Below are 45582 nucleotides of genomic sequence, written 5' to 3'. Positions count from 1 at the left end.
TGACTTTGTAGGCCGGGTAAGGCGAAGCCGCCACCCGGCAATTGAGAGGCACCATGTCTTCAGAAATCATCCCCGTCACCCAGGATATCGAACTTCGCGCCGTCGAAGAGCGCTACACCGCCGACCTGCACAATCTCGTTGTTAAAAACAGAGTCTTTCTGCAAACCGCCTTTGACTGGGCGCAGCACGCGATCAGCGAAGAGGACACCCGCCGCAACGTGCAGAGTAACCAGATGCTTCACCAGCGCGGCTACGCCAAAATGTTTCTGATCTTCAAGGATGATGCGCTGGTTGGCGTCCTGTCGTTCAACACGATTGAACCGACCAACAAAGCCGGCTACATCGGCTACTGGCTGGATGAAGCCCACCAGGGTCAGGGCATTCTCTCTCAGTCACTGCAGGCGTTTATGCGCTACTACGCTGAACGCGGTGAGATCCGTCGTTTTGTGATCAAGTGTCGGGTGGCGAATCAGCACAGCAACAGCGTTGCCGTGCGCAACGGTTTTACGCTGGAAGGGTGCCTGCGGGAAGCGGAATACCTGAATGGCCGCTTTGACGACGTGAATATCTACGGCAGGATTTATACCCTATAACGCACCCAGCAGCGGCGTGCGGGTGATGCGCTGGTCGCCGTTTATCACTTTTTCGCCGCGCAGATGAATGCTCTCGCCAGCAAACGCTTCTATGACCGCATCGTCGGTGATTTCAACCCGATGCTCGATAAGCACATCCCCGCTGATTCGCGCGCGCCCCTGGATCACCACTTTATCATCCAGCATGATCGGCCCGCCGCGCAGCCATGCCTGACCGCCAATCAGGACGTGATGCTTGATGACGCAGTTGCCTTCAACCACGGCATTCTCCGCAATCTGCGAGCTGTAGCGCACCGTCGGGATGGCATCGTCGTCGAAACCGGCTATCACGCGGGCGTTGCCGTAGACTTTCGCGCAGTCGCACACCCAGACGTTGTTGAGTTCGTTACCCTCCAGGATCGCGTTGTCGAAGACTTCGGCCCGGTGTTCAACGAAGGCAAAATTAACCATCGCCTCGCCGTAGATTTGCGCCTGGTGCACAATGCGCGACTGGCTCACCATCGCCTTATCGTAGATTTGGAGGATCTGTTCATGATCCGGCGTCAGCCCTTTGGCGGCAATGACCACACTGTGATGCAGCACGCGCGCGTCGCCGTAGATATGGCACTCGCCCCGTACGCAGGATTGCTGAATAGTGACGTTGTCACTTATTCGCGCCCCGTGGCTGACCTCCGCGCCGTCCACCCAGCAGCTGTCGCTGATATGTGCGTCATGGCTAATGATGCATGGAAGGGTAAGACGCGCGTTGCCGGATACGGTTGCCCCGGCGAACACCACGCTGTTTTCATCGTAGATCCAGCAGTCGCCGTCCTGTGCGAGGGCGCGCTCATCGTCAATCCAGCCGCCTCTCGTGCCGACCGTCACGTCGTTAAAGTCCGCCGTGGCGATGATCTGCCGCAGCGTGGTGGCGTGGGTAGTTTCGCCGTTTTTCCATTGCCAGTGGCGGGTTTCATCGCTGAGCCGGTACTTTTTCATCGTTTGATCTCTGGTAAGCATCTCAACTAAACGTAGCAAATTTTCGGCTTTTCGTTTTGCTGGCATCCGCTGCAGAAACCGCTTAAAATGGCATTTAAAATACATTTTAAAAATTAAAATTAATGAATAAATTTAACAAACCCAAACAGGTACTTAACTTGCCCGCAGGGTATTTTGGCATGGTGCTTGGCATCATCGGGATGGGTTTCGCCTGGCGATACGCCAGCACCCTCTGGCCAGTGACGCGTTGGCCGGGTGAGGGCCTCGTAGCCCTTGCGGTGATATGCTGGTTTCTTTTAACGGTCGCGTTTGTGACGCGCGCGATCCGTTTCCCCCGCAGCGTGCTGGCAGAGATGCGACACCCGGTGATGAGCAGTTTTGTCAGCCTTTTCCCGGCCACCACGATGCTGGTCGCCATCGGCTTTGTCCCCTGGTGTCGCGCGGTGTCACTGGCATTGTTTGGCATTGGCGTGGTGGTGCAGCTTGCATACTCCGCCTGGCAAAGCGCCGGGTTATGGCGCGGGAAACATCCGCAAGAGGCGACCACGCCTGGATTATATCTGCCTACGGTGGCGAATAATTTTATCAGCGCGATGGCATGCGGTGCCCTGGGCTTCAACGATGCAGGGTTAGTCTTCCTTGGCGCGGGCGTCTTTTCCTGGCTCAGCCTGGAACCGGTTATTCTTCAGCGTCTTCGTAGTGCAGGAGAACTGCCCTCCGCAATGCGTACTTCATTGGGTATTCAACTGGCGCCCGCGCTGGTGGCATGTAGCGCCTGGTTCAGCGTAAATGGCGGTCAGGCGGATACGTTTGCGAAAATGCTGTTCGGCTATGGCCTGCTGCAGCTGCTATTTATGCTCCGCCTGATGCCATGGTATTTGTCCCAGCCGTTCAATGCCTCATTCTGGAGTTTTTCCTTTGGCGTATCGGCCCTGGCAACCACGGGTCTGCATCTGGGACAAAGCAGTCCGACGGGCTTTTTTCACGCCATTGCCGTGCCGCTGTTTATCTTCACCAACGCGATTATTGGGTGGCTGTTGGTGCGTACATTGATTCTGCTGCTTCAGGGCAAACTTCTGGTTCGTGCTGATAAAGCGCAGCTTATGCAATCCGAGGAACAATAATGACCGTCGATGAGAATTACTTCACTGAGAAATATGGCTTAACGCGTACCCATTCAGAAGTGCTGTACAGCGCGGAGATCGTGAGGCCCGGTAAAACGCTGGATCTGGGCTGCGGCAACGGCCGTAACAGCCTTTATCTTGCAGCCAACGGCTACGATGTCACCGCGTGGGACAAGAACCCGATGAGCATCGACAATATCGAGCGCATCAAGGCGGAAGAAGGGATCGCTAATCTGCATACCGCGATTAAGGATCTGAACAACCTGAGCTTTGACGGCCAGTACGATTTTATTCTCTCTACCGTGGTGCTGATGTTCCTGGAGGCAAAAACCATCCCGGGCCTTATCGCCAATATGCAGCGCTGCACGACGCCGGGCGGTTACAATCTGATCGTTGCCGCCATGGATACGGCAGACTACCCCTGCACGGTCGGCTTCCCGTTTGCGTTCAGGAGCGGTGAGCTGAGCAACTACTATGAAGGCTGGCAGTTGCTCAAATACAACGAAGACGTTGGCGAACTGCACCGCACCGATGAACACGGCAACCGCATTAAGCTGCGCTTTGCCACGATGCTGGCACGAAAGCCCGCTTAACGGGCGGCCAGCAGGCAGATCTGCAGGGCTGTCTTATAAGACGCCTCAAACGACGACAGCGGCAGGAATTCAAACTTCGAGTGGAAGTTATGCGCCCCGGTGAAGAAGTTCGGGGTGAGTAGCCCTTTAGCCGAGAGCGCCGCGCCGTCGGTGCCGCCGCGCATCGGCGTCGGTTTCGGCGTGATGCCGAGCGATTCCATCGCCTCGAACATCAGATCGATGGCGCGTCGGTCTTCGCCAATCGCATTGCTGATATTGCTGTAGGTATCTTCAATGCGATAGTCCACTTTGGCCGTCGGATATTGGGCGGCAATCAGCGCGGCCACGTCGGCAATCTGCTGCTTGCGCGCGGCAAAGCGCTCCTTGTCAAAGTCGCGGATATTGGCCTTAAGAACGGCCTCGTTCTGTCCGGCCTGAATGCCGTTAAACCAGATATAGCCTTCACGTCCCTCGGTGCACTCGGGCGTTTGCTGGCGGTCAAAATGGCTGATGTAATCAGTCGCCATCAGCAGGGGATTCACCAGCACGCCTTTGGCGGACATCGGGTGCGCCGTCACGCCGGTAAAACGGATTTCCGCGGCTGCCGCATTAAAGTTCTCGTAAACAATCTCACCCAGCTCGCAGCAGTCAATGGTCCAGGCAAAGTCGACGTCGAAGCGCTTAAGATCCAGCGCCTTGGCACCGTTCAGGCCGAGCTCTTCGTCAGGCACAAACGCCACGACGATATCGCCATGCTGGTGTTCCGCCGTCAGGTTTTCCAGCACCGTCATGACCACCGTGACCGCCGATTTATTATCGGCGCCCAATACGCTGGTTCCGTCGCTGAAAATAATCTCCTCGTTCGGATAAGCCAGAATTTCAGGGTGCTCCTCTACCCGTAGCCAGATGTCTTTCTCTTTATTCAGACAGAGATCTTCACCGGTAAACGTTAATATTTGTGGATGAATATCCGGTGAAAGTCCCACGTCGACGGTATCAATATGGGTAATAAAGCCGATGCGCGGCGCACCGGGCACGTTGCCTTTTTTTACCGCCGTTACCGTGGCAAATTCATCAATCACAATATCGTCTAACCCCAGCTGTGCCAGCTCCTGCGCCAGCTCGCGCGCCATGTCGTGCTGGCCCGGCGTTGAGGGCAAAGTTTTGACTCTGGGATCGCTCTGGCTGGTGATCGCGAGATAGCGGAAAAAACGGTGCGTTAATTGTCTGGAAAGCGGCGAGCCCATAGTGATTTGTTCCTTATTTATTTTTCGGGTGTTTGCCACTTCACTTTAATGTTATTTATGAAATGGCAAAAGAATTAATTAGCCGTCGAATTAAAAAGACAGGAATAAATGATGACAAGCAAACTCACAACTATTGCGCTGGCGCTTGCGGCGCTCACGGTCAGTTCCGCCGTCGCCGCGAAAACGCTGGTGTATTGTTCCGAAGGATCGCCGGAAAACTTTAATCCTCAGCTTTACACCTCGGGAACCAGCGTCGACGCCAGCGCCGTGCCGGTCTATAACCGTCTGGTCGATTTCAAACCCGGCACCACGGAGCTGGTGCCGAGCCTGGCGGAGCGCTGGGAGGTGAGCGACGACGGCAAGGTTTACACCTTCCATCTGCGTCAGGGCGTGAAGTTCCAGAGCAATAAATCCTTCACGCCAACCCGCGACTTTAACGCCGACGACGTGATTTTCTCGTTTATGCGCCAGAAAGACGTGAATCATCCCTACCACAACGTCTCTAACGGCAGCTACTCCAACTTCGAAAGCCTGGAGTTCGGCAGCCTGATAACCGCCATTGATAAAGTCGATGACCACACCGTGCGCTTTACCCTGGCGCACCCGGAAGCGCCGTTTGTCGCCGATCTGGCCTGGTATTTTGCCTCAATCCTTTCGGCGGAGTATGCCGACGCGATGCTGAAAGCGGGCACGCCGGAGAAGGTGGATATGGAGCCCATCGGCACCGGGCCGTTTAAGCTGGCGCAGTATCAGAAGGATTCCCGGATCCTGTTCACGGCGTTTGCCGACTACTGGCAGGGGAAATCGAAGCTGGACCGACTGGTGTTTAGCATCACCCCGGATGCCTCCGTGCGTTTTGCCAAAATTGAGAAGAACGAATGTCAGGTGATGCCGTTCCCAAACCCGGCCGATCTGCCGCGCATGAAGGCGAACAAAGATATCAACCTGATGAGCAAAGCCGGGCTGAATACCGGCTTCCTGGCGTTCAACACGCAGAAGCCGCCGCTGGATAACGTGAAGGTCCGTCAGGCGCTGGCGATGGCCATCAACAAACCGGCCATTATTGACGCGGTGTTCCACGGTACCGGAACGGCGGCAAAGAACCTGCTGCCGCCGGGCGTCTGGAGCGCCGACAGCGAGCTTAAGGATTACGACTACGATCCTGAAAAAGCCAAAGCGCTGCTGAAAGAGGCCGGCTTTGCCAGCGGCGTCAGCATCGATTTATGGGCGATGCCGGTCCAGCGTCCCTATAACCCGAATGCGAAACGCATGGCGGAGATGATTCAGGCGGACTGGGCGAAAATTGGCGTACAGACCAAAATCGTTACCTACGAGTGGGGCGAATACCTTAAGCGTGTGAAGGGCGGGGAACATCAGGCTGCGCTGATGGGCTGGACGACCGCAACGGGCGATCCTGACAACTTCTTTGGTCCGCTGTTTACCTGCACCTCGGCGAACGGTGGCTCAAATTCGGCGAAATGGTGCTATAAGCCGTTTGATAAGATCATTGCTGAAGCCAAATCGATAACCGATCATGATAAACGGGTGGCGCTGTATAAACAGGCTCAGCAGATGATGCATGACCAGATGCCTGCGGTGATGATTGCGCATTCAACGATTTTCGAACCGGTGCGCAAGGAGGTGAAGGGCTATGAAATCGACCCGTTTGGCAAACATCTGTTCTGGCAAGTGGATATAAATCAGTAATTTTTCACTGCCCGGCATGCGTCCGGGCAATCTTTTTGCAATTTGTGCTCCCGGCATCATTTTTTGTCACAACAAACCCGCCAGACTTTTGCTATAACTTCAAATGCATACTTGCAGATAACATGGAAAACTATCATGCGTACTCAAACTTTTTTTAAAGTTGCAGTGCTTACTGGTCTGTTGGCGTTGGCGGGCTGTTCTTCAAAAGTCGCCGCTCCGGAACAATACTCCGGCTTTTTAAAAGATTATTCAGGCTTACAGCAAACGACCTCGGCGACGGGAAAACCAACGCTGCGTTGGGTCGATCCTTCGTATAACGAAGCCAATTACGACAGCATTCTCTGGACGCCAATTACCTATTATCCAACGCCAAAACCCACCACGCAAATTGGGCAAAAAACGCTTGATGAGTTGTTGAATTACACCAATAACAAAATGAAAACGGCGATTGGTACGCGTAAGCCAGTTGTCACCACGCCGGGTAAACACAGCCTGATTTTCCGTGGCGCGATTACCGGGGTGAGTTCGCAGAAAGAGGGGCTGCAGTTCTATGAAGTGGTGCCTGTTGCGCTGGTGGTTGCCGGGACGCAGATGGCAACCGGACACCGCACCATGGATACGCATCTCTTCTTTGAAGGCGAGCTGATCGATGCGGCCACCAACAAACCGGTCATGAAGGTGGTACGTAAAGGCGAAGGTAAAGAGCTGAATAACGAAAACACACCAATGACCTTTGCGACGCTGAAGCAGGTTGTTGATGACATGGCGACGGACGCCACCATGTTTGATGTGAAAAAGACCGCGAAATAAAATAAAACGGCCTGCGTAATGCAGGCCGTTTTATTTATGCCATTCGTAAGCGTCTGAACCAGGTTTCCGGTTTGGTAAACATCACCATATTTCCTCCCAGAATCAGCACTAATCCCACGATACCGTTGACATGCCAGACGTAGCCTTCATACACCGTGGAGATGGAGAGCGCCACCAGCGGGAAGAGCAGCGTGCTGTAGGCCGCTTTGCCCGGGCCAATACGTCCCACCAGCGTGAAGTAGGCGCCAAAAGCAATCACCGAGCCAAACAGGGCCAGATACACCAGCGCGCCGAGATAGCTCACCGTCCATTCCGGCACAAAGCTATCGCCTCTGAACAGCGCAATGCAGCCCATCACCAGCGTGCCATAGAGCATCGCCCAGGCGTTGGTGGTCATGGTTTCCAGGCCTCTGCGCTGATGGCGCATGCTGATCATATTACCCAGCGAGAACCCATACGTGCCGAGTGCGGAAAGGCCAATGCCCGTCAGGAGTGACGCGCTCCAGCCGCTGGCCAGCAGGTCGTCCCAGAAGAGGGTGATGATCCCGACCAGCCCCAGTGCCGCCGCCGTCCAGAATCGCGCGGGCGGGCGCTGTCCGAAGAAAATAAAGCTGTTAATGGCGTTATAGAGTACCGCCATGGAGAAGATCACCGACTCCAGCCCGGTATTGATATGTGCCGCTGCCGTGTAAAAACACCAGAAGTTAAAGCAGAAAACACAGCATCCCTGAAGCAGGCAAAAAAGATGATCCCGAAGCGCCAGCGTGCGCAGGCGACGCAGGGCGAGTAACACCACCATCATGGTGAGGCTGGCGACGGCGAAGCGCCAGAAAATGGACACCGGCGCCGCGACGGGGCCCTGCTGCAGGAAAATCGCAATCCAGGTGGTTCCCCAGATAATGACCACGAGTCCGTATAATAATGCGTTCATAGTTGTCTCTTCTTAAACCGCGGAAGCCCGCAGTATGACGCTGAGATGCGTAACGGGCTTTCACCCGCTTGCGGCAGACTTGCAAAATCTTGCGCTTTTTTCTTCTGGAGGGACTGGCAACGGGCGACAACTCTTCTTAGACTGATATTCCGATTCTTCACGCGCTAACGGTTATGTCTCACGCTTACGATACCTTTGAAACGCTTTGCCAACAGAATGCAGTCCTGCGGGAAACCGTCTCGCTGAATTCGGGTATTCAGCTGGCCGCGTGGTACAACAAGCACGACACGATCACCGTAAAGAGCAACCATCATACCCTCAGCCTGTACGTGGCGGACGGCTACGAAAGCTATCAAAAAACGCCGGGCGGCTGGAAGAACGGCGGGGGGCCGGACCGTTTCTGCCTGATGCCCAAAGAGAGCGAATCGACGTGGGATATCCGCGATGACCTGTCGTTTGTGCATCTCTACTGCACCGATGAACACCTGCGCGACGTGGGAGAAAAAATCTGGGATAAGCGGCCGCTTGCGCTGACCCTGGACGAGCGTATTTTTGGCAGCGACCCGAAGATCACCACGCTGTATCGCCAGTTTTTACTGGGCTGCGACTGGCAGCAGCACGCCAACCAGCTCACCCTGAGCACGGCCTCCACGCTGCTGCTGACCCATCTGCTGCAAAACTACTCAAACGTGCAGTGGAAGCTGCCGGTCGTTACGGGAGGGTTGTCCCCGTTCGTGCTGCGCAACGTCCTCGCCTTTATCGAAGAGAACCTCGGGCAGCCCCTGACGCTGGCCGAGCTTGCGGCGCAGGCCGCCCTCAGCGAATACCATTTTGCCCGCATGTTCCGCCAGTCGACGGGGCTGGCACCGCATCAGTACGTGATGCACAGGCGTATGGTCAAAGCGAAAGAGCTGGTGCAGCATACCTCCATGCCACTGACGGACATTGCGCTGGCCTGCGGGTTTAACTCCGCCAGCCACTTCAGCAACCGCTTTCGCAGCGCGACGGGCATGACGCCGTCGCAGCTACGCGCGGCGAGCGCGTGAAAACAGGGCGTAACATACCCCGCCCAGCACCAGCCCCCAGAACGCCGAACCGATGCCCAGGATCGTGACGCCGCTTGCGGTCGTCAGAAACGTGACGATGGCCGCGTCGCGCTCCGCCTCGTGACTCAGCGCCTGATATAAACTCCCGCTGATGGTGCCCAGCAGCGCCAGTCCGGCGAGCGTCTGGATCCAGCTGAGCGGCAGGGCGGCCATAATGCCGGTAATGGAGCCACCGAAAATTCCCGCCAGCAGATAAAACCCGCCGGCTGCGATGGCCGCCAGCCAGCGTTTTTCCGCGTTCGGGTGTGCATCCGGGCTTTGACAAATGGCGGCGGTAATGGCCGCAATGCAGATTGAAAAGACGCCAAACGGAGAAAACAGCAGCGCCATTCCCCCCGTCACGATGATGAGCGGTGAGGCCGCCAGCGGGTAGCCGGAGGCTTTCATCGTGGCGAACCCCGGCGCGTTTTGCGAGGCCATGGTCACGAGGAAGAAGGGCAAGCCAATACTCACCAGGCTGGTGAAGGTGAAGTCAGGCGCAATAAATTCGGGCATCACCAGAGAAAGGGTGAGCTTATCCGTGACAACGTCACCACCGGCCCAGGCCACGATACCGCCCACCAGCAGCGTGACCACGATGGCATAGCGCGGCGACAACGCTTTTGCGATCAGCCATGCCGCAATCATGCTGCCGCACAGCAGAAAGTGCCCCTCAAGATGCGCAAACGCGTGGAGGCCAAACTGCAGCAGTACCCCGGCGAGCATGGCGGCAGCAAGCGAATGGTGGATCAGCGTCATCAGACGGGCGAAAAGCCCGGTGATGCCGCAGAGCAAAATTAGCGCGTTGGCAAAGATGAACACGCCGATGGTTTCCGCCAGCGTGACGCCGTGCAGGCTGGTGGCGAGCAGCGCCGCGCCGGGCGTTGACCAGGCGGTCAGCACGGGCGCTTTGTACCACCAGGAAAGCGCCAGCGTGCTGACGCCCATCCCAATCCCCAGCGCGGTCATCCAGCCCGCAATCTGCTGCGCGCTGGCGCCAGCCGCGGCGGCGGCCTGCCAGATGATGGCGGCTGAGCTGGCGTAACCCACCAGAACGGCGACAAATCCAGCCAGTACGACCGGAACAAGATGAGAGGAAGGGCGCATGAAAACTCCGTTGTGCGTTATAACGTCCGGAGTAAGGTAACACTGTGCGTTATAGCGTACAAGTGGTATGCTCGTCGTCAGGAGGAAATATGGACATCACACAACACCTTGCAGCAACACTGAAAACATTACGCCAGGCACGGGGCTGGAGCCTGTCGAAGCTGGCGGACGAAACCGGCGTATCAAAGGCCATGCTCGGGCAAATCGAGCGAAATGAATCCAGCCCCACGGTGTCGACGCTGTGGAAAATTGCCACGGGACTGAACGTGCCGTTTTCCGCCTTCATTACACCGGAGGCGGACCGGCAGGCGGTGTTTGACCCGCAGCAGCAGGCGATGGTCGTCAAGCCGCTCTTTCCGTGGGACGAGACGCTCGGGTTTGATTATTTCTCCATCACGCTGGCACCCGGCGCGCTGAGCGAATCCACGCCGCATGAGGCCGGGGTAATAGAACATGTCGTCGTAGTAAGCGGCGAGCTGGAGATGAAGCTTGGCGGCAAATGGCAGACGATTTCTGCCGATTCGGGCATCCGTTTCGCCGGCGATAAACCGCACGCCTACCGCAACAGCAGCGACCGGACGGTGCATTTTCACTCCCTGATTCATTATCCCCGCTGAGGCTACGCAAAACTGTTTCGCTGACGCAGACTTCTGACTACAATAGCCGCCATTTTGACCATAACGGATAACGACGAAGTATGCGCCTGCAATCCCATCATCTTGAACTTTTAAGCCCGGCCCGTGACGCCGCCATTGCCCGTGAAGCGATCCTTCATGGCGCAGACGCCGTCTACATTGGCGGCCCGGGCTTCGGTGCCCGCCATAACGCCAGCAACAGCCTGAGCGATATTGCTGAACTGGTGCCGTTCGCCCACCGTTTCGGGGCGAAGGTGTTCGTCACCCTGAACACCATTCTTCATGATGATGAGCTGGAGCCTGCGCAACGTCTGATTACCGATCTCTATCAGGCCGGGGTGGATGCCCTGATCGTTCAGGATATGGGCGTGCTGGAGCTGGATATTCCGCCCATTGAGCTGCACGCCAGTACCCAGTGTGATATCCGCACGGTAGAGAAGGCGAAGTTCCTCTCCGACGTCGGCTTTTCGCAGATCGTTCTGGCGCGCGAGCTGAACCTGAATCAAATCCGCGATATTCACCAGGCGACAGACGCGACGATTGAATTCTTCATCCACGGCGCGCTGTGCGTGGCCTATTCCGGCCAGTGTAACATTTCGCACGCGCAGACGGGCCGCAGCGCCAACCGCGGCGACTGCTCTCAGGCCTGCCGTCTGCCGTATACCCTGAAAGACGACCAGGGCCGCGTGGTGGCATTTGAAAAACACCTGCTCTCGATGAAGGATAACGACCAGACCGCCAACCTGGGCGCGCTGATCGACGCGGGCGTGCGTTCCTTCAAGATTGAAGGGCGCTATAAAGATATGAGCTACGTGAAGAATATCACCGCGCACTATCGCCAGATGCTGGACGCTATCATCGAAGATCGCGGTGACCTGGCGCGCGCGTCGGCCGGGCGTACCGAGCATTTCTTTATTCCGTCGACGGACAAAACGTTCCACCGCGGCAGCACGGACTATTTCGTGAATGCCCGTAAAGGGGATATCGGCGCGTTTGACTCACCGAAGTTTATCGGTTTGCCGGTGGGTGAAGTGCTGAAAGTGGCGAAAGATCACCTTGATGTTGCGGTGACGGAGCCGCTGGCGAACGGCGATGGCCTTAACGTGATGATTAAGCGTGAGGTCGTGGGCTTCCGCGCCAACACGGTGGAGAAAACCGGTGAGAACCGCTACCGCGTATGGCCGAATGAAATGCCAGCCGATCTCTACAAGGCGCGGCCGAACGCGGCGCTTAACCGTAACCTCGATCATAACTGGCAGCAGGCGCTGCTGAAAACCTCCAGCGAGCGTCGTATCGCGGTGGATATTGAACTGGGCGGCTGGGAAGAGCAGCTGATTCTGACCATGACCTGTGAAGACGGCATCAGCGTAACGCATACGCTTGATGGCCTGTTCGAGGTGGCAAACAACGCGGAGAAAGCGCGCAACAGCCTGAAGGATGGCGTCGCGAAGCTGGGGCAGACGATTTACTACGCCCGCAACGTTGAGGTCAATCTGCCGGATGCGCTCTTTGTGCCGAACAGTTTGCTCAACCAGTTCCGACGTGAAACCGCCGAGATGCTGGATGACGTGCGCCTGGCGAACTACCCGCGCGCTAGCCGTAAAGCGGAAACCGTTCCTGCGCCCGTCTACCCGGATACGCATTTATCCTTCCTCGCCAACGTCTACAACCATAAAGCGCGTGAATTCTATCATCGCCACGGCGTGCAGCTGATCGACGCGGCTTATGAGGCGCATGAAGAGAAGGGCGATGTGCCGGTGATGATCACCAAACACTGCCTTCGTTTCGCGTTTAACCTGTGTCCTAAGCAGGCGAAAGGCAACATCAAGAGCTGGAAGGCCACGCCTATGCAGCTCGTAAACGGTGACGAAGTGCTGACCCTCAAATTTGACTGCCGTCCGTGCGAAATGCATGTGATTGGCAAGATGAAAAACCACATCTTCAAAATGCCGCAGCCCGGCAGTATTGTGGCGTCCGTCAGCCCGGACGATCTGATGAAAACCCTGCCAAAACGCAAGGGCAGCTAACTACCGAACGTGCGTGTCCGGTTTGCGCGATTTCTGCCACAGGTGGTATTCGCGCAAACCCTCCGCCGACTCCTCCGCCGCGCTTCGCAATTCATCGCTATCGGCTTCATGACGCAGCTGATGATCCACATTCTTTACCCACAGATATTCATGTCCTTTGTGCCCGGCCATAAGCTGGCCTGAAAAGAGGGCACAGATAAGCATCACGAGAGATAAACCTTTTTTAACCATGAGGTCACCGCCGAATAACATTGCGGCTTAATGATGCCGATTATTTATTATTGTTATTATTCAAAAGTTCAAATTAGCGCAAAGGGAATGTCAAAGAGTATGATTTCGGGCGCGCTGCATCTCATCAGAGAACATTACCAGTGCGGGTTAAAAAGGCTGTTTAACCTTCGTTAAGATAACGAGTGTTAGGTTGTATGGGATCCGCAGCCCGGCCATGGAGTGTCGGGACGTAGAGACCAAAATACAAATCTATCCATGCAAGCATTTACCGCCATTTTTTGGCGGTTTTTTTTGCGCATAACGTAGCGGTGTTGGCCGTAGGGTTATGGCGTCACCCGATAGTGCGACTGCACCAGACCCGAAGGAAAGCTGCGGCTGGAGACCAGCGTCAAATCGATATCCCCGGGAAGGGCGCCAAACAGCGATTTTCCCGAACCGAGCAGGACAGGAACGGTTGTGATCACCATATCGGCCACCAGTCCTTCTCGCAGGAACGACTGTATGACTTGCCCACCATCGAGATAGACGCGACGGGCGTTCTGCCTCGCCAGATCGTCGAGCACCTCCTTTGGCGTGCGGCCGGAAAACTGTACTTTGCCCCTCAGCGCGTCGGGTACGGGCGTGTCGACCAGCTGACGGGAGAGCACCAGTACGGGCCGGTCATAAGGCCATGTCTCAAAGGTCCGCACCTTCTCATAGCTCCCACGGCCCATCACGATCCAGTCTTTGTCCGCGATGAACGCCGTGTAGCCATGATCCTCATTCGGGTCATCGCGCTGCAGCAGCCAGTCGATATCATCATTGTGTCGGGCGATGTAGCCATCAAGACTGGTTGCGATAAAAACGTGTGTGGTGACCATCAGGTTCTCCGTATTCCAGCGAAACCAAAAGACTGACGCCTCAGCGGGCAGTACCGGCATGAGAAAATTGTTTACGGTACTGGGCCGGGGAAATCGCGAACTGCTGGCGAAAATGATGACGCAGCGTCGATGCCTGACCAAACCCGGTTTGTTCCGCGATGCTGTCGATGCTTAAACGACTGCTTTCCAGATAATCTTTCGCCCGCAGCATGTAGCGCGGCGAAATTTTTCGCACCGAAACGCATTAAATTATGCACCGCAGCAACCGAGCGAAAAACCGCTATTGCGCACGGTGCAAATTAAAACGCCACGCAGCTTATCTCATTCAAATGATGAAGCCGGGAACCTACGATAAAGGGTGGATATACCAGCATCAAAAATAAGCGCAACTCGTTGGCGTGATTCTCCAGCTGCAATTAATCTCCCCATCTGCTCCCACTGTTCCGATGTAAACTTTGGGCGTCTCCCTCCCACTCTCCCTTGAGCCCTGGCAGCAGCAAGACCGGCTCTTGTACGCTCCACAATTAATTCACGCTCCATCTCAGCCAGTGCCCCCATAACGTGAAAGAAAAAACGTCCCATTGGCGTTGACGTATCTATACTGTCGGTCAGGCTGCGAAAATTGATATCTCGGTCGCGCAACTCCTCTACCAGCAGGACAAGATGCCGCATGCTGCGCCCAAGGCGATCTAGTTTCCATACCACAAGCGTATCCCCCTTTCCCAGGGTCTTAAGCACGCGCTTTAGCCCTGGACGCTCCGAGGTTTTTCCGCTGATCTTGTCTTCAAATATCAGTTCACATCCTGCGCATTCCAGCGCGGTTCGCTGCAATGCGGTGTTCTGGTCATTTGTTGACACCCTGACATACCCAATAAGCATGGTTTTATCCCCTGCAAAAGGCAGAAAGCATGCCACTGGTGAGCTAGATGGTCATTCTCAAAAATGTTGGTTTGGTAGATACAGATAAACTGGCCGGTCGCCTGCTTGCTCCGCCAATCGTAATCACCGCATCAGGCAAGTTCCTTATGCCATCAAAGGGAAATCTTTTTCGTATTCGCGTGCAGGGTGCGGGTGGTGGCTCTGGCTCAGCAAGGGCGACCAGCGCGACAGGACTTTCTGCCAGTGGTGGTGGGGGTGGTGGTGCCTACGTTGAGTTGTGGTTGACGCGTGCAGAGTTGCAGGCATTGATTGATGTAGCTGGCGGTTATCTCGATATTATCATTGGCGCAGGTGGTGTGGGAGGAACTGGCGGCGCGGGTGGAACTGGTGGCACGACTCAATTTGGTAGCCTGATTGTCTGTCCTGGTGGTAAAGGTTCAGATTATGGTATCGCAGCGTCAACCTCCACTACCGCACTGGCTAGCGGTGGTGCTTCCAGTGCCGATCCGGTCATAGCTATACCTGGACTGGATTCTAGCAAAATAATTCTTTCGATGGCTGGCGCACCTGGTCATTTTGGTATTTCCGTCCAGTCACCAACACTCGCCGGGCACGGTGCAAACTCACCTCTTGGCAACTGCGGCGTCGGATCTGGTGCATCAGCTACGCAGTCCGATGGAAAAGGTTACGGTTCTGGTGCTGGCGGGGTGGCTAATGGCCTTAGCTCTGTGGCGAAAAACGGCGCTGATGGTGGCGATGGCGTCATAATAGTCGAGGTGTACGCATGACGGATAAATATGCTGTTGTTGATAGCACGGGCATTATCGTAAATATGATTAAGTGGGATGGAGTAACGCCATTCAACCCGGGTGAAGGGCTATCGTTGATAAAATATGGTGAGGGTTACGTTATCGGCGGGACGTTGGTAGATGGCGTATATACGCCACCTATAGTCAATGAGGAGTAGGCTAAGATGCATAGCCTGGCACTGGCGGCCAGGTAATATCAGGTGCTGTTAGCGTATCAATGCGCATCAGCAGCACCCGATACGCTTTCCAGTCAGCAAGCGCGGCGGTTTCTTGTTCCGTCGCTATCCCTGTATCCAGCGCATCCTGTCGCCAGGCGATTTCAGAATCAGCACCTGCCCTTAGAGATAGCTTTCTGGTATTTGCCTGAGAAACCAACTCTTCATGAGTAAGTGGCAACTGTTCTGACAAAGCAGGAAGCCCATTATGACCAACAATAATTATTTTCCCGTTCCGCTGCCCTTCGAAAATTTCAGCATGTAACTCATCACTGATTTCAGTGGCATCAGCAGGAATGGAGCCATTAATTGCGTCATCATAAAATGACTTTGTTGAAGCTGAAAAAAATTTCATATCACCAGCCTATCGCTAAAATTATCGGATGAACAAGCCCTTGAGAACCCGAGCCAAACCACTGAGGAAATACCTTAGCAGTTGATGTTGTCCAGGATACGGCCTGGAAAATCTGATCTGCTGATGTGGTGTTATTACCTACAGTGAATGGAGCAGCAAAAAGACATGCATTAGGAAAAGTTACAGGGAAAGTAACATTTGGGTAATTTACAGTTTCTGCGCCAGCTGTTGGTCCAGTTACCCATTGCAGAATTACGTTTGTTTTTACACCGCCAATGATCAACGGCAATGTTATATAGCCATCAGAGGCTAAAAGCCCCCCAGCCACACCAGCTTTTGCGACATCTCCCAAACCAAGGTATGTGAGAACTTCAGCAACCGTTGCTTTACCGATGATGTCCCGACCAATGCTGGATAATGCTGTTAAAGCGGCAGCATTAGCGGCGGTGAAATATGGGAGTTTATTGGCCGCTCCGACCAGACTGGAAAGCGCTCCCAAAGTATCGTTAAGTGGGGCATAAAGTTTATTCAACGCAGCTAACAGCTGGCCTGCTGTCGATTCTGGTTCCATTGCCGCTGCTGTTAGAATGGCAATCAGCTCACTTTGTGTATCGCGGATAGCGGCTTGTTCATTATTCAGGTGTTCAGCATCAACTATGGTTCCCAGCTCACCAGTGAGCGGATTACCATCATGGAAAAGATTATCCGGTGTCTGCACCGGTGGCATTAAGGGCCGCATTATTCATTCTCCTGATATGCGAAGTAGCAAAATGTATGAGCTGGTTTGAGATCGCGGAAGACTTCTTCAATAACCGGATCACCAAAGGTAGTCAGGCGCTCACCCGCAGCTGAACTGCCTGAGCGAAAGCGATAGGATTGCGTTCCTGAGTTCTGAATATTCACGCGCCAGACCCAGATAATGTCTTCAGTCCAGAGACGATCACCGGCGCGGTTAACTCCCGCCCTGAAAGGTTGCGGTTCATCAATGGTGATGATGTAGCCAAGGTTACTGGCCAACTGAATAAAGTACGGAATACTGAGACCACCAACCTCGGCCAGTTTGGCCAGCACACGCTGCTGGCGTTGCTGGTATGTCGCACCTTCAGCAGGAGTAAGGTCCAGGACGCGTTCCCAGTCAGACAAAAGGCTGCGTGCATAAAATGGAGTAACTCCACCTTTGACAAGCCCTGCAGACGCATCGAGAGAGTCAAAAACACCAGATTCTGATCGCAACGATGCATCAAGCAGAGGCTGGCCCGGACTATACGAAACCAGTGGCAGCAGACGATTTAACAGAGTGAAGTAGCTCATAGCAGCTCTACCTCAACGTTTCCTAATCTAAGCCATTCGACTTTCGTGGCATCGATTACAGGTTGAATATTTGCGGATGGTGTAACGATGTCATAGTCGGTGATACCAGGAATGAGAGAAATCAACGTCCCCGCCTGGCTGCGAATAAAAGCCACTCCCGGCTCACGGCGCGAGTCATCATCCTCCAGCGTTCCGGCGATAGCCTGTTTGGCTGCTGCGAGAGTGATACCTTCCAGTGATACCTTTACGAGCACGTCAAATGTACGGATGACAGGCATGAGAACCAGCGTGTTTTTTGCTGTAACAGGCCGGACATCGTCAATGTGAGCCTGCGTCCTGTCGATCACATCCTGAGAAGGCAGCCCACCGGCAGACGTAATAACAACATCAACAGTACCCAGCCCCCGTCGCAACGGATAAACATATGCAGCAGATACGCCGGATACTTCCAGGGCCCAGCGTTTGTAATCATATTTATTACCGCCTGCAGGAGGTCGGCGAATGATTTCAAGCAGACGGGCAAGCAGCTCCGCATCAGTTTCCTCATCCGTACCGCCAGTCATCAGACCGACGGTCACTGTGCTGTCAAACCCGTCAGGTGTAGTGGTCAGCGTTGCCGATGTGACTGAGGTGGTATTACCCGCAGTCCCGGACAGAGAAGACATTGCATTTACGGAAGCTTTTCCATCCGACCCGATAGTAACTTCTTCGGTTGTTGTCCACGTAACACTGTCGCGTTTGAACACAAGACCGGCAGCAGCTGCCGCGCCCGGTTCGCCGGTAAATGTGGCGGGCCCGGAGGCGCTGTTGGCCGCTTTTTTGCTTAAACCACGTAAACGGGCGTGCAGATAGAGGAATTCCGAATCAGCAGTATCCGGGAAGATCTGACGGACTATCCATCCCTGATGCTGATAAAGCCCCTCGGCAACACTGGCTACACTTGACGCCCGGACATACCAGTCGCTGTCTGGCCCCAGCTTGTCATCAGACAACTGCAGGAGATTTTTGATATCCCGCAGAATGTCAGTGCGAATTTGCGCGGCATTTTTGGTAATGAATGGCATCAGCTGACCTTAACCGGAAATTTCCAGGTCTGCGGCGTTCCGCTCGCGGACGTGACGATGATATGAAGTTGCATCCAGCCTTTTTGCAAGTGCTCTGCAGTAATGGAAATGGATCGGGCGCGACCGTCATCAATAATCGGCTGCAGGGCCCGCTGCGAATACTGCACCGCGAGTTTCTGAACGCGGGATACATCCTTTTCGCGGCGGAGTGTATGTAAAAGAGAGCCCAGTGCTGGATCAGCCCACCATGAGCCAAGGGGGGTCATCAGCCGTAAATAGACGGCATTCGCTAAAGTGTCTGAGCTGTCGCCGGTATAATCGCCGGTCGTTGGGTCAATCAACATTTCCATGCCGTAATACTATCGGCATGGAAATTTAAATTATCGGTGAAGGGGTTCAGTGGGTATTGCTTTTGAAGGAGAACTTACGTTACCACAAATTACATTGGCTGATTAGGTTTCTGCGTGGTGCCTGCATCACCGCCGTGGTTGTGGTCGTGACCGTCATAAGTCTCACGCATGGTGTTCAACGTAGATTTACCGTCAGCGACTTCATTACTGCCTTTCAGCAATGGCGTATCAAAATCTGCCCGTTCTGAGGCTGTCGTTTTATACGTTTTGGTATTAACAATATGCTCTTCGGTATTCACGGTGTGTTTTTTAGTATTAACAATATATTCATCACAGTTCACTTCAATAATTTTTCCGCGCTTCAGGATAATGTTGCTGCCTTCATCCGAATAAATGGCAAGCTCACCACTTTTCAGGCTCTTAAGCCTGTATGCAGCGTGTTCCGTGGCAATCACCACGCTATGACTGGTGCGCCCGTTCAGCGGGAGCATAATGGCTTTAGTACCCCTCGGCGGGTTGGATGTAAAACCGTACTGCTGGAACATCTCCACATCCTGCAGGGACTCCGTAGCCAGACCTTTACCCTGAATGGTCTGAATATCGCCGCCGCTGTTAACCCTTATTAAAACGCCCCTGAAGGCCTGTCTTATACGGTTTAACGCCGTGTTAATACGAGAATCAATTTTGCTCCACATCGATAATCTCCAGCTCTTTATTTACCTTGGCGCGGCGTTTACGTGATTTCCGTTTTTTCGGATAAGCATCCGGTATCCATATTCCATCCTCTTTGAGACGCAGGGTGGTAATGGTGTTGTCTGGCCGTCCACCTGAAAACTCTCTTCCCATGAGGAAGTAAATGTCATCAATGCCATGTGGCTCGCTTCGGACACGGATACGCTGGCCCGGTTGCCATAACTTACCGTTCTCCATGCGATGGCCTTTAACAATAGCTGTCAGATCAAACCCGTTCAGGCGGGCGTCAGCCATGGCCTTTCTTGCGCGATAATCAACCTGCGCCTGATTATCAGCATCACCGGCAACCATAATCTGCGGACGATAGAAAGGTACGGTACTGTCGCGAACGGTACTGCGTAAGCCATGAAAGCCATTTTCTGCAGAGCCGGTGGTGTCATAAATATCATCGGCATCATCGTCGTCTTCTGCGTCAGCGCTCTGGTCATCAACGTCAATAACATCGAGTTTCCCGGATTTTTTCCCCTGGCCGTGTCCCTGTGCCAGCATTGTCAATTCAGAGAACGCCCCGGTAATGGATGACCGGTCACTGAGATCGAGGACGTTGTTTCCCCGACCGTCACGATTAAGAATCAGCGTGGCCACAGGGTCTTTTGTGTAGTCCGGCCCACCAATAACCAGCGTGCCATCTGGCTCAAACCATGGCCATAAACCGCGTGCAGCAGCTGCACGCTCAAGCGTATCCCAGGCACGTTCTCCGGGTTCAACGCTGACCTTGTCATTACGCAGGGATGACTCAGCCTCAATGCGGATGTTCGTTACCCCCAGCGGCCTGACGACCTGGGCGATCACTTCTTCAAGACTGAGCTGGCGGGAGGTGAATACCGGCGAAGCGCAGTCAACAAGCACGGCAGCGCCATCGCGACCGGAAAGCGATAAAGAGACCTGCTGACGGGATACGCGGCGCTGAACCACATCCACCCGACCGGACATCACCACATCATTACCCACCCTGACCAGCACCGGCACACCTCGTTTAATGGCCGCCGGGAAAATACCGTCAGGAAGGCCTAGCGTTACACTCCAGGCATCGGAGGGGATAAGAAAATCGGAGTCAATCTGATAGCGGCTCCATGCACTGTGGATTTTGCCATCAATAACCAGGCTCACTGTATTCTGCGAATCTTTATCTTGAGTAGACATTCAGAACGTCACCGGCTTTGATGTTGTTGGGATTACGTAGTGTCGGATTGAGACGTAGCAACTCGGCGGCGCGGGTGTAGTCCTCGTACCACAGATGGGCCAGCAAATGCAGGTTGGTGTCGGACAATATCACTCGCGTCGTCAGTGGCGGTCTGCTGGTAATAACCGCTGCGCCCAGTTCCTGAACGGTCAGGGCGATATCCTTGAGGCTTTCAACCACGGGTTGCCACGTCACGCCACCCGGTGTTTCACCGGCGCTCACGTTTTGCGTATCGGCGGCAAATGTGTCCCGCGTCTGGTCGATTGCCGCCTGAATGGCCGTCCTGGTGTCGTTGGTGATCTGCTCAATATCGACTGGAGACAGAATATCGCTGATGCTGCTGTCACTGAGTATGTCGGAAGCATCAAGCGCCAGCTGGATTGCAACCTGGATTTTTACCGCCGTTACCAGCTCAGTAATATCCGAGGTTGATGAACCTGCCGGAACAGCAACAGCAACCGTCTTTTGCCCGGTCACGATTTGCTGAGGTAATGCGGCCACATCCTGCAGATTGTTACGGCCATTCTTCCAGTCGGCCATCACGATGCCCGCTGTACCGGAAACGTCTGAGGACTGTGAATAGCTTCCTGGGTTATTACTGACACTTGATTTGGACTGAAGCGACGTCAGGCTCAGCGCACTCTGCAGATCATTCATGAACGCTTTCGGATAATTAACAAAATCCGAGGTGGTACTGACAAATCCCGTCAGTTCCCCCTTAAGTACGGTCACCATATTCAGCGTCGTGGTTGCCAGCGATTTCGCTTTCTTCATCCACTTTTTCGCTGTACGCAGAGGCGAGAGAATATTGTCGATGGCCGTCTGGGCTTTCTCCAGAGCAGATTGCGCCTGGTTGAAAATGATATCGGCCTTCGACAGCGGGAAGTCACTGCCAAAGAAAGGCAGATTAAGTCCCCCCTGGATAAAGACCACCTCGACAACGCAGTAATCAACGTTCTCCGCTTCATGCGATGCCTGATACTCAATGCACTGCATGCCCGTCATGGAGCCGAAAACCGGGTGGATTAACTCCGCGCTGCCGCGTGTATCCAGCGCCGCCAGAAACGCCTGCAGTCGCACTTCGTAATCGTCGCCCCAGAAAAGGACCGTCATTCTCAGGTTACGAGGCTTGCGGCCAAGGTCATCAACATCACCACCGTCGACATAGGGATACTCATACGTCGCAATGTCGCGACTTGCGCTGTCACGGGTATTAACCACATCGAAGCGGACGCCCCTGAATGAGGCATCCTGTAATGAATCTTCCCAGCTCACTGCGGGCCTCCTGTTGAGCCGCGAACGGATTGTTCGCCGTTGTATTCATTAACAGCTGATGCTATTTCACGACCGTCCAGTATCAGCTTTGTGGTGAGGTTAATGGGTTGTGATTTTTGTTGCTGCTGAGGCAACAGATAAGACGGCACGCCTGTTGCTGCAGGTGTGTTTTGCCCTATAGTGGCAGGTGAACTCCACCAGGATTTGACCATTGAAAAGAGATCAACATCGAAAAGAGGTTTCTTGTTATTCTCTTTTTCCTGAAACTTTTGTCTAAAAAGCTCGCCAGTAGTGATCCCTTTTGATTTAGCTTCCTCGTCAGCAGAATCGAATTTATCCTGGGCAGACTCATAAATAATATTTGCCACATTTGCATATGAAGCCCATTTTCCTAACTGGCCTGGCAAATCACTACTTCCCCCCAAAAATTTGTCAAGGAAGCCTTCTTTATCGCCGCCGATTTCCTGAGCATTAGTTACATAAACAGGTACGGCATTGTTGCCAGAAGCACCTTCCGCGAGAATTTCAAGGGGATTTGAGCCTGCTGGCTTGCCCCCAGCCCCCCCCCGTCCTGACATCCATTTTATCGCACCAAATACCGCCGCAGCCGCAGCCATTGCTTTAATTCCAATAGCTGCATCAGAAACAGCCCTGGTTAAACCAGGATATTCCTCTGCATACTTCAGTAATTTATCTGAAAGATATCCCAGGGAATCTGATAACGGCTTGACTGAATCCATCTCCTGAAAGTCTCTCTCGTTATCAAGTTGTCCCAGTTTGAATCCAGGTTGTTCCGACATTAACAAAAAACTAAGATCGCCAGCCGTTTTTCCATCTGATAAGTTACGTTGAGAATTAGCTTCTGAAATAACACCCTGCGTATAGGATTTGTTACCTCTGTATCCCAGGAGTGCAAGTAAAGCCTGTTGGTCTGCAATTATTTTTCCAATACCTGACCCTTCCAGTATTTTTGCTTGAGAGTTAATAATTTCTCTTTTTTCGTTTTCAGGCGCTATTTTAAGTTTTTCTTCTAGCCTTTTATAAGCAGGATTAGATGCAACAACCTTATCTACAATTTGGTTAAATGTTTCGAGAGGATTAACTCCTTTACCAACACCTTTGGCGAGACTACCTGAAAGATCGATTCCTCGACCACTCGGTAATTTTACTCTTGCGGCGGCATTAGCGGCATCCTGGCTATTTAATTTCAAGAGAAGATTATTAAGATTGTTACCTGCCTGGTCAGGAGAGCCAGCGGTAATGGCTGATGCCTGATTCCAACCCAATAACACTGCAAAGTCGTCCAGACCTTTCATACCAGCATTACCGGCGCTTGCAAGTTGTGATGGAAGCCACTTTGCCATATCCTTCAACTCAAATGAACCGTTTTGTCCGGCACTGATCGACATATTGAGTGCTTTATCAAGCTCTGTATCCTGAATTCCAAATGACTGTTTTAATTTAATTGCGATATTTGCAAGGTCAGCGGGAGCTGCTCCCGTTGCAGTTGAGTATTTTTGAATCAAAGGCAATATTGATTTCGCCGATTGCATGCTTACAGAGCCTGATGCAAGCATTGCATCCAGAGTCTCTGCTGCTGATTCTTTAGTCCCGCCACCAGTTTTAACTGAATGACGAATAAGGGAATCCATTTCATTCATACCAGTGCGCCGGCCCTCCAGGCCCTGATCTGCATAGGCTGTGTTAGCCATCATTGCCAGTCTCTGCTGGTAACTCATTTGATTCGAGACCGGACGGACCAGTGTAGCGCCTGCTGCCATGACCCCACCGGCTACAGCTGAGATAGTTGAGCCCGCAGTACCTAGTTTTTGCATTCGGCTCATACCTTCACCAACACCGTTCAATTCACTGCGCAAATTGCGCACTTTATCTTTCATGGCAGAGAAGGCTCTTGTCTGCTCATTAGCGGACAGTGCACCGGTACGAGATAAGCGGTTATAGGCGGCCATAGTCTGCTGTATTTCGCGCTGAATCTCTCGCTCTGAACGAATACCAAGGGTAGATCGCGCCGAACTGGCGCGACGGTATTCGTCCTGAAGAGAACGGGAGGAGCGAATCGCTGTGGCTGCGTTCTGCTGGCGGGATTTCGCCAGCTCATCATCGGTTTTTTGCGCCGCTTTGGTATCACGACTGATACCCTGCAGTGCCTGCTTAAGCACTTTGGAGCCGGTATCACGTGCCAGCAACTGCAGCGCCAGTTGTAAGTTACGCGCCATGGGTTATCTCCGTTTGCCGACTTTCTTCAGGCGTTGCGATTTGACCGTACGGGTTGTGCGGGTGGTAGTTTGCCCGGTTTTCTTTCCGTGTAACCGGGCAAGTGCTTCGGTGTAGCCGTCGAGTTCCGTTCGTGTCATGCTTCCGATTTGCTGCTCACTGATCCCGTATCGTCCGAGTGCGAGGACGAGGGTTCGGTAGCCGGTGAGTTTTTGTTCAAATCCATCCGCTTTTTTTTAACAGCGTTAATCTGAGCATCAATGATGTCAAAGTCATCATCATTCAACTCATCAAGGAGTAACTCTGGTGTTATGTCTTCCTTATTCAGTGAACCAAGTTCTTCAATTGCCTGTGCCATCAGCGCTACACGATAATACATCCCCGCCGAAGCCCCTTCGGTTGTTCCGCAAGCCTCATCCGTGAGACGCAGGGCTTCAATAGTGTCCCTGACAACAGGCAGCCTGACGGCAAAGTCAAAATGGACTTTATCACCGTATTTAACGCCATATAAAAGCTGCTGCTTTTCCATTTATTCCTCCACCCGACGAAGCGCATTCATGGTGATATCGCGCTTCGCTTCGTTGTCGACGGTATACTGAGCCCCGGCCTGAGTGCTGAAGCAGTCCAGGTAAGAAACACGTTTACCGCTGCTGTTGAGTGGATACTGGGTGATTTTCGCACCTTCAATACCGCCCCAGTTCAGGTCGCCGGATTCCGGGATGACCACCGTAACGGTCAGCTGGATCTCTTCGATGCCACGGGAGAAACCTTTGGCCCGGCCCGTTTTGTTCATCGTCTTCACAAGCTTTCGCCCGGTGGTCACATCTTCCTTGAGGTCGGTCACTTCAATTTCCTGGCCGTCGACTTCCATGACGATCGCGCCAACATATTCTTCAAGAGCCATTCTGGTTTACTCCTCAGAGCAGCAAATCAATTCGACCGGCAAAGACGTGCAGGCCATTCACAACATCCGCAGGAATGCGACCGTTCAGCTGGTTAACATCCTGCAGATCGCGCTCAACAATAAGACCGTCTTTGTTGGCATCCACCTCCTCGACAATCTCCAGCTCCTCCAGCTTGTAAAGCACATCAAGCAGTTCGCTGCGCACCTTCGGCGGCGTCCTTGAGCTGAGCTTATCGCGCGGGAATCGCAGAGCGATGCGTTCACGGCAGGCCTTGCGCACGTAGTCCAGCGTTCGGATGGTGGTGATATCCAGCAGCGCCACATCATCCACGCCCTGGGCGTTTTTGGTGTAGGTGCTGATAGCGCGAACGATCTGCACTTTGTCACCGGGGCCAATCTCAAACGGCGTAAGACCATTACGCAGGGCGTTCTCCTGCTCGGTTCGCCCTGGCTGACTTTCCACTGCAGTCACATCCAGCGTGCTCATCGCAAGGGTGTTCAGCGGGCGGGCCGGGTCTTCTTCACTGGCGATAACAGCGGCATAGGCAGCGGCAATCTGCGCCGGGGTTTTTACCGAACCGCTATGCCAGCCCAGCGTGATACGCCCGTCATTCAGTGAGGCGGCCAGTGCAATGCCTGTGGAAAGCGACTTGCGCCACCCACCCACACCGATTGCGCCGCGCTGCTCCATCGCATTGCTGACGTTTGTCAGATGGTTACGCAGCGCCGTCATCGCTTCCTGGGTGGAGAACGGGCAAACAATAATGTTATGACCTGCAGAGAACGCCGCTGCCAGCGCTGGCGTAATATCCGGATCAACATTACCGCCTGTAAGAGTGGTCGCCGCTGCTGTGATACCCGCTGCCGTCACGCCGGAAGAGACAATAATGTCGTTACCAACCGCCCCTTTATGGCGGCAGGTCAGGGTCACTTCCCCCGCGTTTGCCGTCGCTGTGACTGGCAACCCGTCTTTCTGGGTAATCAGTTCCGTCAACGCTGCCGCAATGGTCTCCGCCGTATCTGCAGCCGAAATGCCGACATCAATACGGGTACCATTAATGGTTACGCTCAGCTTCCCGCTGGATGACGCGGTGCCGGTCACGGTAACCTTGCCCGAAGCTGCTGTTGCAGTGGCCGCATCGCTGATGCCGACCATCTGCAGCTGCAGGTAGGGATAGGCACCGATAGCCGCTGTGGCCATCAGATGCGCCATTGAGCCACGGCCAAAGTACGTCGCGGCCTCTTCATCAGAGAAAACATTCTGAATGACAAGCGGCGCAGACGAACCGGAGGCCAGCATTGGCGCAATCATCAGCACCTTCTGGGTATTACCCGGCAGGGTACGAACGGCCAGACGGGTGTTGAACTCAAAATACTGTCCCGGTTTGCGGTTCGTACCGATAGTGTCAAAACTGATATTAGGACTGCTCACCGTTCACCTCCGTGCTGGCAACGTTATTTTTGCTTTTGGCGTTCTTGTCACTACTGGTGACAATAATCAGATCACCGGCCATTACCTGACGCTGGTAATAAGCGGTGTTCTCCACCTCAAGGGGTTCCGCATCGGTAATGTAGCGGCGCGCATTATCTTCGCGCGGCACGCTCAACCCACTGGCGGCTTTTACTTTAATTTTGCTCATGACTGATAATGTCCTCTGCTGCATTGTCTTTATCAGGCTGCTTAAGATCGTAACTGAGTCGGGTTTTCAGCCATGCCGGGTCATCGTCGGTGGTGGCACCACCATAAATCTGGAACATATGATCAACATGGCCTTCCGGCGCATCCGTCAGCGGGTAACGCCCGTTCTCCAGCGCTGACTCAATCCATTTCGTGTCGAACTCGCAGGCAAATACGGAAAATGCCTGAGACTCTATCTGGGTGTTGAAGAGCGTGCGCACGCGACCTGGGCTGAGCGGGTCGATTTTGATACCCGTATCCGCCATATCCTGACCGGACAGCAGACGACGAACGGCAGCAACAAGAATGTACGTACCGACCTCCTGTACGTGCGGCCCACCCATACGGGCCGCTTCTTCACTGCGCAGGCTGCGCTCGCCTACCACCACGACAAAGCGACCGTGAGTGACAAACCGTTGCCGTGCTGTGCTGTATGGCTCGGTTTTTTGCACCCCGCCGAACGTCACCCAGACGGCAGGCAGCTGGCGCAGTACCTCTGCAGGCTCGCCATCCAGCTCGCCACCGTAGGAGCGCACATTCTTCGCCATACGCCCCATACCTTTGCGAAGGCGCTCCACGATGGCTTTTTCAATATCCGTAATCACCATCAGAAACTTCCTCCGCCAGTCTGGTCACGCCCGAAGACGCGACCACCTGACACCATCCGCGCACCGGTTCCGCTTTTCACCACTTCACCTGTCGTCGTGCGGCCCAGATTGATTCGCCCGGATGCAACTTTTTCCAGGTAGCGAACGGTGTCTTCATACCGCTCGCGGATTTCTGCTGTCATCTGGGTCTCAGAGCCGCACAGAAGATAGCGGGCGATGTTGCAGCAGCGACCAACGAGAACACGGGGCTCATCAGCCCAGGGCACCGGATAGCGACCGCAGAGATATCCGTCGATTTCAGCGCTGGCCTGAACGAGTGCGCCGTTCAGCACATCATCGTCAATCTGCCCGGTGTAGTTGCGGTCGGTGAGCGACACGCATTCGCGCTCACCAAACGCCCTGACCATGTCCTCCCGGTTCGCGTACATGGCTTACCCCTTGGCCTTTTTGTCCGGGTTTTCCGAACCGGCCTGCAGCGCATCCAGCTTCTGACTCAGTGCATCACGTACCGTCTCCAGCTCCGTGATGGTGCCGTTTGCACTGGCAAGCTGCTGCTTAAGCGCGTCGCCATCCTGGTTGAGCTGCAGAACCGTCGCCTCCAGCTCGCTGACGCGTGCCTTGAGGCCGTCACGCTCGGTGGTCAGGGCGGAAACAGCATCGCCGTCGCCAGCGTTTTCAGGCACATCCTGCAAACGAACCACAATCAGATTGGGATCGTTTTCCAGAATCTGGAGTTCGCTGTCGCTGAAATGGTCATCCGGCCAGGTGACAGTATTCGCGCTGTGGGCGATGCCGAGACGGCGAAAGCCATCGCGGCGGGCAGTGATTTGAATCGGCATTATGCGTCCTCCCCGGTGGAGCCATACGCCATCTGCCAGAAGCCGTAGCCACCATTTGCACGGGCTTCAGCACCGAAGATGAACTTCTTGCGCATAAAGACGTTGTCAGCGTTGTAGTCGGTCTGCTCGACAAAGACCGGTTTTTTACGCTCCTGATAAATCAGGGGCTTCACGGGTTTTGACGTGTCCAGAAGGAACCAGGCGGTATCTGACGTCAGCTCCGGGACAACCAGAACTTCAGCCGTCCCCTTGTATGGGTTTGGCGTATTGTCAGGGAAGCGGTCAGCCGTCATCAGATAGTTGGCATCGTCTTCAAGAGCCGGAGGCACAACCAGGATGGTCGGGCGAATTTTCAGGGACGCGCCTTCATCATCCTTCAGGCTGCGCATGGCCGTTCGTGCAGCCCCGTAACTTGCTTTTGCGGCGGCAAGCGAGGTAACGGCAAGCTTTTTCGTGCCTTTGTTAGAGACCGACTTGCCCCCCGAAAGGTGGTCGGTATCAAAGAAGGGCTGACCGTCGTAGCAAAGATTGGTGAAACCTTTGCTCAGGAGAGCGAAGACGATATCGGCAGGCAGTTCTGCAGCGGACTGGCCCGCACCTTTAGCCTGCAGGGCATAGCCCATGATTTGATCGTCTTCGATATCGTTACGTTCAACTTCTACCGTCGCTTCCCAGTCTTTGTTGCGGATGGTGTAGTTGAACGCGGCGAGCGCTTTAACCACCTTGTCGCCAATCCACTCACGCATTTTCGGGAAACGGCTTAGCCAGCTGTAGTCGTTTTCTTTCCCGGTCGACGGCACCACCATGGCAATCTTCTGCCAGTCGGACGGAGCCTGATCAAAGGCGTTCTGGAAGGTCGCTTTCAGATTAATGAAAATCTGACGTACATTTTTTACGTTAATTAACACGGTTCTCTCCTTATTAAATCAGAACCCAGACGCCATCATTCTCAAGACCCAGCACCTTTCCGGCGATCGGACGGGCGTTGGTATCACTGGTTTTGGCCACGGTCTGGCTGTCCACCACGTAGCAATCCTTGCCAATCTGCGTCTGCGTGACCGCGTCAGCAGTGCTGTTGGCAAGGAACCAGGCTTTACCGCGACGAACCAGCACACTCGCATCACCGGCGGAACCGGCAGAGTTATCCACCCAGCCATCACAGATGCCGAGGGTGGTATTGGCTGCCGTGGCGCTGCCTGGTACAGCAAAGCCCGCTGCGTTGGCCGCAATAATGTGGCCGCCAAAGAGTTCAGTGGCTGCCGCAACCGGGACGGCAAACAGCTGGCCGTCGCGATAAGGGGTATGACGATCCATTTCGCTCTCCTTTATTTGAGGTATTTCGCGACGCTTTCCGGGTCATTGCCCATCATTGAGCAGATGGCCGGGTCAATCGCATCATCTTCAGCACCCTGTGACGGGCGTGACGGAAGGCCAGCAGGCGGTTGCCCCTGAGTCTGACTGGTAGTCAGTGCGGCAATCTTTGGCGTTTTTTCGATAAAGGCGGTAAGACTGGCCGGATCGGATTTCGCCAGTGATGCAGCCCATTCCTGTTGCGCCGGAAGCAGACGACCGTCGCTGAGGGCAACCGTAATCAACGCTTCAGCCTGCTGCATGGCGAGTGCGGCGGTATTACCCGCACCGGCACGCTCTGTCGCCTGCTGAACGGCTGAATGCATGACCTCCACCGAAACCCATTTAGCCGGGTCAGGCGTGTCGAGTTTCGCCGTCAGGTCAGCGATGTTCTGCGCGTTCTGGTTCAGGATATCCAGCAGACTGACCGACGCCGCTGCAGTCCCCTGGCCACCGGAAATCATGGTGATGATTTTTTGCAGCTCAGCCATGATCTCTTCTTTCGTTGAAGCGGTTGGCAGATTGAGCATCCAGCGCAGGTTGCTCAGTAACTCGTTGAGAAATTCTTCATCCATTTCGGTCTGACCCTCTGTGGTTAAATGCGCGGCCATCAGGGAGGCGGCAGCAAGTAACACTTCCTCCATCCCGTCGACCGCTGGTGTATTGGTCAGCGCGGCGTTGAGCAACTCCAGCACCTGACCGGTTTTGTCGTAAGAAAATACGGGGGAAATAAAGCGATATGCTTTTGCTGCCACCATGTCTGCAGCGGCAGTGGTCCACTCAACATCGACAGCAAAGAGGCCTTCACCTTCGCGCCACTCCAGCTTTTTGAAAAAGGCCGCAGCGGGAGCTGGCAGACCATTTTTGGCTGAACGTAAAGTCTGATGTTCATAGTCCAGGACATACGGCGTCTCGCGTTCATCGGCTGCGGCAATCAACCGCTCGGCGATTTCACGCGTCATCAGCCAGGCGGCACATTCGGTCGGACGGCCATCTCGGGCGCGAAATTCACCAGCCGGGAAGAGCTGGATGACACCGGGAGTGGCGGTGTTAATTTCCTGGGTGAGTGAAGCGATGAGTGTCTTTTTCATGGTGCCGACGATACGGCACCACTGCGGGGAGGTTCAGATGAAGAGGTTCAGTGGATTATTGCTGAGGATCGTTTTCTTTGGTTGTCGGCTTATCGGGTTTAGCAGACTGACGCTTCTGATGCCGGCGGGCAAAGTATCGGTCAGTGAGCCACTCAGCAACCTTTATAACCAGGCCCCCAAAGATGCCAATGAAAACCCACTGCTGCGGGGTGAAATAATCAAGGAAAGCTTTGAATGTGTCCAGTTGCTCGCTCCCGTAATGCATTTATGAGCCAAGACCTTTTTAAACCGCTTTTAAAAACGTCTGAATACCTTCTGGCCGAATCACTCTAGCACAATCAGACTGAACGCGTCACAGCGCCTTACAGGACGAATTTGCCCTCAGTCTAAAATACGTTTCAGATATTGCTCAGCCGTACTCTCCATCTTCTCCACGTCATCTTCGGTGAGATGCAGGAAAGGACGCGCGGGCATCTTAATTTTATACGCCCCGATAGTGTTCCACTGTTCAAAGTTGGAGCGGGATTTTTTAACGAACCGGTTACCCACTGAACCATCCTTGTTCTGGCGGTAGTAGGCTTTCTGGCTGCGGGCCGGAATGCTGATTTCCCCGCCTTCCTGATGGATGCGGGCGTATTTCACATTGGTCCCGACCGTCGCCTCATCATTCGTGCTGTACTGCGTGATACTCGCCGCCAGTCGACCGCTCTTCTGGAGAATTTTACCGCCCCGGCGCTGACGGGCATATGCCGGACTCCAGCCCATCCACGCGGGCCGCCCCTGTTGCCCAAAGTTTTCTTCAACCGCATCCCCCATGGCAGCGGCCATCTCACGCATCAGGGGGGCGCGGTTTTCCAGCTTTTTAATGAGTTCACCGAGTGAGCGCTCAAAGTCACCAATGTCATACCTGATGGCGTAGCTCATGATTTCAGCTCCAACAGCTGCGCCGCGCGTTCAGATAACACATCGCCAGGGGTGACGGTGGCACCGGCGTTTACAAGCGACAGACGCCAGCCATCGTCCGACTGCACACCACGTACGGCGCGGGTGCCGTTCTGCCCGGAGAGGAGCCACACCAGAGCGTCATCATCAAGCCAGACACCAGCTGGCTGACGGAGCAGAACGGGAAGCTCTGACCACATCGGGCCCGGAGCCAGCCGGACATCCTCTTCGTGAATGCTTAATGTGATCGCACCGTTAACACCACGCTCTTCGAGGCGATTCAGCAGCTCAGGCTGGATACCGCCAACGCGCCTCAGGTCGCCTCGGGTCTTCTGCCGCACGCTGACGGTGTCGACCCAGCGACGCACATCATCGCTGACGGCATCCAGAACAGCAGGTTCAGACAGTGTTTCATGGATGGCCTGAGAGGCAATCCGGGGCGTGGTGGTTGCAGATTTATCCATCAGGCGCTGTCCGAGAGAAGAGAGCCAGCCCTGACCCGGATTGTGCCCGAATCCGGCATCAGGCGTGTAAAGCTCTCCGTTGAAGCGTAACGCCTTAACGTCACGGGTTTCTTTTGGTCCCCATGCCTGCTGTACCGTGACAATGTCCTGCTCCCATGATTTGACCTCAATCCCCATGCGGTCTGCATCTGCCTGAGTTCGGGCACGAATGCGGCAGCGGCAGTGGTATCCGTCAGGCGGGTACATGAATTGCCATACAGGATCGTCATAGCGGGCAGTAAAACCATTGAGTCTGGCGTGAAGTGGCCGGGTGTGCATGTCCATGACGGCCACGCGTTCCCAGATGGGGCGAAATTCCGCGTTGGCCATTTGCTCCGCATAGCGCCCGGCACCATAGGCCGCCTGCATATTGGTTTCAAAGATGGTGCGCAGACGGCGTGGCGTGAGTTGCTTACCCTCCAGAACGCCATCTTCATCGGCGACCAGCCTGGCACGGTCGGCGAGCCAGCCCTTACGGATCAACGTTGGGGTAATCTGCCGTTCGAAGTCACGAAGCGTGCCGCCGTTAACAATATGCTCGCGCAACGATTTATGAATATCCTCAAGCATATCCTGTTTAAGGACGCCCGCCACGGTGAAACTGGTGGCATGGGCGCGGGCCTCAATATCGTGCCAGTTAAAACCGGTGGCGTAGCCCTTCGACTCGAAGTAGGCAATCGCTTCTTCGGGCTTTAACCCGATGGCGTACCCCAGATCAACATCAGCTTTCAGCATTGAGTCGCCCCCAGACCTCACTGACAAACAGCGCCTGTTTTATCAGCTGTTGCAGCTGCGTATCATCCAGCTGAGGGTAACTTGCAGCAATGATATCCAGTGCCTCATCAGGGCTTTGCCCCTCTCTCAGAGCCGAAACCAGCGGCGCAATCAGCTTATCCATGGCCACCGCGATGCTCTCCCCAGGCGACGTGGCGCTGTCCAGCGCATCCTGAGCAGGGTCAACAACCTCGCCCGTGGTGCTCAGTGCCGCGAAATGGCGGAATACCGGCGTGGTGCTCAGCCCTACCGGAGAGGAAACAGCAGGCGGCGTCAGCACAGCTTCGTTCTCTTTTGGCACCGGAATCCCGACCTTTTTGTGTATCCATGACGTCGGGATAGTGTCCATCCCGGCGCGTACCAGCGCGGAAACACCATTGGCAAAGGTTTCAATGCTCTCCAGCTCACGGGTATCAAATACCAGGCGCGGCTGACGGCGCGGGCTGACGTTATAACCATTAATGGCCAGTAACATACGAATGAAGCCACGATAAAACCCTTCCAGCTGGCGGGCATCAGCGGTCAACAGATCGTGCCGGACTTCGTTATGCACATTACCAAGGGCATTTGTTGAGGACTTGCCGTCCGCCTGTGACGTCAGCGTGCCGCCGAGAATGACCTTTGATTCGGTACGTTCGCACCAGTTAATCATCGCCATGAAAGGATCGGACTGCCCCTCGGCGGCATCCTTAAATTCGATTTTGGTGTTATCAGGGATGATCCCCGAGGCGTTATGACCGATGCTGACCAGCGCCTCCATAAGTTTATCCTGTTCATCCTGGCTGGCCCCGGACATATACGACCCGATACGCGGTGGCAGCCCGTAGATTTCCAGGAACTCAGCGAGATCGCGCACGCTGTAGTTTTTAAACAGATAAGGCCAGACCAGTACGCGGTATAAGCCGGACTGCGCGATATAGCCTGACTTGGCGTTGTGCGTATGCACCAGCCAGCCAAACGGCCAGAGTTCTTCTCCACCCAGCGTGCCGGTGTTAAGACGCACCTCATCCCCGGCTTCCGGCGTGGTACAGAACCAGCGATGCGGACGCAGTTTGATTTTGACGGGAAGCCAAAGATTGCCGTCAAGTTCCCACTTTTCAATCTCCTGAGCGGAAAAGCCATGCCCGATAGCTTCAGCCGCATTCAGGGTAATATCTTCCATCTCCTGAAGGTCAGCGAACCAGCTGGCCACCATCGCGGCGATCTGCTTTTCTTCCGCCGTCGCGTTCGGCGGTGGCTCGATGCTCCAGTCCAGAGTGAGCAGCGCATTCTTGCGCTTGGCCATTTCAGAAAAGATATGCCCGTCCCGCTCAACCATATCTTCGAAAAGGTCAGCCTGAGCCGCCAGGTCGCCGCGCTCAGCCGCTTCCAGAAGGCGAGGAAGCCGGGCAATGGTCATTCCCCGCGAGGGGTGAGTTGGCCAGTCGCGGTGCAGCTCGAACGTGCGGGAGGTCTGGGGGGCTTTAAGCACCTCTTTATTTAGCGGGCGACCATACTGGTCAAGAATCTGAACCATTATCAAAATCCTCCTGAAGGACCGAACCTGTCCCCGCTATGGCCACGGCGGGGAACAGCTTTAAATTCGAAATTGCCAGCGCCGGAAACGGCCAGCATCCAGAGCATATGCAGGGCATCAGGCCCGTCATCATGGTCAGCTTTGGGGAAGTGCCGGAGCTGGTCGATGAGAGTGGTCTGCGAAGGGTGCAGGCGTATCAGGCCGTTGGCCATATGTGGCTGCAGTGACTCAATGCGCAGGAGCTTATCAACCGAAGGCGTGACGGCTCTGGCAGGAACGGGGATACCCATCGCAGCGGAGCGCTTCACCAGCTCGGTGCGCAGGAACTCCTGGAACTGGACGGACTCGACCGCCCAGACTAGGCAGTTATATTCCAGCTGCAGTTCGATAACGTCAGAGATAATTTTGTCCGGCACACGCTTTCGGATACGCGCTTCGACAACATCCAGAATGCCGGTAAAGCGGTTGAAACCGCCGACCAGCAACGCAGAAGGGTCCCGGCTGTTGCCGTGTTTACCCAGGCTCGGGTCACATGCGCCATAGAAGCGCCACTCGTTAAGGCGATTGACCCAGAAATTAATGCAGCCGGTAAATGGCGCATCTTCGCCGCTGACGGGATCGTTCTGATATTCCGCATCAAAGGTACTGTGGCCATCACGGGCACGGATGAGCATCAGGGCATAAAGCGGACGCGCAGCCCATGACACAGCAGCACCTTCATCCATCTCAGCCTGATGCTCACGGTAGTATGCCTGCGCCAGCATCTGACCATCTTCGTCGTTGTTGCGCAGGATTTCTTCCCACTTATCCCAGAGCGACATATTGTGCGGCCAGCTGATAAGCGCCTTGAACCGGGCCCGCGTCCATAGCGGATTTTTAAGGGTACGGGAAAGCACGGAATCGTAGTGCAGGATTGTCCCGATATACACCACATCGAACTTGGCCCCCGCGCCGCCAAGCGGCAGGACCGTTTTTTTGAGCCAGTTATCGAGCTTGTCACGCTGCTCAGGGTTACGCACCAGCTCATCGTTCTCGATATCATCGAGCACAGCCAGGTCAGGACGATACGGGCCATGGCGAAGACCACGCAGCTTTTTACCACTACCGGCGACCTGAACCTTAATGTCGTTGCGGGTGAGGATGGTCCCGGCCTGCCAGACGCGTCCACCGCCCGTCGCTTCCGGGAAATCCATCAGCAGGCGGGGGTTAAACTGCAGTTCCGCCTTTATCGCCTCCAGCATCGGATAGGCCTGGTCGATGGAGTCCATAATGATGACCGGGTAATGCTTAAGCGCCAGCACAATGCACCAGATGACAAAAAGCTGACTCACGATAGTGGATTTGGCTTCACCACGCGGAGCCGCTATCGCATCGTTCTGGCTTCCCGTAGCCTGGATGATTTCAGGCAGACGCTTATAGAGATAGTTATGCAACTCACTGCGGGCGGCATGGCTGACATAGTGCGGAAAATAATGCTGCACAAAGTATTCAAACCCCGTTACAGGGTCAGCAACGAGGCCACGACGCGCAGCGACAGCTGCAGCGGAGGGGTCAAAGCCCACATCTTCGGCTTCAATGGTGCGACGCAGACTGGCGGAGAGTTCCGCCAGTTCGGCAAGAAAATCTTTGCTGGATAACTTAGTTCTGGCCATGATTAATTTGCCCTTAACAGCCTGTTAATAGTGATTGCGGAGTGCTTTATTAACCTCGCTGATGAAGCGGTTCATCGACTCGATGCCGGTTTTATCTCGATCAACATCGAGGCTGTAGCAGCCTGTCGACGTCGCGACGGTTACGTTTCTGCCGCCCGCGAACCGGACACCCAGCACGTCACTGGCCATCACATAATTTTCACTGTTAACCCGGATTAACTGGTCAGCCATAGTGTTGCTCCATCTCCTTGCCGAAGGGTTCAAGGATTTCCACGAACGCGGCCAGATGCTTCGGATAGTGCTCGGCGACAAACGCGCTAAGCTTCTGGATAACATCCAGCGCCACCGCCAGCTGACTCACCTCAGGCAGTATTTTCTTGTTTGCTGCGACGGCTTTGTTAAATGCATCGGCAAGGCTTGCCAGAAGCTCGACGCGCTCCCCCGGAGGGAGCTGAGACTCGGTTGTCAGCAGTTCCAGCGTGGTCTGATACTGGGTCATTAACCCGGTGAGAATGGCTCGGCCAATCTCCTCAAGACCATTCCCGGCCATAAGGTGAGCGGCGCGTAACTTGTCCCAGTCATCGCCTGCGTCCTGTGCTTCCTTCTTCCAGCGGCGAGCTGTCGCAAATGCCACGCCAGCCTGAGCGGAGGCGATTTCGAGCGACATCTGGCCGAAGATATAAGATCGTCGCAGTTTTTCCCGTGTTTCCTGCGGATGCGCCATATCACAGCTCCAGTTTTGCGCGAATGAGCAGAATGGCTACCGTGATGACGCCGCCCGCGATGCCACCTGTAATCGCACCGGCAGAGGCACCACGGCGAGCGGCATCGTCGCTGATGGTAGTGAGACGAACATCAATCCGGCTAAGCTTGTCATTAATCCCGCCCAGAATGTCCGGGCTGACGGGTGCCTGCAGGCGGTCGAGCTGAGCGGAAATCCGGCTCAGCGTTTCCTGTTCGCTCTGGCTGATTGTCGCGCGGCGGGTTCGGCGCTTGTGTCTGGCTTTCATTTGTCCTGTTTCCTGTCCAGTTTGTTATCAATGCGCTCGATAGCCGCTCGCAGCTCCCTCATCGCATCCATCATTGCGGTGTAGTTACTTTTGGCATCCTCACGGCGCTGGTATTCATCCCGGATGCGATCAACCGCCTTTTCCAGGTCGGTGATGTCTTTTTGCAGACGACGTATCCAGATGGTGCCGAAGGTTGCAGCCAGCGCCAGCGCAATCTGAAAGGCCATATCAAGAGTCATAATATTTTTCACTTCCTGTAATACTCGTTTATTGCCTGCAGCCTGCCCTCAAGGAGCTGGCACCATGCGCCGTATTCCGCTGAAAACGACACTATTCCCGTGGGGGAGAGTCCGCCACCGGTGCCTGTGGCCTGGCCGGAATGACCAGAAGTGCCGCTGGCGGTGGCTGGCAGATGCTGACCAGCGGGGAGGCTTTCGGTTCCGGGGTAGCCGAAGGCTTCACGGAAGAGCTGCAGGCCGCCAGGACCAATGCCGGTATAACCAGGACCATCTTTATCAAGTGCATCTTTAAGCCTCTTTTTAAGATCGCGAACAGTCTCGTCATGTGCCTTTTGTTTTTCAGCCAGCTCGCGGGTCAGCGCATCCGCTTTCTGCTGCCAGGCGTTCTGCTTATCAAGTGCAGCCTTCAGGTCAGTTGCATATTGATTCGCAGCACTGAGCCGCTCCTGATCCCACTGCCGTTCTTTTTCACTGAAACCATCAGTCAGGCGTTGCTTCTCCTTGCTGAAGGCCAGCGCCTGAGCGTCCAGCTTGTTGCCTGTGATGAAGGTGCCGAACCATATCCCGCAGCCTGTCAGCACCACGACGACGAGCAGCGGTTTCCAGCTAACCTTCAGGATTTTCAGGGCTGCTTCCCACATCGCGCACCTCTCTGGCTCGTTTGATGGACATGTGTTTTGATGCCTGGCTCTGTGCCACCCATGCGCCCAGATAGGTGAAATACAGCTCACCAGGTGTTTCGGGACGGGTTACGGTGATCCAGACCAGCACGAAGGAACTGACCAGGAAGGCCAGAAAAACGATGGTATCTGACGTTGAGAGACGACCTGTGGCCGGGTTGGTCACCAGATCGCGCAGAGAGATCGTCATAGCGCCGCCTTGGCGACATTCAGCCGCGCCACGCGGTCGACCTGACCTTCAGCCGGAGGGTTGATACGGCGGGTGACAGCCAGAAAATCGCCTTTGTCCGCCAGCTCGTTACAGCCGTTTGCTTTCCAGTACCAGGCAGCGCTGCGGGCTGCGTTGAGATACTCCAGTAGCAAATCGGGATTAGCGATGAGATCGAGACCCAGCGCCTTACCACAAAGCAGGTAATTATTGCGCAGGGTAATCTGAATCAGACCACGCCCGCGAAAGCGCCAGCCATCGCCTGAGGCTTCATTACCGTTACCACCCTGATTTGCGTAAACATAATTCGCCATTTTTTCAGGGTTACGGGTATAGCGGCGGGCAAATTCAACCTCGCCGGGCTCGATAATACGATTCTTATTGAGATCGAAGTCGCTGCGGAAAATACGCGCCACGCGCTCAGCATCTGAATAATAGAGATTTTCACTGAGCCGACTGAAGCCCGCGCTCTCGTGGCCGGTTTGAGCAATAAAGGCGGCAAGCCTGGCAGGTGTATTAATCTGGAATTCAGCGGTAGCCTTACTGAATGGATCAAACCAGCGTTGCGCCATCACTGGCGAAAGGCCTGCTGCTCGCTGAAATTGTGGGAGTGTTAAAAGCATAACGCCATCCGGTTAAAAAGGGATGGCGTCAGTATTTCATCGGGTTAGGTGAATAATCAGGTGAAGGGGTTCAGTGGCTTATTGAGTAACATCAATTATCTCTACATCGTCACTTTCTTCAATATGCGCAGGAGGTGGGTTGTTAATTGCAAATTTACATTCCTTACCCTGTTTTATGTATGATTCACCCTGCGCATTCACAGCCTTAACATTATCAGTTTTTAATGAAGATAGCCTTGCCATCCAATATGAGTAAGCTGCTGCTGGTAACGTAGCGCAAGAGCTAAAAGGTGTAGGGTTTAAAAGAAGATTCTCCCCATACAATTTTTTCGCATCCTCATCAAGGAGGAGGAAATGACGACTCACTGCAACAACTTCAGGTGTAAGATATCCCAGACTCTTGTACATATCAAAAACAGCAGTTGCACCCATTAAAGTGCTCTGCGTTTCATTAAATATTCTCTTAGTTTCCTCAAGTTGATTTTTATAAGTCTCAACTGCTTTTGTATTGGGTACTGTTTTTGCTACTGCAGTAGTACTAAATACCACCAAGAAAAATGCCACATATCTCATTGCATTGCCCATTAGAATAATTTTCCTTGACTGTTACAATCTTTGTTTTTCTGCTGTGCAAGAAGTTCCCACGCAAAGCGATCACTAAAACCATACTTAGGGCAAAGAAAGGTCATGGCCATAAGAGAGGATGAACCTTGTCCACGCACTTCGGCGAACTCGGCTAGAAAGCGACGGTTACGTAATTCACGAAGGGCACGATCACAGCGGGGTAAATAGAGAACTTCGCCGCCAAAATTCTTGATGAGTAATTGGGTTTTCTCATCGCCGATAGTATCGCGCAGGAGGGCTGCGCGGCTGGCCCCCATAGCGCGGAGGCCTTTACCTATCGGGAACGTGGTGCCACCAAAAGCAGAAAGAAGCTGCTCGGTCGCCGGGAAGCCTATCAGGTCAGCTATTTGTATCACTGCTGATGGCAGCAGCTCCGTTACCTGTTCCAGATTCATTATTACGCTCCCGCTTTTTTCGCCGACTCGCATCAATGCTGAGAGCCTGCATGAGTTTGGTTAACTGTTCTGTCGTCAACCACTCGATGTATTTGACGTGGAACATATGATCGCACATTTTCTCGGCATAATTCCACGGACGTTTTGCATCTGCAAGTAATGCATGAATTTTAGCAAGAATTGACTCGCGCGTATTGGCAACCTTTGGAAGTCGACCGTGTTTTGCTGAGTAGCGAGGAAAGCCCTTACCATGCATATATTCCCTGACAGCCTGCAGTTCGTCGAGAGTGCATTTAGTGGATGATGTTTTACCGTTGCATAAGCGAGACAGAACACTACGGTAGGTTACATCATCCCACCCAAGATATGCCTGACCCGCTTTAATAGCCCCGATAAGGCCTCGTTTTGCTGGCGTGGACATAATATTTCTCCTGTTGGTTGCCATTATCGCAGGCACTTTGTGAAGTGCCTGCTGTAATGACTTACTCTGAGGGTTCCATTCTGCTGACGGATATACCACCGATTTTCCCTTCAACCCTGACAACCAGACGACCATTGCGCATATGCCAGGCTTCTGAGCGGGTTATTACGGTCTCCCGTTCGGGCATACCTGGTGTCGGGTGATACAGGAAACTGGAGCCGACAGGAAAGCGCTGGTTAAATGTCTTCGCCGTCAGGTTTCTGAGCAGACTTTTCATCGTTCTCCTCCATATGTGCATCGGTTGCAATAATGCTTAATGGCCATAAGAGAAATGCGAACCAGCAATTCTGGCGGGATAAATTAGCCAATCCCACCAATCGAACCAGGATGCATGCCCAACACCAGCCAAGTGTCAAATACATCGCCAGAAATATGAGAACTAAAGCTATATCCATCACTTTATCCCCCGAAGTTTCTTGAAAGATTCAATCGCCTTTTTCATATCAGCCTGAGTACCCTTATTGCGCACTGTACGGTTGTTGGCGTCGTAATAGTTGAAGCGCAACTTAAGCGGAACCGCCAACAACTCGACAACCTGACTGTTATCGCGGAAGTACCAGACTCGGCGGTTTCCGTTATCCAGGAACTTACAACCGGATACGCTATGCATGACCCACCTCCATTGATGGGCCGCGTTTACGATAGGCCGCAATCGACACGCTTTCCCAGTTCTGGTAAAGGAACAGCAGTCCTAGCTCACAGGCGCGATCAAACTCCCTGGTTGCGCCGGTGCTCTTTTCCCACCCGTTCAGGAGGAAAACAGCATCAGCCTGCTCAAGCATGGACAACGTAATTTGCAGGTACTGCTCATGCTGCAGGCCGTCAGGAAGAATGGCCGGGTTAAGAACGGTGAAGCCGCGCTCTTCAAGGATGCGTGCCTCAGCATAGAATTCATCGCGGTTAAAGTTGTGATACCCGGTCATTGGCCCGGCAATGAAAACCACAGGCTTACGCTCAGAATGTTTATTTATATTCATCAGAGATACCTCACATGATTTTTCCAGCGGTTCTGCGCAGCGCTGCGTTTCTTCTTGTCGCACCACTCGTTGCCAGGCTGTGGTATCGTTGCTGGCCAGCCTGTCATCGCTTTACGGTTACTGAATTTGAAAGGCATGCGCAGCAGTCTTCTTGCTTTGCGGTTTGTCATTTGGCAGCCTCCTCAGAGCGGAACATCATGATTGTCAGAGCGCCCTTTGTGGCAAGACGAACGGTTGTACCTGGCTCAATGCCCTGCAGATCGAAGGCATCGTACAACTCATCAAGAGCCTTCTGGCGACGTGATGATTTGCGATGTTTATCCCATGATTTCAGGACAACAGAGGTAAACCACTTACCGGCCTGGACCATGATGAATAGCCAACCCATGAAAGCGAGTCCGGTATTAAGAATTTCAGTGATCGTCATTTGCCATTCTCCGTTTGGGAAATGGGTAAGAGCATGGCGGCGCGGCAGGCGTTCCATCCATCCACATAATCGAACGTATTACCGTCGTCTGGCTCAATTTCATCAGGCACAGATACCAGCGATGCCAGTGCATTGGCCCGTGCGAGCTGAACATCAAGCGCTGTAGCCAGTCGGCTGACCAGCTTTGCGATCTCGATTAAGGGGGTATCAGCCCCCATTGCCGCTGCTAATTCGTGACCAGCCCGCACGAGTTCTTTGACTGGCGATGTTTCCAGTTGAGGCGAGGTTTTCATTTTGTCACTCCGAACAGTTCGCATTTTTTAGCTGAACTGCTTACCGCGTGATGCAGCTGCGCATTGCGTCCAGCCAGATATCCCTCGCTTTCCGCCTTATCCGTTCCCCTGGCTTTGCCGGGTTTGCGCGGTTCCAGCTTTTTCATGCCTTCGCTTAATTTACTGCTGCGGTAACACTCCATCAGCGTTGTCTCCGCCTCCGTAACAGCGAAATCACTGACAACGGCATAAGCACCGTTGACCCAGGCGGAGCAGAAGGTATCGGCGCGGGCAACTTTTGTGGCCTGTTTGATGTTCTTGCGTAATGTGGAGAGGTAATCTCGGCGGGCTTTCGCCAGTTGCTTACCCAGGACTTCGAATGAATATGCCGCTATCTGAGGGCGTTCGTCGGGGCCGTAATAGTGTATGGTGCGTTTTGCTGGCTTGCCCCACTGCTCAGTGCCATGGCTGGTGTAAAACTTCACGCCAAAAACGCGGGCGACCATCTCTGCCAGTATTGCCATGTATTCCGGCATCTTCTCAGCATGAGAGGGGGCCTTCTGGGTAGAAGCTTCATTGATATCCATCAAATCAGCATCAGCCTCAGTCAGCTTGTGGGTTTCCATCAGACGCTGAGCGCGGCGGAGGGCAAGTGCTGCTTCTTCGACGCTGGAGTTATTACGCGCCATCGCGAGCAGCTTTTTAATTCTCTGGATATATTTCTCTTTATTTTCCATTGTTCAACTCCTGAATTTGGCGTAAGCCAGCCCCTGCGGGTTTACGCCATTTTTAAAAGTGATTTAAATTACGGTTAAAATCAGTTCACGGGTTTCAGCGATTTAATATTCGCGAAATATGGCTCCTGATTTATTTCCACGACCGTGACCTTATAAAGGTCATTTGCCACATCTACCGTTCTGACTACACGGCCACCGCGTAAACCTGTGGCTGGCTGATAGATAAATGAACTGCCTTTAGGGTAAAGGGCATTGAATTCTTTAGCTTTCATACGGTACTCCCCATCCGCGATGCGCAGCGTGGCGGCAGAATTCCATACGCGAAGCCGCATAAATTGAGTTCACCTCCAGTTTTGCCAGACTGAATGCCAGCTTCCATGAATCCGCCGCCCGCTGAAACTCGCCGTTCTGTTCGGCAATGACAGCGCTGGTTGCATACGACATGAATGGGCTGCAAGGCTTGCCCGTTTTAGCACGATCAAACAGAATGGCCATCTCACACCCCCACGCCAGCGATATCGAGAGGAATTGCGCGATACTGATCGCTTTCACCAACGCGCTCATAAACACGGATATAAGAGCGGCTTCCGACAACCTGAACGGCCTCGCCGATAGCCTCCATCGCCTTGACCCAGCGAACGTCTGTAATATCGAGGCGGCGCAGGGCAAGTACAGCGCCGGTATTCACTTCACCTTCTTTTTCCGTCTGGAATGCACGGGTGATGATGGCGCGAATCTCCGGGCGGGCATTCTCGGTCCAGTCTGCCAGACATTCATCAATCAGCGATTTAGCAGCCTGCAGGCGCTCGTCAAATGCGATACGGTCCTGCATGGCACGCTGAACCTTATAGCGGCCATCATAGCTGTAGAGCGTGACGTTACCTTTTTTACCGCCCAGGTTGACGCCGTACTGACTGGCGGAGATATCAACGAAGGCTCCGATATCGGAAAAGCCGCTAAGCTTGAACTCTGCCAGTGCAGCACTCAGGGCTGTCGCTTTTTCGACGATGCTACGCACCAGATCGTCACGCATCTGGTCGGTATCTTTAATCAGACTGACAGGGGTCAGTACGCCCTTGGCGTCAATCCAGTAACCCTCTGGCGCTGTTTTTTCAGTGAATTGCTTGTTTTCAGTGGACATTTTTACTCTCCTTAAATTGACGCGTTACTTTCTTAACGACTTCGTTAACCTTTGCCAGCACATGACCAGCCAGACCTTTACCCACTTTGTCAGCCACTTTGCTGACGATATCGCTGTCGCCGTCATCAGGGATAACCCTGCAACCGACTTCAAAACCGCGAGATTTGTCCTTTATTTCAATAACAATCTTTGCCATATATCCCTCTGCTTAATGAAGTGATTCAGACCAGACCACCCGACACCCGCTTTCATCCTGATAGACGCCCTGGCGAAAGCGCCAGTGGCGGTCATTGCCTGTGATATCAAACCGAGCCAGACCCTCTTTTTTCATCCGCTCGCACCATGCATGGCGCACGATACGAATGACCGGCTGTGTGTTGCGCAGGGATACACTTTTCACCTGAACTCCCTGTGCTGACAGAAATAAAATCAGCGTTTCTGCCCGGATCAACGCAGAGATAACGCCTGCGTTGTCGGTGTTTCCTGATGTTCTGGTCATGGTTAAATCCTCAGTTAATGAGCATTTCTGCGAACTTGCGGACAGCGCCTGCGCTGACTGCATGGCCACTGATATCGCTGTGACGGCTGACACCGCGCACCAGTTTGAAAAGACGTCTGGCGTTTCCGTTGCTCGCCCGGAATAGCGCCTCAGATACGTCAGGGTTCTCAGCATCCGGCAGCATACTGATCGCGATATCGCTGATATCGGCCTGCGGCAGGGATTCGCCGATGTTGAGCGCCAGACCCACGCGGCTGAAAAGCTGCTGATACTCACCGCGCTTGCCTTTAAGGTTGATAATGAGGCGAGGCATCCCGGCCAGAACGACACCGATACCGGCTTTGTCGTGGATGCGGCGCAGTGTTTCCAGCGCACGGTATGGAAGGTTCTCAGCCTCATCGACCATCAGGAGGCGACCTGAATCACGCAGGGCAGCAATGCAGGCTTCGCTGAGTTCATGCATGTTGCCGCGTTTGCTGAGGCCAAGCAGCCCACACAGCTCTTCGAGCACAACACGGGCGGTATAGCCGGGGTCGGCCTCTATCAGCAGCGCATCACGATGCCTGGACGCGTATTCACGCAAAATCATGGTTTTACCCAGGCCAGCAGCGCCATAGAGAACGTTAATCTCCCCATCCAGGTGCGCCAGGCGAATGACCTCAATACCCTTGCGGGAGGTCACTGTGGGGATATAGCGCGGCGTGATGCGCCGCGATTTTTCCTTGTCGGCTTCGCGGGCAATGAAGCTGCGGGCCAGCTCGTCGATGCTGTCCACATCACCCTGATATTTTCCCTGCAGGTACTGATTAACCACTGCCGGGCTTTTACCAAAAGCGCGGGCCACCTGTGTCTGGCTGTAACCCTTGCGGGACATAAGTTCATTCAGTTCTGTTTGTAGGCTCATATGTCTCTCACTTACCGGGTATTACCGGTTTTTTTCAGATATTCTTCACGGTCGGTTTCGAGGAAGAAATAATGTTCTTCTTCCGTAATCCGGCTGAATTCAGCCGGGATAAAGCTCCCCAGATCGTCGAAGCGCTGGCCCGGTAATACAGAGCGGCCCTCTGCCTCAATTTCCT

65 protein-coding genes and 1 pseudogene (1 of these 66 running past the window's edge) are annotated in these 45582 nt (G+C 54.1%); 11 read left to right on the top strand and 55 right to left on the bottom strand.

Features of this window, described 5'->3' with window-relative positions; genetic code table 11:
• The first annotated feature begins 53 nt into the window (after positions 1-53).
• Entirely contained in the window at positions 54-593 is a 540-nt protein-coding gene (rimL, locus tag ACOTXI_RS08730) for a 50S ribosomal protein L7/L12-serine acetyltransferase (RefSeq protein ID WP_023344117.1), read from the top strand.
• On the opposite strand, the gene ydcK is transcribed toward rimL, so the two are convergent.
• Positions 588-1568 (bottom strand): YdcK family protein, encoded by a 981-nt coding sequence (ydcK, locus tag ACOTXI_RS08725; RefSeq protein WP_058654924.1) that lies wholly within the window; start codon positions 1566-1568, stop codon positions 588-590. The genes rimL and ydcK overlap by 6 nt on opposite strands.
• A 122-nt stretch (positions 1569-1690) precedes the next feature.
• Between ydcK and tehA the strand changes: the two genes are divergently transcribed.
• Both tehA and tehB read left to right on the top strand, forming a co-directional pair.
• Entirely contained in the window at positions 1691-2692 is a 1002-nt protein-coding gene (gene tehA / locus ACOTXI_RS08720) for a dicarboxylate transporter/tellurite-resistance protein TehA (protein ID WP_058654926.1), read from the top strand.
• Positions 2692-3285 (top strand): tellurite resistance methyltransferase TehB, encoded by a 594-nt coding sequence (tehB, locus tag ACOTXI_RS08715; RefSeq protein ID WP_058654928.1) that lies wholly within the window; start codon positions 2692-2694, stop codon positions 3283-3285. The genes tehA and tehB overlap by 1 nt, the downstream gene beginning before the upstream one ends.
• Here the strand turns inward: tehB and pepT are convergent.
• A complete protein-coding gene (pepT, locus tag ACOTXI_RS08710; RefSeq protein WP_058654930.1) occupies positions 3282-4511 on the bottom strand; it encodes a peptidase T in 1230 nt (409 codons plus the stop codon). The genes tehB and pepT overlap by 4 nt on opposite strands.
• 111 nt (positions 4512-4622) lie before the next feature.
• Here pepT and ACOTXI_RS08705 point away from each other — a divergent pair, with 111 nt between their 5' ends.
• Positions 4623-6218 (top strand): ABC transporter substrate-binding protein, encoded by a 1596-nt coding sequence (locus tag ACOTXI_RS08705; protein WP_087855447.1) that lies wholly within the window; start codon positions 4623-4625, stop codon positions 6216-6218.
• A 135-nt stretch (positions 6219-6353) separates the two neighbouring features.
• A complete protein-coding gene (locus tag ACOTXI_RS08700) occupies positions 6354-7028 on the top strand; it encodes a DUF3313 domain-containing protein (protein WP_008502258.1) in 675 nt (224 codons plus the stop codon).
• Positions 7029-7062: 34 nt separating this feature from the next.
• On the opposite strand, the gene ACOTXI_RS08695 is transcribed toward ACOTXI_RS08700, so the two are convergent.
• Positions 7063-7959, bottom strand: a complete 897-nt coding sequence (locus ACOTXI_RS08695) for a DMT family transporter (RefSeq protein ID WP_021242523.1) — start codon at positions 7957-7959, stop codon at positions 7063-7065.
• 173 nt (positions 7960-8132) lie between these two features.
• Here ACOTXI_RS08695 and ACOTXI_RS08690 point away from each other — a divergent pair, with 173 nt between their 5' ends.
• The gene (locus ACOTXI_RS08690; protein ID WP_045354007.1) at positions 8133-9005 is read left to right on the top strand and encodes a helix-turn-helix transcriptional regulator; all 873 of its coding nucleotides are present in this window, start codon (positions 8133-8135) and stop codon (positions 9003-9005) included.
• On the opposite strand, the gene ACOTXI_RS08685 is transcribed toward ACOTXI_RS08690, so the two are convergent.
• Positions 8985-10151: a benzoate/H(+) symporter BenE family transporter gene (locus ACOTXI_RS08685; RefSeq protein WP_058654415.1), complete on the bottom strand. Its 1167-nt coding sequence runs from the start codon at positions 10149-10151 to the stop codon at positions 8985-8987. The two genes, ACOTXI_RS08690 and ACOTXI_RS08685, sit on opposite strands and share 21 nt — an antisense overlap.
• A gap of 89 nt (positions 10152-10240) precedes the next feature.
• On the opposite strand from ACOTXI_RS08685, the gene ACOTXI_RS08680 reads away from it, so the two are divergent.
• Both ACOTXI_RS08680 and ACOTXI_RS08675 read left to right on the top strand, forming a co-directional pair.
• Positions 10241-10768 (top strand): helix-turn-helix domain-containing protein, encoded by a 528-nt coding sequence (locus ACOTXI_RS08680; RefSeq protein WP_058654416.1) that lies wholly within the window; start codon positions 10241-10243, stop codon positions 10766-10768.
• An 80-nt stretch (positions 10769-10848) separates the two neighbouring features.
• Positions 10849-12813 (top strand): peptidase U32 family protein, encoded by a 1965-nt coding sequence (locus tag ACOTXI_RS08675; protein WP_058654417.1) that lies wholly within the window; start codon positions 10849-10851, stop codon positions 12811-12813.
• Here the strand turns inward: ACOTXI_RS08675 and ACOTXI_RS08670 are convergent, their stop codons facing one another.
• From ACOTXI_RS08670 to ACOTXI_RS08655, 4 genes and pseudogenes are all read right to left on the bottom strand, one after another.
• Positions 12814-13044: a DUF2554 family protein gene (locus tag ACOTXI_RS08670; protein WP_058654522.1), complete on the bottom strand. Its 231-nt coding sequence runs from the start codon at positions 13042-13044 to the stop codon at positions 12814-12816. It abuts the gene before it with no gap.
• A gap of 323 nt (positions 13045-13367) precedes the next feature.
• A complete protein-coding gene (locus tag ACOTXI_RS08665; RefSeq protein WP_023344127.1) occupies positions 13368-13904 on the bottom strand; it encodes a dihydrofolate reductase family protein in 537 nt (178 codons plus the stop codon).
• Between the two features lie 40 nt (positions 13905-13944).
• Positions 13945-14109: pseudogene (locus ACOTXI_RS08660) on the bottom strand (helix-turn-helix domain-containing protein); the annotation flags it as partial.
• Positions 14110-14225: 116 nt separating this feature from the next.
• Positions 14226-14783, bottom strand: coding sequence for a recombinase family protein (locus tag ACOTXI_RS08655; protein WP_058654308.1), 558 nt, complete (start codon positions 14781-14783; stop codon positions 14226-14228).
• A gap of 47 nt (positions 14784-14830) precedes the next feature.
• On the opposite strand from ACOTXI_RS08655, the gene ACOTXI_RS08650 reads away from it, so the two are divergent.
• Together ACOTXI_RS08650 and ACOTXI_RS08645 are read left to right on the top strand one after the other, a co-directional pair.
• Positions 14831-15571 (top strand): hypothetical protein, encoded by a 741-nt coding sequence (locus ACOTXI_RS08650; protein WP_421766136.1) that lies wholly within the window; start codon positions 14831-14833, stop codon positions 15569-15571.
• On the top strand, positions 15568-15750 hold the full coding sequence (locus tag ACOTXI_RS08645) for a hypothetical protein (RefSeq protein WP_063452942.1): 183 nt from the start codon (positions 15568-15570) through the stop codon (positions 15748-15750). Before ACOTXI_RS08650 ends, ACOTXI_RS08645 begins: the two co-directional genes overlap by 4 nt.
• A gap of 1 nt (position 15751) precedes the next feature.
• Here the strand turns inward: ACOTXI_RS08645 and ACOTXI_RS08640 are convergent, their stop codons facing one another.
• The 19 genes from ACOTXI_RS08640 to ACOTXI_RS08550 all read right to left on the bottom strand — a co-directional run bounded on the left by ACOTXI_RS08640 (position 15752) and on the right by ACOTXI_RS08550 (position 30803).
• A complete protein-coding gene (locus tag ACOTXI_RS08640; RefSeq protein ID WP_259493100.1) occupies positions 15752-16162 on the bottom strand; it encodes a tail fiber assembly protein in 411 nt (136 codons plus the stop codon).
• A gap of 1 nt (position 16163) precedes the next feature.
• On the bottom strand, positions 16164-16901 hold the full coding sequence (locus ACOTXI_RS08635; protein ID WP_248352011.1) for a gp53-like domain-containing protein: 738 nt from the start codon (positions 16899-16901) through the stop codon (positions 16164-16166).
• Entirely contained in the window at positions 16901-17473 is a 573-nt protein-coding gene (locus tag ACOTXI_RS08630; protein ID WP_248351953.1) for a YmfQ family protein, read from the bottom strand. Before ACOTXI_RS08630 ends, ACOTXI_RS08635 begins: the two co-directional genes overlap by 1 nt.
• Positions 17470-18537 (bottom strand): baseplate J/gp47 family protein, encoded by a 1068-nt coding sequence (locus ACOTXI_RS08625; protein WP_123922642.1) that lies wholly within the window; start codon positions 18535-18537, stop codon positions 17470-17472. Before ACOTXI_RS08625 ends, ACOTXI_RS08630 begins: the two co-directional genes overlap by 4 nt.
• Positions 18537-18887: a phage GP46 family protein gene (locus ACOTXI_RS08620; RefSeq protein ID WP_096218654.1), complete on the bottom strand. Its 351-nt coding sequence runs from the start codon at positions 18885-18887 to the stop codon at positions 18537-18539. The genes ACOTXI_RS08625 and ACOTXI_RS08620 overlap by 1 nt, the downstream gene beginning before the upstream one ends.
• Before the next feature lie 89 nt (positions 18888-18976).
• Complete coding sequence (locus tag ACOTXI_RS08615; protein WP_096218653.1) at positions 18977-19582, bottom strand: phage baseplate assembly protein V; 606 nt, start codon at positions 19580-19582, stop codon at positions 18977-18979.
• Positions 19566-20783: a phage baseplate assembly protein gene (locus tag ACOTXI_RS08610; protein WP_123922643.1), complete on the bottom strand. Its 1218-nt coding sequence runs from the start codon at positions 20781-20783 to the stop codon at positions 19566-19568. The genes ACOTXI_RS08615 and ACOTXI_RS08610 overlap by 17 nt, the downstream gene beginning before the upstream one ends.
• The gene (locus ACOTXI_RS08605) at positions 20767-22098 is read right to left on the bottom strand and encodes a DNA circularization protein (protein ID WP_248351952.1); all 1332 of its coding nucleotides are present in this window, start codon (positions 22096-22098) and stop codon (positions 20767-20769) included. The genes ACOTXI_RS08610 and ACOTXI_RS08605 overlap by 17 nt, the downstream gene beginning before the upstream one ends.
• Positions 22095-24335, bottom strand: a complete 2241-nt coding sequence (locus tag ACOTXI_RS08600; protein WP_045261511.1) for a phage tail tape measure protein — start codon at positions 24333-24335, stop codon at positions 22095-22097. Before ACOTXI_RS08600 ends, ACOTXI_RS08605 begins: the two co-directional genes overlap by 4 nt.
• A gap of 134 nt (positions 24336-24469) precedes the next feature.
• Positions 24470-24862, bottom strand: a complete 393-nt coding sequence (locus tag ACOTXI_RS08595; RefSeq protein WP_045261512.1) for a hypothetical protein — start codon at positions 24860-24862, stop codon at positions 24470-24472.
• Positions 24863-25237 carry a hypothetical protein gene (locus tag ACOTXI_RS08590; RefSeq protein WP_023311695.1) on the bottom strand — a complete coding sequence of 125 codons (375 nt, stop codon included), beginning with the start codon at positions 25235-25237 and terminating at the stop codon, positions 24863-24865.
• 13 nt (positions 25238-25250) lie between these two features.
• A complete protein-coding gene (locus ACOTXI_RS08585) occupies positions 25251-26669 on the bottom strand; it encodes a phage tail sheath subtilisin-like domain-containing protein (protein WP_045261513.1) in 1419 nt (472 codons plus the stop codon).
• Complete coding sequence (locus ACOTXI_RS08580) at positions 26656-26877, bottom strand: hypothetical protein (protein WP_023311742.1); 222 nt, start codon at positions 26875-26877, stop codon at positions 26656-26658. Before ACOTXI_RS08580 ends, ACOTXI_RS08585 begins: the two co-directional genes overlap by 14 nt.
• Positions 26864-27523 (bottom strand): DUF1834 family protein, encoded by a 660-nt coding sequence (locus ACOTXI_RS08575; RefSeq protein WP_023311741.1) that lies wholly within the window; start codon positions 27521-27523, stop codon positions 26864-26866. Before ACOTXI_RS08575 ends, ACOTXI_RS08580 begins: the two co-directional genes overlap by 14 nt.
• Positions 27523-27951: a gp436 family protein gene (locus ACOTXI_RS08570; RefSeq protein WP_021567602.1), complete on the bottom strand. Its 429-nt coding sequence runs from the start codon at positions 27949-27951 to the stop codon at positions 27523-27525. Before ACOTXI_RS08570 ends, ACOTXI_RS08575 begins: the two co-directional genes overlap by 1 nt.
• 3 nt (positions 27952-27954) lie before the next feature.
• Positions 27955-28362 carry an HI1506-related protein gene (locus ACOTXI_RS08565; protein ID WP_045261516.1) on the bottom strand — a complete coding sequence of 136 codons (408 nt, stop codon included), beginning with the start codon at positions 28360-28362 and terminating at the stop codon, positions 27955-27957.
• Positions 28362-29270, bottom strand: coding sequence for a Mu-like prophage major head subunit gpT family protein (locus ACOTXI_RS08560; RefSeq protein ID WP_021567604.1), 909 nt, complete (start codon positions 29268-29270; stop codon positions 28362-28364). The genes ACOTXI_RS08565 and ACOTXI_RS08560 overlap by 1 nt, the downstream gene beginning before the upstream one ends.
• Before the next feature lie 13 nt (positions 29271-29283).
• Entirely contained in the window at positions 29284-29676 is a 393-nt protein-coding gene (locus tag ACOTXI_RS08555; protein ID WP_021567605.1) for a hypothetical protein, read from the bottom strand.
• Between the two features lie 11 nt (positions 29677-29687).
• On the bottom strand, positions 29688-30803 hold the full coding sequence (locus ACOTXI_RS08550; protein ID WP_063161513.1) for a phage protease: 1116 nt from the start codon (positions 30801-30803) through the stop codon (positions 29688-29690).
• Positions 30804-30840: 37 nt separating this feature from the next.
• On the opposite strand from ACOTXI_RS08550, the gene ACOTXI_RS08545 reads away from it, so the two are divergent.
• Positions 30841-31074, top strand: coding sequence for a hypothetical protein (locus ACOTXI_RS08545; protein ID WP_233098473.1), 234 nt, complete (start codon positions 30841-30843; stop codon positions 31072-31074).
• 110 nt (positions 31075-31184) lie between these two features.
• Here the strand turns inward: ACOTXI_RS08545 and ACOTXI_RS08540 are convergent, their stop codons facing one another.
• From ACOTXI_RS08540 to ACOTXI_RS08405, 28 genes are all read right to left on the bottom strand, one after another.
• Positions 31185-31727, bottom strand: coding sequence for a phage virion morphogenesis protein (locus ACOTXI_RS08540; RefSeq protein WP_039261777.1), 543 nt, complete (start codon positions 31725-31727; stop codon positions 31185-31187).
• Positions 31724-32983 carry a phage minor head protein gene (locus ACOTXI_RS08535; protein ID WP_063930087.1) on the bottom strand — a complete coding sequence of 420 codons (1260 nt, stop codon included), beginning with the start codon at positions 32981-32983 and terminating at the stop codon, positions 31724-31726. The genes ACOTXI_RS08540 and ACOTXI_RS08535 overlap by 4 nt, the downstream gene beginning before the upstream one ends.
• Positions 32970-34538: a DUF935 domain-containing protein gene (locus ACOTXI_RS08530; RefSeq protein WP_063930088.1), complete on the bottom strand. Its 1569-nt coding sequence runs from the start codon at positions 34536-34538 to the stop codon at positions 32970-32972. Before ACOTXI_RS08530 ends, ACOTXI_RS08535 begins: the two co-directional genes overlap by 14 nt.
• 2 nt (positions 34539-34540) lie before the next feature.
• Positions 34541-36190 carry a phage terminase large subunit gene (gene terL / locus ACOTXI_RS08525; protein ID WP_248352010.1) on the bottom strand — a complete coding sequence of 550 codons (1650 nt, stop codon included), beginning with the start codon at positions 36188-36190 and terminating at the stop codon, positions 34541-34543.
• Between the two features lie 24 nt (positions 36191-36214).
• The gene (locus tag ACOTXI_RS08520) at positions 36215-36421 is read right to left on the bottom strand and encodes a hypothetical protein (RefSeq protein WP_116363867.1); all 207 of its coding nucleotides are present in this window, start codon (positions 36419-36421) and stop codon (positions 36215-36217) included.
• Positions 36414-36914 (bottom strand): DUF1804 family protein, encoded by a 501-nt coding sequence (locus tag ACOTXI_RS08515; protein WP_000941096.1) that lies wholly within the window; start codon positions 36912-36914, stop codon positions 36414-36416. Before ACOTXI_RS08515 ends, ACOTXI_RS08520 begins: the two co-directional genes overlap by 8 nt.
• A gap of 1 nt (position 36915) precedes the next feature.
• Complete coding sequence (locus ACOTXI_RS08510; protein WP_021567611.1) at positions 36916-37200, bottom strand: hypothetical protein; 285 nt, start codon at positions 37198-37200, stop codon at positions 36916-36918.
• Entirely contained in the window at positions 37197-37439 is a 243-nt protein-coding gene (locus ACOTXI_RS08505) for a hypothetical protein (RefSeq protein ID WP_000171281.1), read from the bottom strand. Before ACOTXI_RS08505 ends, ACOTXI_RS08510 begins: the two co-directional genes overlap by 4 nt.
• An 8-nt stretch (positions 37440-37447) precedes the next feature.
• On the bottom strand, positions 37448-38080 hold the full coding sequence (locus tag ACOTXI_RS08500) for an OmpH family outer membrane protein (protein ID WP_071283396.1): 633 nt from the start codon (positions 38078-38080) through the stop codon (positions 37448-37450).
• Positions 38046-38309, bottom strand: a complete 264-nt coding sequence (locus ACOTXI_RS08495; RefSeq protein ID WP_023063181.1) for a DUF2644 domain-containing protein — start codon at positions 38307-38309, stop codon at positions 38046-38048. Before ACOTXI_RS08495 ends, ACOTXI_RS08500 begins: the two co-directional genes overlap by 35 nt.
• Positions 38306-38950, bottom strand: coding sequence for a glycoside hydrolase family 19 protein (locus tag ACOTXI_RS08490; RefSeq protein WP_075200127.1), 645 nt, complete (start codon positions 38948-38950; stop codon positions 38306-38308). The genes ACOTXI_RS08495 and ACOTXI_RS08490 overlap by 4 nt, the downstream gene beginning before the upstream one ends.
• A gap of 78 nt (positions 38951-39028) precedes the next feature.
• On the bottom strand, positions 39029-39535 hold the full coding sequence (locus ACOTXI_RS08485; protein WP_071283637.1) for a hypothetical protein: 507 nt from the start codon (positions 39533-39535) through the stop codon (positions 39029-39031).
• Positions 39535-39969, bottom strand: a complete 435-nt coding sequence (locus tag ACOTXI_RS08480) for a Mor transcription activator family protein (protein ID WP_023311913.1) — start codon at positions 39967-39969, stop codon at positions 39535-39537. Before ACOTXI_RS08480 ends, ACOTXI_RS08485 begins: the two co-directional genes overlap by 1 nt.
• Positions 39914-40390: a gp16 family protein gene (locus ACOTXI_RS08475; protein ID WP_048977012.1), complete on the bottom strand. Its 477-nt coding sequence runs from the start codon at positions 40388-40390 to the stop codon at positions 39914-39916. The genes ACOTXI_RS08480 and ACOTXI_RS08475 overlap by 56 nt, the downstream gene beginning before the upstream one ends.
• Positions 40391-40451: 61 nt before the next feature.
• Positions 40452-40667, bottom strand: a complete 216-nt coding sequence (locus ACOTXI_RS08470) for a hypothetical protein (RefSeq protein ID WP_072049704.1) — start codon at positions 40665-40667, stop codon at positions 40452-40454.
• Positions 40668-40844: 177 nt separating this feature from the next.
• Positions 40845-41060, bottom strand: coding sequence for a hypothetical protein (locus ACOTXI_RS08465; protein ID WP_181242330.1), 216 nt, complete (start codon positions 41058-41060; stop codon positions 40845-40847).
• The gene (locus tag ACOTXI_RS08460) at positions 41053-41427 is read right to left on the bottom strand and encodes a DUF4406 domain-containing protein (protein ID WP_065945134.1); all 375 of its coding nucleotides are present in this window, start codon (positions 41425-41427) and stop codon (positions 41053-41055) included. Before ACOTXI_RS08460 ends, ACOTXI_RS08465 begins: the two co-directional genes overlap by 8 nt.
• Complete coding sequence (locus ACOTXI_RS08455; protein WP_158513304.1) at positions 41427-41597, bottom strand: hypothetical protein; 171 nt, start codon at positions 41595-41597, stop codon at positions 41427-41429. The genes ACOTXI_RS08460 and ACOTXI_RS08455 overlap by 1 nt, the downstream gene beginning before the upstream one ends.
• A complete protein-coding gene (locus ACOTXI_RS08450; RefSeq protein WP_128299394.1) occupies positions 41594-41854 on the bottom strand; it encodes a DUF4752 family protein in 261 nt (86 codons plus the stop codon). Before ACOTXI_RS08450 ends, ACOTXI_RS08455 begins: the two co-directional genes overlap by 4 nt.
• Positions 41851-42147 carry a hypothetical protein gene (locus ACOTXI_RS08445; RefSeq protein WP_065944695.1) on the bottom strand — a complete coding sequence of 99 codons (297 nt, stop codon included), beginning with the start codon at positions 42145-42147 and terminating at the stop codon, positions 41851-41853. The genes ACOTXI_RS08450 and ACOTXI_RS08445 overlap by 4 nt, the downstream gene beginning before the upstream one ends.
• On the bottom strand, positions 42144-42863 hold the full coding sequence (locus ACOTXI_RS08440; protein ID WP_181242331.1) for a DUF2786 domain-containing protein: 720 nt from the start codon (positions 42861-42863) through the stop codon (positions 42144-42146). The genes ACOTXI_RS08445 and ACOTXI_RS08440 overlap by 4 nt, the downstream gene beginning before the upstream one ends.
• An 80-nt stretch (positions 42864-42943) precedes the next feature.
• Complete coding sequence (locus ACOTXI_RS08435) at positions 42944-43135, bottom strand: hypothetical protein (protein ID WP_032663812.1); 192 nt, start codon at positions 43133-43135, stop codon at positions 42944-42946.
• Positions 43125-43358: an ANR family transcriptional regulator gene (locus ACOTXI_RS08430; RefSeq protein WP_075200132.1), complete on the bottom strand. Its 234-nt coding sequence runs from the start codon at positions 43356-43358 to the stop codon at positions 43125-43127. The genes ACOTXI_RS08435 and ACOTXI_RS08430 overlap by 11 nt, the downstream gene beginning before the upstream one ends.
• Before the next feature lies 1 nt (position 43359).
• On the bottom strand, positions 43360-44004 hold the full coding sequence (locus ACOTXI_RS08425; protein WP_049111782.1) for a DUF3164 family protein: 645 nt from the start codon (positions 44002-44004) through the stop codon (positions 43360-43362).
• A complete protein-coding gene (locus ACOTXI_RS08420; RefSeq protein ID WP_058653834.1) occupies positions 43994-44200 on the bottom strand; it encodes a hypothetical protein in 207 nt (68 codons plus the stop codon). The genes ACOTXI_RS08425 and ACOTXI_RS08420 overlap by 11 nt, the downstream gene beginning before the upstream one ends.
• A 12-nt stretch (positions 44201-44212) precedes the next feature.
• On the bottom strand, positions 44213-44503 hold the full coding sequence (locus tag ACOTXI_RS08415) for a hypothetical protein (RefSeq protein ID WP_045261532.1): 291 nt from the start codon (positions 44501-44503) through the stop codon (positions 44213-44215).
• Positions 44504-44513: 10 nt separating this feature from the next.
• Entirely contained in the window at positions 44514-45407 is an 894-nt protein-coding gene (locus ACOTXI_RS08410) for an AAA family ATPase (protein WP_023311926.1), read from the bottom strand.
• A gap of 11 nt (positions 45408-45418) precedes the next feature.
• Positions 45419-45582, bottom strand: partial view of a Mu transposase C-terminal domain-containing protein gene (locus tag ACOTXI_RS08405; protein WP_421633974.1) — the 3' end only. It continues 1882 nt past the right edge of the window; the window shows 164 of its 2046 coding nt (coding positions 1883-2046); its start codon lies off the right edge, out of view — the gene reads right to left on this strand; the stop codon is at positions 45419-45421.

This window comes from Enterobacter cloacae complex sp. BZL2005, assembly GCF_049238885.1.
GTDB classification, from domain to species: domain Bacteria; phylum Pseudomonadota; class Gammaproteobacteria; order Enterobacterales; family Enterobacteriaceae; genus Enterobacter; species Enterobacter roggenkampii.
This window is presented reverse-complemented; position numbering and strand designations above follow the sequence as displayed.

Coding starts and splice junctions, on each gene's coding strand:
- ACOTXI_RS08415 (WP_045261532.1), bottom strand. CDS start 44,503: ATGACCAGAACATCAGGAAACACCGACAACGCAGGCGTTATCTCTGCG.
- ACOTXI_RS08515 (WP_000941096.1), bottom strand. CDS start 36,914: ATGGCGCATCCGCAGGAAACACGGGAAAAACTGCGACGATCTTATATC.
- ACOTXI_RS08675 (WP_058654417.1), top strand. CDS start 10,849: ATGCGCCTGCAATCCCATCATCTTGAACTTTTAAGCCCGGCCCGTGAC.
- ACOTXI_RS08470 (WP_072049704.1), bottom strand. CDS start 40,667: ATGAAAAGTCTGCTCAGAAACCTGACGGCGAAGACATTTAACCAGCGC.
- ACOTXI_RS08705 (WP_087855447.1), top strand. CDS start 4,623: ATGACAAGCAAACTCACAACTATTGCGCTGGCGCTTGCGGCGCTCACG.
- ACOTXI_RS08610 (WP_123922643.1), bottom strand. CDS start 20,783: ATGTCTACTCAAGATAAAGATTCGCAGAATACAGTGAGCCTGGTTATT.
- ACOTXI_RS08580 (WP_023311742.1), bottom strand. CDS start 26,877: ATGAGCAAAATTAAAGTAAAAGCCGCCAGTGGGTTGAGCGTGCCGCGC.
- ACOTXI_RS08615 (WP_096218653.1), bottom strand. CDS start 19,582: ATGTGGAGCAAAATTGATTCTCGTATTAACACGGCGTTAAACCGTATA.
- ACOTXI_RS08685 (WP_058654415.1), bottom strand. CDS start 10,151: ATGCGCCCTTCCTCTCATCTTGTTCCGGTCGTACTGGCTGGATTTGTC.
- pepT (WP_058654930.1), bottom strand. CDS start 4,511: ATGGGCTCGCCGCTTTCCAGACAATTAACGCACCGTTTTTTCCGCTAT.
- ACOTXI_RS08465 (WP_181242330.1), bottom strand. CDS start 41,060: ATGCATAGCGTATCCGGTTGTAAGTTCCTGGATAACGGAAACCGCCGA.
- rimL (WP_023344117.1), top strand. CDS start 54: ATGTCTTCAGAAATCATCCCCGTCACCCAGGATATCGAACTTCGCGCC.
- ACOTXI_RS08690 (WP_045354007.1), top strand. CDS start 8,133: ATGTCTCACGCTTACGATACCTTTGAAACGCTTTGCCAACAGAATGCA.
- ACOTXI_RS08695 (WP_021242523.1), bottom strand. CDS start 7,959: ATGAACGCATTATTATACGGACTCGTGGTCATTATCTGGGGAACCACC.
- ACOTXI_RS08570 (WP_021567602.1), bottom strand. CDS start 27,951: ATGTACGCGAACCGGGAGGACATGGTCAGGGCGTTTGGTGAGCGCGAA.
- ACOTXI_RS08650 (WP_421766136.1), top strand. CDS start 14,831: ATGGTCATTCTCAAAAATGTTGGTTTGGTAGATACAGATAAACTGGCC.
- ACOTXI_RS08455 (WP_158513304.1), bottom strand. CDS start 41,597: ATGACAAACCGCAAAGCAAGAAGACTGCTGCGCATGCCTTTCAAATTC.
- ACOTXI_RS08535 (WP_063930087.1), bottom strand. CDS start 32,983: ATGCTGAAAGCTGATGTTGATCTGGGGTACGCCATCGGGTTAAAGCCC.
- ACOTXI_RS08435 (WP_032663812.1), bottom strand. CDS start 43,135: ATGAAAGCTAAAGAATTCAATGCCCTTTACCCTAAAGGCAGTTCATTT.
- ACOTXI_RS08445 (WP_065944695.1), bottom strand. CDS start 42,147: ATGAAAACCTCGCCTCAACTGGAAACATCGCCAGTCAAAGAACTCGTG.
- ACOTXI_RS08520 (WP_116363867.1), bottom strand. CDS start 36,421: ATGGCTGACCAGTTAATCCGGGTTAACAGTGAAAATTATGTGATGGCC.
- ydcK (WP_058654924.1), bottom strand. CDS start 1,568: ATGAAAAAGTACCGGCTCAGCGATGAAACCCGCCACTGGCAATGGAAA.
- ACOTXI_RS08630 (WP_248351953.1), bottom strand. CDS start 17,473: ATGAGCTACTTCACTCTGTTAAATCGTCTGCTGCCACTGGTTTCGTAT.
- ACOTXI_RS08545 (WP_233098473.1), top strand. CDS start 30,841: ATGAAGAGGTTCAGTGGATTATTGCTGAGGATCGTTTTCTTTGGTTGT.
- ACOTXI_RS08565 (WP_045261516.1), bottom strand. CDS start 28,362: ATGCCGATTCAAATCACTGCCCGCCGCGATGGCTTTCGCCGTCTCGGC.
- ACOTXI_RS08430 (WP_075200132.1), bottom strand. CDS start 43,358: ATGGCCATTCTGTTTGATCGTGCTAAAACGGGCAAGCCTTGCAGCCCA.
- ACOTXI_RS08530 (WP_063930088.1), bottom strand. CDS start 34,538: ATGGTTCAGATTCTTGACCAGTATGGTCGCCCGCTAAATAAAGAGGTG.
- ACOTXI_RS08635 (WP_248352011.1), bottom strand. CDS start 16,901: ATGCGGCCCTTAATGCCACCGGTGCAGACACCGGATAATCTTTTCCAT.
- tehB (WP_058654928.1), top strand. CDS start 2,692: ATGACCGTCGATGAGAATTACTTCACTGAGAAATATGGCTTAACGCGT.
- ACOTXI_RS08425 (WP_049111782.1), bottom strand. CDS start 44,004: ATGTCCACTGAAAACAAGCAATTCACTGAAAAAACAGCGCCAGAGGGT.
- ACOTXI_RS08450 (WP_128299394.1), bottom strand. CDS start 41,854: ATGACGATCACTGAAATTCTTAATACCGGACTCGCTTTCATGGGTTGG.
- ACOTXI_RS08665 (WP_023344127.1), bottom strand. CDS start 13,904: ATGGTCACCACACACGTTTTTATCGCAACCAGTCTTGATGGCTACATC.
- ACOTXI_RS08420 (WP_058653834.1), bottom strand. CDS start 44,200: ATGGCAAAGATTGTTATTGAAATAAAGGACAAATCTCGCGGTTTTGAA.
- ACOTXI_RS08555 (WP_021567605.1), bottom strand. CDS start 29,676: ATGGATCGTCATACCCCTTATCGCGACGGCCAGCTGTTTGCCGTCCCG.
- ACOTXI_RS08440 (WP_181242331.1), bottom strand. CDS start 42,863: ATGGAAAATAAAGAGAAATATATCCAGAGAATTAAAAAGCTGCTCGCG.
- ACOTXI_RS08645 (WP_063452942.1), top strand. CDS start 15,568: ATGACGGATAAATATGCTGTTGTTGATAGCACGGGCATTATCGTAAAT.
- ACOTXI_RS08410 (WP_023311926.1), bottom strand. CDS start 45,407: ATGAGCCTACAAACAGAACTGAATGAACTTATGTCCCGCAAGGGTTAC.
- ACOTXI_RS08540 (WP_039261777.1), bottom strand. CDS start 31,727: ATGAGCTACGCCATCAGGTATGACATTGGTGACTTTGAGCGCTCACTC.
- ACOTXI_RS08625 (WP_123922642.1), bottom strand. CDS start 18,537: ATGCCATTCATTACCAAAAATGCCGCGCAAATTCGCACTGACATTCTG.
- ACOTXI_RS08460 (WP_065945134.1), bottom strand. CDS start 41,427: ATGAATATAAATAAACATTCTGAGCGTAAGCCTGTGGTTTTCATTGCC.
- ACOTXI_RS08595 (WP_045261512.1), bottom strand. CDS start 24,862: ATGGAAAAGCAGCAGCTTTTATATGGCGTTAAATACGGTGATAAAGTC.
- ACOTXI_RS08575 (WP_023311741.1), bottom strand. CDS start 27,523: ATGGTGATTACGGATATTGAAAAAGCCATCGTGGAGCGCCTTCGCAAA.
- ACOTXI_RS08475 (WP_048977012.1), bottom strand. CDS start 40,390: ATGTCCACGCCAGCAAAACGAGGCCTTATCGGGGCTATTAAAGCGGGT.
- ACOTXI_RS08505 (WP_000171281.1), bottom strand. CDS start 37,439: ATGACTCTTGATATGGCCTTTCAGATTGCGCTGGCGCTGGCTGCAACC.
- ACOTXI_RS08500 (WP_071283396.1), bottom strand. CDS start 38,080: ATGTGGGAAGCAGCCCTGAAAATCCTGAAGGTTAGCTGGAAACCGCTG.
- ACOTXI_RS08620 (WP_096218654.1), bottom strand. CDS start 18,887: ATGGAAATGTTGATTGACCCAACGACCGGCGATTATACCGGCGACAGC.
- ACOTXI_RS08700 (WP_008502258.1), top strand. CDS start 6,354: ATGCGTACTCAAACTTTTTTTAAAGTTGCAGTGCTTACTGGTCTGTTG.
- ACOTXI_RS08670 (WP_058654522.1), bottom strand. CDS start 13,044: ATGGTTAAAAAAGGTTTATCTCTCGTGATGCTTATCTGTGCCCTCTTT.
- ACOTXI_RS08550 (WP_063161513.1), bottom strand. CDS start 30,803: ATGAAAAAGACACTCATCGCTTCACTCACCCAGGAAATTAACACCGCC.
- ACOTXI_RS08590 (WP_023311695.1), bottom strand. CDS start 25,237: ATGGCTCTTGAAGAATATGTTGGCGCGATCGTCATGGAAGTCGACGGC.
- ACOTXI_RS08655 (WP_058654308.1), bottom strand. CDS start 14,783: ATGCTTATTGGGTATGTCAGGGTGTCAACAAATGACCAGAACACCGCA.
- ACOTXI_RS08640 (WP_259493100.1), bottom strand. CDS start 16,162: ATGAAATTTTTTTCAGCTTCAACAAAGTCATTTTATGATGACGCAATT.
- ACOTXI_RS08680 (WP_058654416.1), top strand. CDS start 10,241: ATGGACATCACACAACACCTTGCAGCAACACTGAAAACATTACGCCAG.
- ACOTXI_RS08490 (WP_075200127.1), bottom strand. CDS start 38,950: ATGCTTTTAACACTCCCACAATTTCAGCGAGCAGCAGGCCTTTCGCCA.
- terL (WP_248352010.1), bottom strand. CDS start 36,190: ATGGCCAGAACTAAGTTATCCAGCAAAGATTTTCTTGCCGAACTGGCG.
- ACOTXI_RS08495 (WP_023063181.1), bottom strand. CDS start 38,309: ATGACGATCTCTCTGCGCGATCTGGTGACCAACCCGGCCACAGGTCGT.
- ACOTXI_RS08485 (WP_071283637.1), bottom strand. CDS start 39,535: ATGGGCAATGCAATGAGATATGTGGCATTTTTCTTGGTGGTATTTAGT.
- ACOTXI_RS08510 (WP_021567611.1), bottom strand. CDS start 37,200: ATGAAAGCCAGACACAAGCGCCGAACCCGCCGCGCGACAATCAGCCAG.
- ACOTXI_RS08600 (WP_045261511.1), bottom strand. CDS start 24,335: ATGGCGCGTAACTTACAACTGGCGCTGCAGTTGCTGGCACGTGATACC.
- tehA (WP_058654926.1), top strand. CDS start 1,691: ATGAATAAATTTAACAAACCCAAACAGGTACTTAACTTGCCCGCAGGG.
- ACOTXI_RS08480 (WP_023311913.1), bottom strand. CDS start 39,969: ATGAATCTGGAACAGGTAACGGAGCTGCTGCCATCAGCAGTGATACAA.